The sequence below is a fragment of the Agrobacterium sp. ST15.16.024 genome, from assembly GCF_027956545.1.
In the GTDB taxonomy this organism is placed as follows: Bacteria; Pseudomonadota; Alphaproteobacteria; order Rhizobiales; family Rhizobiaceae; genus Agrobacterium; species Agrobacterium cucumeris.
Genome location: NZ_JAQKGO010000002.1, coordinates 230687 through 286564, shown reverse-complemented (window position 1 = coordinate 286564; position 55878 = coordinate 230687). Strand labels below are relative to the sequence as shown.

Below are 55878 nucleotides of genomic sequence, written 5' to 3'. Positions count from 1 at the left end.
GCCGTCCAGCAAATACTCATCCTCCTCGCGCTCACCTTGGGAGTTGCCGGGCTGGCCACGGCCGTCTGGGCGATGATGCCGTGGCAGATTGCATTAAACGTATGGCTTTTTGCCAGCGTGGGTGTGGCGGTGACATTCATGGTGGCGTGGTATCTGGCGACCCATTTGAAGTGGGCTACGGGGCTGAGCGACCCATGGTGGAAAACCATTCATCTGACAGGCTGGCGTATGAAATTCTACGACACGGTTCTCAATCCACGCGTCGAATATGCCAAACACGCCCTCTCCATAGATGAGAATAGAGCGAAGTTTGCTCGTGTGCCATGGACTGATGAATCGTCCGACTCGGCAAACAAGGAAGACGGTTGGTTTGAGCAGGTCTGGTTTGCGGGTGTGCACTCGGACATTGGTGGGAGCTATCTGGAAACGGAATCCCGTCTCTCAGACATCGCGCTGGCGTGGATGGTGAACAGAGCGACGAACGTCACACATCCGATCGTCGTCGACGACAAATGGCTGCATTTATATCCCTCCAGCGCAGGCGTTCAGCACGACGAAATCAAGTCGGGCTGGCTGCCGTGGAAATCATGCGTTCGCAAAATTCCTGTCGACGCGCCAATACATCCAAGCGTCGTTGATCGTTTCAAGTTGGCTGGTGTGGTCCATTACGATGAAACGAAGGCGTATCGGCCAGAAGGACTACGCGGCCACGATGCGGTGAAATCCTATTATGACGGGGGAGCAGCCCCTGATCCCGAGGCAGGTTCGGCTATAGCAAGGATGTAGTTGGATGCGACGGCCTGTCGACAGGCTGAAACGAAAATTTTTGTTTGCCAGCATCCGTTCTTGACGGTTACTTCGGGGATGATTGTTTCGGGCCGGCACGCCGAACAAAACCAGCAAAATCAATATGATTTTCAGGAAATGGTACCCCAAGCCGGGCCGCTGATTTCGGATAAAATCAGCGGCTTGGGCTGCATTTGGACCTCTTAGTTTCCCTCGCGATGATTACGTTTTTTCCAAAAGTGTCCAACCGCCTCTGACTTGGTGGTCGCTGTAACGGAAGCGCGTTCTGTTCGCAGTAGACTGTTTCGAAAACGAAGTGGTCACTCTCGGAGTATGGCGTATCTAGGGTTACGGCGTTGAAGCGCCAGCACGGAGCTTAGTACTGCGACAACTCCATTCTTTCAGAAGTCATGACGAGGTGCCGTGCGAAGCTTGACGGAGCGAGACGGCACCTGTTACCAGTCATCCATGTTCCGGGGACCTAAGGTTGAGCGATGCAGGAGGCGCAAACGTGCGGTATACACAATATTAAATCTGGCGCAGTACCGTTTTGCGCTGGAGCAAGGTGCCCATCCATTGCTTCGAAATATCCTTCACCGGAACCGGAATATGGCAACTAAGCTTCTTCGCTGGATTTTCTTCACAATATTCTTGTCTCTTGTCCCGATCATATCAAGCTATATCTCAGGAACAGCAAACAGTGTCGCGGGTATCACAATAAGTTCTGTGCTAAATCAAGGCGATCTATTTTTGCTTTGCTCAGGCTTCTGTGCCGCGGGTCTAGGAGAGCTTGTGGGCTTGAATCGGAACAGGCTGCAAGGGCTGAAAGTCGTTGTAGCGGGGACAGCGATCCTACATGTCGCACTTTGCATATTTCTTTATGTCGCGATTAGAAACCCGACGCCGACAACAAACATCGAGTACTTGGTTTCCTTTTCGATATTTACCTTCATTACAGGATCAATCGTCGCGACAACTTGCGTCGTTCTCTCGGAGATGCAAGATGCTTGATGAAATCCTTAACATTTCAGCGGTGGTCGCAGCGGTTGGGGCTCTAGTCAGTCTCATAGGAACTGTTTTAACCGGATACAGACTTAGAAAAAGCCGACATGGCATGCCTCGTAAAGAAGGTTATCTAAAACGCAGCGAGAATGAGGAAGAAGTAACAGACAGCAATCGAAACAAGGGTGATGAGGATCAGGATCTTGCCGATGAGTGAGAGACATTTTGTCATCGTAAACATAGATCATTCGTCAACGCTTGATCGATCAAAAATGACCGAGCTGCTCGACTCCGCGGTTGACTGGGTGGAATACGACAAAAACTCTTGGTTGGTTTGGACACGCAAAAACAGCAGCTTTTGGTACAGGAAACTCAAACCTGCTATTCCAGAAGATACAAACATATTCGTATCCGTTGTGGATGTTAGAAATCGAGCAGGCTGGATGCCTAAGGAGTTTTGGAAATTTATCCGAGACAAGCAAGAGTGACATAGACTTCGCTACGGTGGCACTGTCCGTGGCACGCATTACACTACGTCAACCCCTCTAAGTATCGTTGACCTTCTGGTTTAACGGGCAAATAATACTCCAAAGGTTTTTGGGAGGAGTTATGGACGGTCCAACCGGCGGTAGAGGCAAGTGGTCCGAGCCTGGAGTTCCTAAAAAAAGGCTGGGAGTCCGTTAACGTCGAGGATTTGGGGGGGGGCGTCCAAGATTTGCGAGATTTGCGACGCGGTTCATATTCGCTACGTCCATTACATGGCGAACCCCCACTATCATGAGACGCTTGCCTGCGGGGAAGTCTGTGCCGGGCATATGGAAGAGGACCTGCTTGGCGCACAACGCCGTGACAAAACAATGCGTAGCGCTGCGGGGAAAAGGAAGAGGTTCCCCGAATTGCAGGGATGGCGACTGAGCGCTAGCGGCAACCCTACGATTAGGCGAGGACCATTCATTGTGACAGTTTTCCGCAAAGGGAATCACTGCCGAGCCGTCGTGAACGCCAGAGGCGTCGATAAGCCGCTTTACACGAGAGACGTATTTGACAGAAAAGAAGACGCTCAGCGCGCAGCATTCGACACCCTCAGCTTCGCCGAGGAACGCGCCGAAAAACTGACGCGCAGGCAGTTCCCATCGTTGCCTTGGGTGCGGCAATTGCGAGCAAAACAGCTTTGTTTTGGCGCGCGCAAAAAGGGATTGGCCATGAGCTATGAACCGACGCCCGGCACCTACGGTTATTTGTGGGCAGTGCTGAAATCAAAAAATATACAGGTGAATGCCCTCTGGACGGCACTTTCTGCACCACTACCTTCGGAATTTGTTGATCCGGATAACACCTGTCGAAATTGATACGCTATACGAGGAAATTACCTTCCGCGCTTTAAGCCAAGACGCAAACTGCATATTGGTGTCCGTCAGTTCTATTTTTGGAATTTTTTCGGATGTCACTACGTCGCAATACGGAGACGGCAATTCCTCGAGAATGCTGCGGACTTCTTCCAGGGATAGACTTTCCTGCAATTTGTTGAACAGAGATATTTGAGGTTCACCTCTCCGAGAATTTACGACGATAGCTCGTATGAAATCAGGATGGTAAGGCTTTTGCGGAATAGGCTGTCCATTCAAGACGGGCGCTACCAATGCAGCGACCTCAGGATGACCGACTATGAAATTCGGATCCATTTCAGATATGACGAGCATTTTTTGCGCGTCTGATATGCGTTCTTGCAAAAGCTCCCCGCGCAAACTGTCGTCCATCTCGAACTCATCGCGGTCGCTCCAGTAGCTGTTGAAATTCGTTGCGATAAAGAAGGGTTTTATGCCTTCGTCCATCGCTTCGAAGTTTTCATTTGAGAACGAGATTTTGCGTGCCTTAATAAGGATTCTGAGTTTTTCAGAGCCGACGCTCGGCAAGTTAGTGAATTGGTTCGGAAGATTGCTAATGTATGAACCGTATATTTCGTCGTCAAACGCTTCGTTGTTGACCAGAAACTGTCGAAGTTTACGCCACTCCTCTCCATCTGCTACTGGAGTTTTGGAAAGCACCTCAGCCGCATTCCCGCGCTGCAAATAGGAGGTTAGCACTTCATCGTCATACATGTCGCTGTTAATGTATGTCAGGCAATTTTCCCACGTACTCTCGACTTTCTCAGTGACAAGCAGTACTTCGTAAAATCCCTCCGGAACGTCGCCTAGCGAATGAATGGGGGCGGATTGCATCTCGAGGAACTGGGCTCGACTATCGAAATCCACTTCCTCATGGTTCAGCACTTCAACGATGGTCCGTGCATCCTCAAATGTGTTATCTCTTAAGCTCAGCAACACGTCCGTGAGATAGGCACCAAAATTCGCATCAATGTGGGCACGAAATCCGCTATCGTTAGCCCTGCAAATCGCGGTATAGTTTCGCGTTTCAAGATCATTGAGGTTAGAATATCCGATGGAATACGCCATAATGTGCCGGATGTTCTCGATCGAAATTCTATAAAGCTTTTCAGCTATAATGAACTCGGAAGCGCTGCTGTAGTCAGAAATGCTTATTAGACTTGAGACAATAACATTGCATAACTTTAGGCGTTTGAATTCGAAGTCAACATTCTGGTCAAGAACTACGCTCAAATTTTCAGAAAGGAATTTAGATAGCGTAGCGCGGCCTTTGCTTTCTGAAGCGAAGAACTCCTCAGGAGCAAATGCAAGAATACGCGCCGCATGAGACACAGCTTGCGAGCCTTCTAGAGCGACCACGGGAAAGTCAGACCAATTAGCCAAAAGCATTGAGACGAGCCGATCGGTGAACTTTCCAGTCGCATAGTGACCTGTGAAAAACTCTTCACATTCACCAAAATTCTCCTTCACAAATGCGATTGCCCGATTAATACGGGCGGCATTTTCACCACAATTCTCCAGCATATAATCGAATATATTCAAATTTAGGACATATTCACGGCCGAAATCGTCTTCCCGCATCGATGCTAATACTTCCGTAATATTGTTCAATTGAAAATTTGGACGGGGGTTTTTGTAGGCGCGAATCTGAAGAAGAAACTGATGATCATGGGGGGAAAGGCGCTCGCCGTGAAATAGCGAAATGTACTGGTGGTATGAGTCGTCAAGATATCCTTCTAAGATAAGATATCTTAGAAGATCTCGATTTCCGCTTGCCTCCCCAAATGTCTCGTCGATTAAAGCGGAGCCTGTCCTTAGAACCTCGTGGAATTTCTTCATGCGCAAGAGCGGGATCTCGCGTTTCAGTTGCTCTAACTTTTCAGAAATCCTCGCTCTAGAATCGGCCGCCCGACTCTCAATGGCAGCCTTTCGTTCAGCGTATGTCATGCTGGAGGTAATTGCTTTTTCGACGCTCAATAACTGGACTGAGTTCGGGTGACCGTGTTGGGTGGTAATTGATATTGTGCTCCCTGCGAGGATTTTTTCAAAATCCGGATGGTCTGGAAGCTTTCCAATGCCGATTGGTCCAGTATCTGTGGCGATGGTGGCTGTATGTGGTGGAAGTTGTGAAATGATGCCTATAGCAAAAACTCTACGAAGGTCTCTGATGTCATCCAGTGTGTGATTTTCAACTCTATCAATCTCGCCTTGTATTTCATTAATTTGGAGTCGTATTTTTCTCTCTTCTTGAGCGATGATATCTTCGTATAGGCGCAACGCTTTAATTAATAGACCATCCTGTTTGTGGAGCGAAGCAAAGTCTTTTGGCATTACATTCTTATAAATAAGTATGGCGAGCAGCCGATTGGCATCGATTACCCCTTCATTCTGTTGCGCAGTCAGGTTGCTGTTGTATATGATGTATTCGTTGAATACGTTGGCAATTAGCCTCATATCGTCCAGGTATCGCGAGACATCACGCAAGAAACGAGGGTCAAGCTTCCCCGCAAGTCCAATTCGATTCACATGTGTCAAAACCTTATCTATTGAATTAGAATGATTGATTACAGGTATTATTGGAATAATAAATTCGAAGAACTTCGTCCGATCTGTTGTAACAAAAATTTCGTCACGTAGAGCATATATAAAGCGGATGCGGCGGTGTATGCCTGAGTTCTGGTTCACCAACGCATTAATCTCGCGTAAAGTCACAAAGATATGCGGCTCCTCGAACCGGTCCAAGTCTTCTATGACAACTAGATCGTAGTCCGTTGACTGAAAAAAATATATTATCTCGTCAAGATGTCTGTTGAGAATTGATTCTTGATCAAGTGCTTTGGGAGCGATCTGTATGTCTTTAAGCGAAACGCTTTTAAGAGAGACGTCAAAGCTTTTGACATATATTCCATAGGCAAGCCACCATATGCAGGCAATCCCGCTGACAAAAGCCACATAATTAAACCAGTTCGAAATTCTCCATGGCGTAAAGTATTTACCGTTAGTTATGATTGATACGTTGTTGAAAAGATACCAAGCACAGAATAAGCCTACACAAAGCGCCAGTGCGCTTAGAATCGATAGTCTGTGTGGCGTCTGAATCCGTTTAAAGCGTGAATGTGGTAGATTGTTTGCATTTGCTCCGTATAACAATTGCTGCAGAATACTTCGCTCTATTTCTTGTTTGCTTAACTTCGTTTTTCCTTCTGTTTCCGCCTCAGGTATGAAGGAAGCCAGTGATAAGGCTAGTGCTTTTCCTCCGTAGGACTTAAGAAACGTCTTTATCACGCTGCTTTTACCAGACCCGTAGGGCCCAGTGAGCGCGATGTTGAATACGTTCTCCCTGCCGATGGCGGCGTTGAGCGCGGACGAGTAAACGCCAGTCCGGTCAGCATCGTCGGTAGGAGCCAAATCGACAAATCGGTTATCCAACTTGACTCTAGGTTTGGCCTTGAAGAATTCCCGCCATAGGTTTTTGAAAGCGTTCAAAGGATCACCTGCTTGATTAACGACGTTACCACCAATTGAACTGGCGGGTTATTGAACACCTCAAGAAATACACGCTGATTCACCGGAAGCCACAACCCTACGTTCGTCTTATGAGCGAAAAGATTCGCTAACTGAGGCCAAGTCAATTTACAGAGGCCGTCGTCAACAGTTTGACCGGTGAGGAAGCTACCAAGATAGGCAAGCGAGGAAGGGAACTGCGAGATAGATGTTCGCCTCTTTTTTTGGAGACAACGGCACCAAAATGCCGTCCGGATTTAACCGAACGGCATGCGTCAAGCAGCCCGCTTGTGGCTGATCCATTTCTGCAAGAGAACCTCGGTGCCACGGGGCCCGAGGTAGGCCAAGACTGCAATCAGGCCCGTTGACGCTGGCTGAGGAACCCCGAAATACGAGGCGACACCCTCACCTATAAATGCCATGCCGAAGGCCACCGGGATTTCCCAGATCAGCTCCGGGCCGAAGAACCTGCGCCGACCCTTGCGCGCTTCGTTGCCGTGCCACATGGCACGGCCGAGGAAGGCGACGAACAGCGTGGCGAATGCCCCGCCGAACCATGTGCTTAAAACCTCATAGAGAGAGGTGTATTTTTCCGGCATGTCACTTTCCGTTCCCGTGTCTTGCGCATTCCGCGCGTGTCCAGATGCCGTCAACGGCGCAGATGCCGACCACGGTTAAATCGATCTTCCTTTGGTCTTGAGGTGTTGCCCCGCGCGCGCCGATAAGGTCAGTGCCGACCGCCCGGCGGAGGCCGGACACACTTGCGGGTGCCGTAGTGCCACACGCCGCCCCCATCGAGACAATCGCTAAAGTTGCCGCGGTCGCGATCCGATACATCACCCGACGCATTGTTTTGCCTTTCGATACTGGCCCGCACGCGATCCACGGCGTTACGCTCCACGATTAAGATAAAGGCGGCGATGAAAACCACCACCGCCGCGACAAGAGCGAGATAAGGGCGGAACCGTGCAATCATGTCGTCTTGCTCCGGTTAATCGTGATGCGGCCAGAGCCGATCAGCCAGGATAGCACGCCGGCCGCCACGAGGATGAAAACCAGACTGCCGAACGACCACGGATTTGAGATCGCACCGAAGAGGGTTGCGCCGCTAGCAATCGCCCTACGCCGAAGACTGAGGAAAAGAATAGCGTCGGACAGAGCGCCGCTGATAAGGTCAATCTCATCCGGCAACGCGTCCTCGTAAATCGTGCACAGTATCACCCGGTCACCAGTCGAACGGGTGGCAACTACATGCCTTTGCTTGCCGTCAGCATCAATTTCCCAACGGTCGCCGTTGCACCTGTCGGCGATCATCGCAATACGGGTGAGACGGGCCTTTTCCCGGTCGCGGTCGGCCTGCGCTGGCGTCATCATGCCGCCTCGCTTTCCGCCGTCGCGGCGGCTTCCTGCGGCTGAAAATCCTTCCAGTCCACCCGGCGAACAACCGTGGCGCTGCCGTAATTTCCGGCCTCGTCACGTTCCCAAACGAACCACGCCGTGTTCATGCGACTGCTGGCCTTATTTCCGTCCCATCCGTCGCGGTGCATCATTGGAAGGCGGCGCTTGAAGACATAAACGCGCGCGGGCGGGCAATCGTCCATGACGAAATTGCGGTCATCGTCCGCGAACCCGCACAGGAAATTCAGGTTGAGCAAAAGCGCCATTTTGCGCGGCTGGTAGACCCGCAGGGCATACGCCACGAAGGCATTCAGCAAGTCGCCGTAAGGTGGATTGGTGACGATATCGTATGAGCCGGCTTCCGGCGGTTGGGATGTCAAGAAGTCCTGCACCGCCTGCAATTCGCCGTTGCTGTCCGCCGTGCCGTAATCGTTGATATCGGCCAGCACAACGCCGTAGTGAAACGCTTCCAGCATGCGTGAAATCGCACCGCGCCCGCAGGCAGGCTCGAAGACGGTCGCGGTGAATTCTTCCAGCGCCAGCAGCGTAAACATCGCTTCCGGCGGGGTCTCGTAAAGGTTTGCGCCGCGCTCTTCCTTCGTCGCGCTGGCCGTGCCGACCGCCGCGCGAAGATTGGCCTTCGTCGGCTCCAGCCCGGCCGCAAGCCGCGCCTGAATCGCCCGCTCTACAATTCCGGGTTCACGATGTTCCGCCGCCGCCAACTTGCGGGCTTCGTGGATTTCCTTACGGGAAAGCCCCGCTTGTTCAGCAGTAAAAGCGTTCTCGTCGGGAACGCTTTTCGGACGACCCTTAAGTGTTTTCCCTTGGGCTTCCGCTTCGTCCCACTTGTCAGCAATGAGGATTTTTGCACGGGCTTCGATCAACAGAGCATCGGCCTGCATACGCCGCGCCTTCGCAACAAGCTTTTCGGTTGCGCCAATCTGTTCGGCAAATTGCGCGGCGGTCTTGGCCTGATTATAGGCGACAGACGCAACGATGCGGGCGTTGATGATGTCGCCATCATCCAGCAGCGCCCGCGCCCGTTCTACCGTGGCGACCAGCCCCGAAGCGTCTGCGACCGGGACCACGGCTGTTTCCGTTTCGCGTTCCGGGATGTCGCCCGGCTCCGCAATACCTTCGAGCATTGCCAGCATGTCGCGCGCGCGGTCGGTCGGATAGTAGGTTTTGCCATCCTTCTTATCCCGCGTCAGATAACCGTTGCTGACGGACTTGTTCGCCGCTGCGCCCTGCTGTTGCGTCTCCACGGTCACGGTTCCATCTCGGACGGCGGACGTGATGACGACAAGGGCGCTCGGGCCGGGCTTGGGGAGTTTGACTTGCTTGTAAGGGGCCATCAATGCGCCCTCATCAGACGGTCAAGATAAGCCTGCCCCAATCCGGTCAACTTGGCGGTGTCGCCATCGGCGGTAATGTGGAGATATCCGCAGCGGCGGCACTCTTCGGCGAGAATGTGGAACGCAGCGCCGAGTACGGACAAATCTACTTTGCCGCCCTCGAATTTTACATGCCGCAGAAAGCCCCTTGCACGGTCGGACAAGGGGCGCTTCATCAGATCGGTGATGGCCGGATCGGTCAGGCGCTTCATTCCGCACCCCCCACGACGCTAAGCCCGACCTTGTGACCGCCCTTAGCTTTCACGCTGGCGAGCGCCGTGCGAAATGCGGCCAGACCCGCTTCCAGTTCCGCCGCGTCACGGTCTATTTTGGTCGCTTCGGCGGGAGTCACCACCATGTCGGCAATAGCAACCGCGCCGCCGGAAATCAGGTCGCCAGCTTTGCGGACCATTTCGGAATAGGTGACGACGACGCACTGTTCGGCGGCACGCTCATTTTCCGGGTCGGCCAGCCGCCGCCCGTTAAGTTCCGCCATCGCCGAGGTGACGACCGGAACACCGCATTCGCTTTCAAGCGCGTAAACGGCATGCAGCGGCATCAATTCCGGGTCGGTCGCGTTGTTCATGCGCCCGATGTGGCTTTTCGAAATCGAGGAAATCTCCGCTGCACGCTCGATACCGCCCACGAGGCGGATAAGGTCACGTTGCGCGGCTTTGATGCGGTGAAACCATCCGTTTGAAATCATGAGACAATACCTTTCCCGCGCCGGGAAAATCCCGGCGTTTTTCCCGTGGTGGGAATTGATTGAAGATGAAAGTTTCAGGGCGTCAGGAAGTTACGGCGGCCCACATGCAAAACGAGAGTTGCCCGCGCCGGGCGAGAAGAAAGAAAGCGCACCGGCGCGGGCCGCAGCAGGCCGGGAGGACTGGTCGTGCGAAAACGAAAGCGATGCACGGCGGGGAAAACTCCTCCGCCGAGCTTGCTTGCCGTCACCCGAAATGTTCCGTTGTGTTTGCACAACACAACAATCGGAGAAGAACTGATGACGGAAGATGAAATGAGGAATGACCCCGATTACCTGCGGGGACGGATAGACTTGCTGGAGGCAATGATCGACAATCTGATCTATCTCCTGCCTCTTCCAGCCCTGAGAAGTCTGGAGACCAGTTTCAAACGGTCTTCGGAAGACATTCAGAGAAGGCGCGATGCCGATCCGGGACATATCGACTGGGATATGTGGGAACGAAGCCATCACCCCAAAGAACGTCCGCCCGCTGTGACTCTGCATGCAAAGGGATACTTGAGCTACATCGAATCGTGGAGACCGGCCTTGGAAGAACTTATCTCGGTCAGGGACGAGGAAAAATTCTCCGTTCTCGCCGCCACGCCGGAGGCCATCAAGCAGGATGCGGATTGGCAGGAATACCTGAATCTGCCTCCCGAGGATCAGTGAGGGGGCACGCCGCCGAAACTGCCGCTTGTTTCCCTCGCCGTTGTTCAAAATATTCGCGCGAACGACAGGTGGCAACGAGTAGAGAGCCAAATTCTCGCTCCTCGTCAGACGTTCTATTCCTGCCACCCAATTCCCTGAGGCGCAGTGTTTCGGCATCCATTCGCACTTTTCGTTCCCCGGAACGCATGAAGACCTACTTTCAGTTGGTGAGGTTTGGAGCGCCGTCATTCGGCGGCCTCTTGAGGGATATGGAAGAAATCATCGGCTGAAAGCTGGATGCCCTCCGATCGAGCGTGGGCTAGGAGGCGGAAGGCGTCTACTGAAGGAATAATCCCGCCAGTACCCCCGCGCTCTTTCGAATACATCCACCGGTAAACGCGAGAGATGTGCTTGCCGGTGACGACAGACACTCTTTCGACGCCAATTTTGGCGATGACAGATTTAGCTGGTTCTAGGTGGTTTTCGCTCATGTTGCGATAATTGCGATTATCGCGATTTATTGTCAATCTGTTTGTTGCGTTTTTCGCGATGGATTTTTTTGCGAATTACGCGAAAGTGAAAAAATGCAAGATAACCAGTACGACATCAAGGTTTGGCTCGCGTCCAAGCTCGCGGCATCACCGCGCGGCACAGGAACGCAACTTGCCAACGCCCTCAAGGTGACGCCGACGATGGTCACCAGAATGAAACCCGACAGCAAAGAACCGCGAAAGATAGCCCCATTCGAGTTGGAGGGTATCGCACGGTTCTTTCAAGAACTGCCGCCGGGTTACGAAGGGATGACAAGATGGCTGTCTGAAGATGAAAACGCAGCGCCGGAACCACCTGCAAAACGACCGCCCCCTAACGCGAGCTTTCCGCCACGATGGCAGGCGTTTTCCGGTGATGTATCTATCCCACTACGGGGGCAAATTTCAGCCGGCCCCAATGGTCGCTTCATAATGAATGGCCAGGACATTGCCCGCGTATTTTGCCCGCCTGGCCTTGAAGGAGTCGAGGGAGCCTATGCGGTGCAGATACAGGGAGCCTCCGGAGAGCCACGCTTTTATCACGGAGAGACGGCGTGGGCGAACCCACACGCGCGGTTTCGCAAGGGTGATGACGTTATCGTTCAAATTCTCGGCGACATCGAGGATGATGAGGTTTCAAGCTACATAAAGCGTTACGAGAACCAAAGTTCTGAAGTCCTTCGGCTCTACCAGTACAATCCAGGGCCGGGTGAGGCGCATGAGCTAGAATTTCCAATGGAGAAGGTGTTCAGCATCCATAAAGTCGTGTTTCACGCGATGCTGTGACTTACATTTTCGCACCGCCATGTGGGACGGATTGTCAGGTTTCTAAATGCTGGCAGCGTTTTTGGGCATTCACTGCACCTGATTTTTCGGCAGAGTTGCATGTAGCTAAAAACGCCTAGGTCGGACGCATTTCGCAAGCTTTCAAGTCCAAGTATCCGAGAGTGACCGCAGTCGTCACAGGCCACGTAGAGGCTTGAAAGCTCGACTATCAGCCTCATAGCTTCCGGGTGATCGATAGGCGATCTTTTCATTGTCACGTCCACATGTTCTCTTTTCGTTCCCCATAAAAATCATTTTCCCGAGAGAGAGTCGAGTCGCTTTTTTTGATTCTTGAACGACTTCTCTCGCACGAAGATCGCAACGAATTCCATCGAGATCAGCTCATAATCGCGATTATCGCGAAAAAGAAACTTGACTTAGTTTGCGACTATCGCGAAATATGCCACCATCCACATCGCGAAATCTCTCTGCGGTTCGGACAGACTGCCGGGCGGCGCACCCTCGAAATGTGAACATGCCGCCCGGCTCCCTCAACAGGATGGAGACAAGGCATGCATATCAATACCGCGAACGACACCGAACTGAAGCAGGCGATGGCGGACGCCATCCAGCGCGTGGGCGAAGGCTGCACGAACGCCGACCTGCGGGAATGGTTTACAGCTAACGAGATCCATCGCTGCGGTGAGGCAGCTATTGCGCGGTTCCACGACATGCGTGTTCAAGATGCGCGCATTGCGGCTTGAAACCTCCGCTCTGGTTTCCGCCTCACGCGAGGCGGTTTCCAGAACGGATGGAGACAGCCTTGATCCAGATTTCACCCATGATCCCGACAGACCTCCCAGAGCAGCCAACACCGCTCTACGGCCGGTTCTTTCTGGCCTGCATTTGCGCCGTCCTCATCCTCGCTATTATCGGCGGTTCGGCGCTTTGCGCCACCAGCCTCGCCGATATCAAACGCCACAGCGCCGCGGCACCCGGAAAGCAGGAGGGCGGTGCATGAAAAAGCCAACCGCCGCAGACAAGATAAACGTCCTCTCTTTTTGTTTTGTCGCGCTTACGGCATTGAGTGAAAACGCGCTGTCACCAACACAAAAACGTTGGTCGCGGCAGCGTGCGGAGAATTGCCTTTGGGCGCTCGGCATCGCCGAGTTTAAAACGGATCATGCGACGTATACCGCTCGCGCGCTCGAAGAATCCACTAGGACCCTTGAGCTAGAGGCCACAAAACTTTTCACGGAGGACATGCGATGACAGCCGCCGCCGAAGCAAGACCGGCGGGCGCTTGTCCATTGCCGCCCGTTCTTGGTTTAAACCGCGAACAAGCCGCCGCCTACATTGGCGTTTCCAAATCCCTGTTTGACGAAATGGTGGCCGATGGCAGAATGCCGAAGCCGAAGCCGAAGAAGGCGAATAGCCGCACCATTTGGGACAGGCGGTCGCTCGAAAGAGCATTCAATCGCTTGCCCGGAGGGGAGGGCGATGAAACAGAGGAATGGGATTTCGCGTAAATGCCCAAGAAATTCGCAAAAAAATATGTAGTCGAAGATCGAACCGGGGGCAGTCTCCGGTTTTATTTTCGGCGCAAAGGCCAGCCGAAAGTTCGGCTACCGGGCTTACCCGGCACCGATGAATTCAATGCGGCTTATTACGCCGCGTTGGAGGGCGTAAAGAAAGAGGAATCCGCCGGCCCGAAGATGGCAGGGAAGGGTACATTCCGCTGGCTGTGCCAACTCTATTTCCAGAGCGCGGAATACAAGCAACTGGACAGCAAGACGCGCTATCGCCGCAAGCTCATAGTTGAGGCGATGTGGAAAGAGCCGATCAAGAAGGGAGACAACAAGATATTCGAAGACGTGCCGGTATCTGCATTCACTGCAAAAGCCGTTCGCGTTCTGCGGGACCGCAAGGCGGAGACGCCGGATGCGGCAAATAGCTGGCTTAAGGCGCTACGTGCAATATTTGGGTGGGCGACGATGCCCGCCGTGGAATTGTGCACGACTAATCCGGCCCGAGACATACCCTATTTCAAAACCGGATCGGAGGGCTATCACTCTTGGACAGAGGAAGAAGTTGACCAGTTCATCGCCAAGCATCCTGTCGGAACAAAGGCGTATCTAGCCTTGATGCTGATCCTTTACACAAGCCAGCGCCGTAGCGATATCGTGCTGTTTGGAAAGCAGCATATGACAAAGGGATGGCTGCGCTTCGTCCAGGAGAAGGACAAGAAGCGAAAACCCCGCCGGTTGGAAATGCCGCTGCATCCTAATCTTGTGAAGGCAATCGAAGCCGGACCATGCGGCGATCTGACGTTACTTGTCACCGAGTTTAATAAGCCCTTCACGTCGAACGGCTTTGGCAACTGGTTTCGGAAAAGATGCAATGAAGCCGAGCTTACGCATTGCAGCGCCCACGGGCTGAGAAAAGCTGCTGCCGCCCGGCTCGCAGATCGCGGCGCGACGGAACACCAGATCATGGCAATCACCGGCCACACAACATCAAAAGAGGTGATCCGCTACACTAAGGCGGCTCGCCAAAAAGTGCTCGCAAAGAGCGCCGTAAAGCTCATGGATCAGGCTGTAGACGATAGCGACGACTGACCAAAAGAAGAACAAAAGTGTCCAACTTTTCTAGGTGGTGTGAACTACTTGGACGCTTCGGAACAGAAAACCTAAACAAATCAATGTGATTTGCAGGCAATGGTACCCCAAGCCGGGATCGAACCAGCACTCCTTGCGGAACCGCATTTTGAGTGCGGCGCGTCTACCAATTCCGCCATTGGGGCAACGGTGGTAATGCCACGGCGTCTATCACGGGCAAGGCCATGCGTGCAACCCCAAAGCTGATTTATCCTTTTTATTTGCGCGTGTTTGTGGCGGCTATTGCCTGTCTGTTCTGGCCCGGTAATGAAGGGAAGGGAAGGTTCGTGGGTCCCGTATCGATACACTTGCGGTTGCAGCATTAACGTAATATTAGATACCTCTAATAAATTAGAATATACGCAATTACTAATTGAATTATGATGCCAGCGTGGAGTTTCCACGCGGGGCGGGAATAGCCAGAACTCATAGGGAGGAAATTATGAGGGCGCTTTCTCGCAATTTATTACTGTCTGCCTGCCTTATCTTGCCGGTCAACGCACATGCGCTGGATATCGGGATCGGCGGCGAAAACGGGGTGAATGCCAGTGTCGGTGACAATGGCAGCGGTGGGCTCGGTGTCGATGCCTCGGTTGGCGGCAGCAATGGCGTCAATGCCAGTGCCGACGTTGGCGGTAGAAGCGGCGGCGGTTTGGGCGCGGATGTCAATGCGTCTGTCGGCGGTAGCAACGGGGTCAATGCGGATGTCAACGCATCCGTCGGCGGTTCCAGCGGCGTCAGCGCCGGTGTGGACGCTTCGGTTGGCGGCTCCAACGGTATCAATGCCAATGTCGGGGCAAATGTCGGTGGATCGAGCGGTCTTGGACTTGGGGTCGGCGTCGGTATTGGCGGTTCGGGTTCCACCGGCACTCCGGGGAATCCCGGAAACCCTGGAAGCCCGGGCAACCCGTCCAATCCCGGCAACCCGGGCAAGATGTCACCCGGCGCGATGCGCAATGCCATTCAGGCCTATAACGACATGTCGCGAACCGATCAGATCAGGCTCGCCCGCCGTTGTACCGATATTCTGGGCGGCGGATATGATGCGGCGCTGACGCAATTGTGCAAGATGATCAGAACGGCGTCACGCTGAAGCAGGTTTTGCCACGACAATAGTCCGAAGGACGCCCCGGCGTCCTTCGCGATTAATTGCCCTTGCGTCCGAAGGACAGGATTTTCTGGCGCAGGCTGCGGGCGAGATTGCGGGTGTTGCGGTACATATCCACCTGCGTGGAAACCTGCCGCACATCCCGGTCGCTGTTATGCGTCAACCCGACAACCAATGTGCCCATTTCCTGCCGTTCCTGCCAGAAACGGCTCATGATCGGATGATCAGGCACCGCACAGCTGTCGCTGCGCAGAATATTGGCATCGTCCAGATGCCAGTCTGTCAGTTTCTGCACCAGCAATTTGCCGGGTGAAAACTGCGCATAATTTTCGTCGAAGGCTGTCTTCCACGTATAGGCCTCGCCGGCCGTCATGAAAACGATCATCGATGCGATCGCCGCGCCGTTGAGATCGATGGTGTGGATACGCACGGCATCGGCTTCGGCCAGGTTGGTGATCGCTTCGCGGGCGAAGGCGGCGCGGTAACGGTCATTCACCAGCGCGGTGCGTTTGCGGCCTTTCCAGCCGCTTGCCTCCAGCGCCAGGAATTCCTCCATCCGATAACGTATGTCCTTCGGCTGGCGGGTCACGGTGTAGGAGATGGCCCCAAGTTTTTCGAGCTGACGCCATTGCCGGCGCATTTCCCGCAGATGATGCGGCGCAAGCGAACTGCGCAGATAGGCCTCGCCATCCAGAAGGCTTTCCAGCATCGGCCGCTGGTAATTGCCCGTCGTTGTCACCGGCAGGTTGCGGCTGAGCGCGATTGCCCTGAACATGCGGGCGAATGGGCCTTCAAGCCGCACATCCGGCAGCACGAGCACATTCGGCAGCCGCATTTCCCGGTCGGAAAGCGCGTCGAAAAGATTGTCGAGCGTTTCCGCAGCCCCCTCGGTATCGACCAGCGGCGTGCCGAGCGGACCGAACGGATTGGCCCAGACGCGCAGAATGGAAGGTCCGATGGAAAAGCCCGGCTTTTCAACGGTAAAGGGCATCAGAAAGCGCATACGGCTTCGGGCGCCGTTCTCGTCGCGAATAAGGGCGAAGCGCACGGACTTGTCTTCGATACGCGGCATGGCCGGTGCCAGAAGGCGGCCGGTGAAGAAGACATTCGCCTCCATGACCCGGTTGGACAGGAAGTCGAGTTCTTCCTGCATGTCATAACCGAGCTGGCCCGGATAGATGCAGAATTCACGGCCGTCGCGTCCCACGCGCCGGCTGCTGTCTGCCGCGGGACGGTCACGCTCCGCCGACGCCATCAGCGCCGCGATGCGCGGATCCTGAAAATCCGGATTTTTTGGATCGCTGGACATGCTTATCGTTACACCGCCTTCCCAGTGTCTTGACCCGCCCGGGGATCGTTGAAGGCAAAAAGGACGATCCCAAGTGTGCGGCGAATGGCAATATGCAATAGCACAGCTTCTATACACATGGCTATTGCGACCGCTGCCGCAGCCCCTGCCAGACCATAGACCGGAATGAGCGCCATGTTGAGTGCAATGTTGCAACCAAAGATAATAATATAAAGAGCAACGCACAATTTTTGTTTGCCGGCCATATTCAGCAGGGTCTCGCCCGGGCCGATCAGCGCTTTTGCGAGGAAGCCCGCAAAAAGGAAGAACATCAGCTGATAACCCTGGACGAATCCGGGGCCGAACAATGACAGCAGGAATGGGCCGGCCAGAAGCACGACGCTGCCGACGGCAAGCGACGGCCAGAAGGCCCAGCGTGCCGCCTGGCTGGCGAAACCTGCAAGCGCCTGCCGGTCATTGGCGGAAATCAGGGCGGCCAGACGCGGGGCTGCCGCCGCCTGCACCGAGAAAAACACGAATTGCATCAACACGATGGTTTTCGCCGCCGCGAAATAAATGCCGACCTGATCCGGCGGCAGATAGAGACCGACGATTACCACGTCGGAATTGGTCATCAGGAAGCCGATGCCGTCGATCAGGAACACGGGAAAGGCAAACCGCATCCAGTGGCTGAAATGGATCCGGCGGGCGACGCTGCGGAAATTCCGGTTGAGCCGTCGGTTGAGGAAAGCGAAATGGAACAGCGTGGTGACATAGGTGGCGAGAAGCGCGGTGATCATCGCCGTTGTCGCGGTTTTTTCCGCGCCAAGCCCGATCGCCACCAGCATGAACAGCAATATCAGCACCGGGCGAACGATATAGGTGGGGCTGAGGGCTGATATTGCCCAGCCATTGGCGCGCGCAGTGCCGTTCAGCACATCACCAAGCGCCACCATCGGCAGGGTGAAAAGTGCCAGTGCAACGGGGATGAGATAATAGGCGGCGATACGCTCACCGAAGAAATACAGGAAAACAAAGCCGCAAAGCGCCAGCGTGCTGGCCGACAGCATAGCGAAAATGCGTGCTGTAGAGGTCAACCCCATGATCTTGTCATGGGCGTCCTCAAGACGGTAGCCGGGTAGAAAGCGGATGACGGTGGTGTGGAACCCGAGACAGGACAGGTTGCCGAACAGGATCACCAGAACCCAGACGAAGGCGAAGAGGCCATATTCGAACTCGCCCATCAGGCGGGCGAGGATGATCTGGGAAATGAAGGCGATGCCGGCGCTGACGATGCGCACCGCAAAGGCGACCAGCGCCATGCGCTGGGCGCGCGAGACATCATCCCTTGCGGAAACGAGGACGGCGATTTTTGCTCCCAGCGGCGAGAGCTTCGCGCGCAGGCCTGCGGGTAAGGCTTTTTCCGCCGTGTTGAGGATAGCCATGATCCACACGCCATCATTTCCAGTTAAATAGGCAGCCGGATTGTAACCGCCTTATCCTTAACGAAGGGTTTGGGAGGCTGGGGCGCCTGTCCCAATGTCGTTTGGTGCCCGTGGTTTGCGGGTGCCGTTGAGAAGAAAAAGCGCCAGCGGACTGCGGCGTATCGCCTGGTGCAGCAGATAGGCCGTAAAGGTCGTCGCCGCGACGATGATGGTAAATTCGAGGATGGGCGGTAGCGAGATCAGGATGAAAAGCGTGCCGAAAGCGTAAATCAGCGGGTGGTGAAACAGGTAGATGGTGAAAGAGGCATCCGTCATCCGTCCGGCAATCCGGCTTGGCCTGTCGAAATAACGGCAGGCGAGGTCGATCAGCAGACGGCTTGCCGCCACCGCCGCAATCGTCGAAACCAGCACGAGCATGGCCGAACTGGAAAAGGGATTTTGCAGCCGCAGCGTCACCGCCGTTGCGATGGTGACGAAGGCGATGATACCGGTGAGGGGTCCCGTCTGGCGGAAGCGGTGAAAGAGAACTCGGTCTCGGTTCAACAGCGCCCCGATGAGAAAAAACGGCAGATAACGCGCATAGGGATCGGAGGCCCGTTCATAGAGGATAAACAGGCCATTTCCGGTTTTCCCCGCAAGCAGGCCGGAAACGTAAACCGCCAGCTCCCACAAAACGGGAAAGGCGCAAAGCGCTAAAAAAAACAGCGCCGGATAACGTGTTCGCGCCCTGGCGAACCGGTCTCCGGCATATGCCAGTGGCGGGCGTTCCGCGAGGAACAACAGGCCGGCAAGCAGGACGGAATAGGCAATGAGGGCAGGCAGGAACCACAGATGCATGATCCATTGTTCGCTCGGGCGCAGCAGACCCGGCAGGCTCTGCATCAGCTGGTCGGCGGAGATAGTACCCTTGGCGATGCCAGCCAGTTGCAGCAGGAAAAGTTGCAGCGGCCCCAGTATCAGCACGGCCACGATGAAGGGCAGCCCAAGGCGCAGGAAACGCTGCCTGAGCCACGGCGCTTTGCCCTTCTTGCCGATGACCATGGCGGAAAAATAACCGGCCACCAGAAAAAACGCCGGCATGCGGAAGGTGACGAGCGCCGCGCCAAGTGCCGTCAGCACCGGGCTGGTTTCAAAATCCTTGATATCCCAGGGCAGGGCGTGGCTGTAGAGCAGGGAGGCGTGATAGGGAATGCCGAGCAGCATGAGGAGAGCCCGCAAGGGATCCCAATAATGCTCATAATCTGACTTGCCCGGTTGCATTTTCCCCTCGCGTCGCAAACGCGATCACGCGTGATCAGCGGTAGCCACCACGACTATTAGTGGAAAACGCTAATAAACCCTTCATGCGCCGGATGGCGTGGGCGGCGCTTTTTTCTTGGGCAAAAGGTCAAGCACGAGCGCGCAGCCCAAAATGATGATGCCCGCGCCCAAAAGCTGGGGAAGTGACAGGGGTTCGTCCAGCACCAGAGCGCCGATAAGAACCGCCACGACGGTTACGGCAAATTCAACGCTGATGGTCTTCGTCGCGCCGATGGTGGAGACCAGCCGGAAATAGGTGATGTAGGTAAGGCCGCTCATGACCACCGCCTGTATCAGAAGATAGACGTAGTCGATGAGAGCCGGCGTTCCAGGCAATGGCACGGCCAGCAGAAGCGGCAGGGTCATCAGGCCGCCCGCCAGAAAGGAGCCGATGGTGATTTCCCAGGAGCCGACGCCTTTCAGATAGCGGCTGGCATAATTGCTGCCATAGGCGGCGCAGATGCAGGCCGCGACAGCGGCGGCGCAGCCGATGATGAAACCGGTTGTGACGGGAACGGCGGGAAAACCAACGAGCAGGATGATGCCGGCAAAGCCGATGACAAGGCCGGCAATACCCTGTCGCGTCAGCCGCTCAAGCCCCCATATCTGTGAGATGAGCATGGAAAAGAGCGGAATTGTCGCCACCAGAATGGCGGCCATGGCGGTGCCGACCAGCGGTGTCGCATAAGAAAGGCCGATCAACTGCCCGGCAACCGTTGTCGCGCCAACCACGGTGAAGGCACGCCAGCTGGCCGAAAATGCGAGCCTGCGGCGCGCGGCCCGCGCGATGAGAAAGAGGGTGACGGCAGTGACAAGCGAGCGAAGCGTGACGGCACCGATCCAGCCGAACGCCGCAACGACATGCAGAAGCAGCAGGAAAGACATTCCCCATGCGAGCGCGAGAAAAATATAGGCGGCGAGATCGCGAGGGGCCATGGAGCATTTCCGTCAAAAGTGCTTAGCGGTTGTACGTCCGGAAAATGCGCAAAAACAAAGATCGTGAGCCCGTCCGACGCTTCCATCTGGGCCAGATGCGCTCATGAAAGCGTTTTCTGGAAGATGGTCAGGCTCCCATATTGGAAATCGCTGATATCCGTCAACAGCAATGAACGGGCGCAAAGAAAATCGCCCGTAACACGGGGTTACGGGCGATAATCATCGTAAGCGGGCCTGAATTACGCCTGTTCGTAGACGCCGTGGCAATGCTTGAATTTTTTGCCCGAGCCGCAGGGGCACATTTCATTGCGCCCGATGCGGCCCCAGGTGGCGGGATTGTTCGGATCGCGCTCCTCGGCCGGCACGAAAGCGACGGGTGCGCCATGCGCCATCTCGTCTTCGCCGGTGACGGGGTCGAGATGATGTGCGGTCATCTCAGGCAGTTCCGGCTGCTGCGGTTCCTGCTGCACCAGTTCCACGCGCATCAGCTGGGCGGTGACGCCTTCGCGCAGATTGGCAAGCAGTGCCTGGAACAGCTCGAAGGCTTCCGCCTTGTATTCCTGCAACGGATCACGCTGGGCGTAACCGCGGAAACCGACGACGGAGCGCAGATGGTCGAGGTTGACGATATGTTCGCGCCACAGATGGTCGATCGTCTGGAGAATGACCGACCGTTCCACATAGGTCATGATTTCAGGGCCGAAACGTTCCGCACGCTCGGCGGCGTATTTGTCGGCCGCCTCGGTAACGCGCTGAAGAATGTCGTCCTCGGCGATGCCTTCTTCCTTGGCCCATTCCTCCACCGGCAGGTCGAGGTTCAGGAACTGGGCGATACCAGCCTTCAGACCGGCAATATCCCACTGTTCGGCATAGGCATTTTCCGGAACATGCTTGGTGACGAGCGTTTCGATGACTTCGTTGCGCATGTCGGCTGCGGTTTCGCCGATATTGTCGGCTTCCATCAGCTCGAGGCGCTGCTCGAAGATAACCTTGCGCTGGTCGTTCAGCACGTCGTCATATTTCAGAAGGTTCTTGCGGGTCTCGAAGTTGCGGGCTTCGACCTTCTTCTGGGCGCGTTCCAGCGCCTTGTTGATCCACGGATGGACGATTGCCTCGCCTTCCTTCAGGCCGAGCTTCTGCAGCATCGAGTCCATGCGCTCGGAGCCGAAGATGCGCATCAGGTCATCCTGCAGCGACAGATAGAACTTCGAGCGACCCGGGTCGCCCTGACGGCCGGAACGACCGCGCAGCTGATTGTCGATACGGCGGCTTTCGTGGCGCTCGGTGGCGATGACGTAAAGACCGCCGGCGGCCAGCGCCTTTTCCTTCAGCACCTTGATTTCGGCGCGGATAGCCTCTTCCTTCGCGTCACGCTCAGGGCCCGGCTCCATGCCTTCCAGCTCGCGCTCAAGGCGCATGTCGACGTTGCCGCCGAGCTGGATGTCGGTACCGCGGCCGGCCATGTTGGTGGCGATGGTGACGGCGCCGGGAACGCCGGCCTGCGAAACGATATAGGCTTCCTGCTCGTGGTAACGGGCGTTCAGAACCTGGAAATCGGTAAAGCCGGACTGACGCAGCATATGGGCCAGAAGCTCTGATTTCTCGATCGACGTCGTGCCCACCAGAACCGGCTGGCCGCGCTCATGCGCCGCCTTGATCTCGGTGATGATCGCGAGGAATTTCTCCTCGCCGGTGCGGTAAACCTCGTCGTCCTCGTCGATACGCTGGATCGGCAGGTTGGTCGGCACTTCGATGACATCGAGACCGTAGATATTGCCGAATTCTTCCGCTTCCGTCGAAGCCGTACCGGTCATGCCGGCGAGCTTTGCATACATGCGGAAATAATTCTGGAAGGTGACGGAGGAAAGCGTCTGGTTTTCCGGCTGGATCTGCACTTTTTCCTTGGCTTCCAGAGCCTGGTGCTGACCTTCGGAATAACGGCGGCCCGGCATCATGCGGCCGGTGAATTCGTCGATGATGACGATTTCATCGTTACGGACGATGTAGTCCTTGTCGCGGGTGAAGAGCTTGTGGGCCTTCAGCGCATTGTTGATGTGGTGAACGATGGCGACGTTCTCGACGTCATAAAGCGATTCGCCCTTCAGCAGGCCCGCCTGCCGCAGCAGGTTTTCGAGCTTCTCGGTGCCGTCTTCGGAGAAGTTGGCCGAACGCTGCTTCTCGTCGATTTCGTAATCTTCAGGCGTCAGCAGCGGAATGAAGGCGTCGATGGTGTTGTAGAGATCGGAGCGGTCGTCCAGCGGGCCGGAGATGATGAGCGGTGTGCGCGCTTCATCGACGAGGATCGAGTCGACTTCGTCGACGATCGCGTAATTATGGCTGCGCTGCACCATCTGGGCGCGGTCGTATTTCATGTTATCGCGCAGATAATCGAAGCCGAGCTCGTTATTCGTCGCGTAGGTGATGTCGCAGGCATAGGCCTCGCGGCGCTGGTCGTCGTCCAGACCGTGCACGATGACGCCGGTCGTCAGCCCGAGGAAGCCGTAGAGCCTGCTCATCGTGGCGGCGTCGCGCTTTGCGAGATAGTCGTTGACGGTAACGACATGCACGCCCTTGCCGGCGAGCGCGTTGAGGTAGACCGCAAGGGTCGCCACCAGCGTCTTGCCTTCACCGGTCTTCATTTCGGCGATGGCGCCGCCATGAAGAATCATGCCGCCGGTCAGCTGCACGTCGAAGGGGCGCATGTGCAGGACGCGGCGCGACGCCTCACGGGCGACGGCGAAAGCCGGGATCAGCAGGTCATCCAGCGTCTTGCCATCGGCAAGCTGCTGGCGGAATTCCGCCGTCTTTGCCGCCAGCGCTTCGTCGGACAAGGCCTTGGTGGCCTCTTCCAGCGCATTGATGGCTGCGATCTTGCTTTTATAGGAGCGGACGCGGCGTTCATTTGCCGAACCGAACAACTTGCGGGCTATTCCGCCGAGACTGACCATCTTACTGGCCCTTTCTGAAATTCCGTTTTCGCGGGCGCTTTTCTCCGTCACGCTGATTTCAGCAACAAATGACGGACTTCGCCCTTCAACGTATCTGGACGCGAGGTTGCGTGACAGATAAGAGGGGGGGCAAATGATGTCAACGGTTCTGCCCGTTACAGAATGGCCACAATCCGGTGTTTGGAAGTTTTTTCAGAGCCGGAAACCATGTCTGGAGCCGGCATTGTCCCCGAAAGGTTCAAAATGTTGCGCTATAATAAAATTGCGGCTGCGGTGATTGTGGCCACGCTCGGCCTCCAGCTTCCGGCTTTTGCACAGGAAGACAAGGTTGTCGCCAAGGTCGGCGATCTGGAAATCCACCAGTCCGAACTCGACCTCGCCATGGGCAATCTCGATCCGCAGCTCGCGCAGCTTCCCGACGAGCAGAAGAAGGTTGCAGCCCTTTCCGGCGCGATCGACGTCAAGCTTCTCGTGAAGAACGCCAGCGCAGAAGGTCTCGAAAAGACCGAGGATTTCAAGAAGCGCATGGAATTCATCCAGGACCGTGAGCTGCACAATGCTTATTTCCGCAAGCATGTGGTTGATGCTGTTACCGCTGACGAGGTGAAGGCACGCTACGACAAGGAAGTGGCAGCTCTGCCGCAGGAAGAAGAAATCAAGGCTGCCCACATCCTGGTCGCCAGCGAAGATGAAGCCAAGGACATCATCAAGCAGCTTGATTCGGGCAAGGATTTCGCAGTTCTCGCCAAGGAGAAGTCGACCGATTCCAACAAGGATGACGGTGGCGATCTCGGCTGGTTCGGCAAGGGTCGCATGGTACCTGAATTTGAAGAAGCCGCTTTCGGCCTCGAAAAGGGCGCTTACACCAAGACGCCTGTCAAGACGCAGTTCGGCTTCCATGTCATCAAGCTTGAAGACAAGCGCATCGCCCCGCCGCCGGCTTTCGATCAGGTCGAGCCGCAGGTTCGTCAGCTTGTCATGCGTGACAAGTACGTTGCCCTCATCGAGAAGGCAAAGGCTGACCAGAAGATCGAAATCATGGATGAGACGCTGAAGAAGGGCTACGACGAAGCCACGAAGGAACAGCAGGCTCAGCAGCCGCAGCAGTAATAAAGACCCATGTTACGGGGCGGCTTTGAGGCCGCCCCGTTTCATCTCCGGCACTTCCATACCTCCCCATTTCCAGAATTTCAGGCGCTTCCCATGTCCGTTGCCGTTTCCCCGCTCGCTCCGAAATCCTATCCCGACATGCCTGCGCTGCGCGGTGTTCGCATGGCGACGGCCGCCGCCGGCATCAAGTACAAGAACCGCACCGACGTTCTCCTGATGGTGTTCGACAAGCCGGCAAGCGTGGCGGGCGTCTTCACCAAATCGAAATGCCCCTCGGCTCCGGTTGATTTCTGCCGCGCCAATCTCGGCGGCGGCGCAGCGCGTGCCGTGGTGGTCAATTCCGGCAATGCCAATGCCTTTACCGGCGTCAAGGGCAAGGCCGCGACCGAGCTGACGGCGAAATCCGCCGCTGCAGCCGTCGGCTGCTCTGAGGGTGAAGTGTTCCTGGCATCCACGGGCGTGATCGGCGAGCCGTTGGATGCCTCGAAATTTGCCGGTGTTCTCGGCGACATGAATGTCAGGGCTGAAGCCGATTTCTGGCAGGAAGCTGCCAAGGCGATCATGACGACAGACACCTACCCCAAGGTCGCGACCCGCACCGCCGAGATCGGCGGCGTGATCGTGACGATCAACGGTATTTCCAAGGGGGCGGGCATGATTGCCCCCGATATGGCGACGATGCTCTCTTTTGTGGTGACGGATGCCGATATTGAGCCTGCCGCCCTGCAATCCCTGCTTTCCGCCGGGGTCGGCCCAACCTTCAATTCCGTGACTGTTGATAGCGACACATCCACGTCAGACACGCTGATGCTGTTTGCCACGGGTGCGGCGGCCGAAGACGGCCAGGTAAAGGTAACGAGCGCCGATGACGAGCGCCTGTCCTCCTTCCGCGCCGCACTGAACGATCTCCTGAAGGATCTGGCGTTGCAGGTTGTTCGCGATGGCGAAGGCGCGCGCAAGATGGTGGAAGTCACCGTCACAGGTGCGGAAAACGATGCCGCCGCCAAGAAGATAGCCCTTTCCATCGCCAATTCGCCGCTGGTGAAGACCGCTGTTGCCGGCGAAGACGCCAATTGGGGCCGTGTCGTCATGGCTGTCGGTAAGTCCGGCGAAATGGCTGATCGCGACCGCCTCGCCATCTGGTTCGGCGGCGTGCGCGTGGCCGTGAATGGCGAACGCGACCCGGATTATTCGGAAGCGGAGACCACCGCCGTGATGCGGCTGGAAGACATTCCGGTGAAGGTGGATATCGGTCTCGGTGAGGGTACGGCCACGGTCTGGACCTGCGATCTGACCAAGGAATATGTTGCGATCAACGGCGACTACCGGAGCTGACCGTTGGAGCCGAAGAAAATGCAGGACAACAAGGCCGTCAATCTGCCGCTGGTTCGCCGTCTGGAAGCCGTCAGCTTCCGGGCATGGCCTGCCTCGTCGGTGATTTATGACGGCAGCTGGCAAATCCGCCTGACGGGTTCACATCCATCCAAGCGTATCAACTGCGTGGTGCCGCTCGATCCGTCGGATTATGGCAACAGCGCGGTGCGGCTGGAGAAGGCGCGCAAGCGTTTTGAGGATTTCGGCCGCCCGCTGGTGGTGCGCGAAACGACGCTGATGCCGCCGCAACTGAAAGACTTTCTGGTCAAGGACGGCTGGTCCGTGTTCGAGGAAGTCAAGGTGATGACGGCCGATCTTTCCGGAATGGAGCTTCCGGAGACGCTCGTTAGCCTGCCGAGCCACGATATCGGCCGTTTTGTGGAAGCCAGTCTCAAGGTCAGCGATGGCGATGCGTCCCTGCGTCCGGCGATTGCCGAGATCGTCAGTTCCATCAAGCCGACACTCGGCCTGTTCATCAACGAAGAAGTTGAGGGCAGCCCGCTTGCGACTGTTATTTGCGTTCAGGATAACGATCTTGCCGGCATCATCTCCCTCGATGTTGACAAGTCGCAACGAAAAAAAGGTCTCGGCACGCAGATTTTAGCCTCGGCGTTGCGCTGGGCGAGAATCAGCGGCGCGAAAAGCGCATGGTTGCAGGTGGTTTCCACCAATGCTGCCGCGATTGCGCTCTATGAAAAATTCGGTTTCACCGAAGCTTATCGTTACCGCTATTGGCACAAGGGTGCTGAGGACAAGGGCGCTGAAAAATGAGTGAGGCGGGCAAAAAAATCCTGCTGGTTGCTGCCTGCGCGCTTCTTGATCAGGACGGCCGCATCCTCCTGGCGCAGCGGCCGGAAGGCAAGTCTCTTGCTGGCCTGTGGGAATTTCCCGGCGGCAAGGTGGAGCATGGCGAGACGCCGGAAGAGACACTTGTCCGCGAATTGGACGAAGAGTTGGGTATCAAGACCAAGGTCGCCTGCCTCGCACCGCTGACCTTCGCCAGCCATACTTATGAGACCTTTCACCTGCTGATGCCGCTCTATGTGTGCCGTCGTTATGAAGGCATCCCACACGGACGGGAAGGGCAGTCGCTCAAATGGGTGAAGCCGCAGGCCCTGCGCGATTACCCCATGCCGCCGGCCGATGAGCCGCTGATCCCTTTCCTGCAGGATCTGCTTTAAGGCGGCGCCTGCCGCTTTGCGCCGTCACAGCTTCGTGAAAATGCCCTTGAAACCACGCTTTGCCGTGCCAAAACGGGGCTGCGTTAAGAGATCGTTCAGCACCCTCTGGCAGATTGTTAATCTAAAGAAGCGGTAAACTGCGCGAGACGAGGTTGGTCATGAACGAGGATTTCTGGAAGACGGTGGAAGGTCGTCACTCTTATTCCGATAAATCCCGTCGCACCGGCGTTCTAAATGTAGCGCTGCTTTTCGGCACGGCCGTTATCGCGCTTTCCCTGATCATCACCCCCATGCTTGCCGGAAAATCATCCACCCGCGTGGCACAGTTTCCCGACAATTATGACATGATCAGCACCGGCTCGATCAAGAAGACGGATACGGGCAAGACCTATTCCATCCGCCGCAGCATAACCCAGCCGATGCCGGAAATGCCCTGCGTCGTGACCGGTTATAATAACGATAGCGGTTGCTGATCGTTTACCATCATCGGTAACCGATTCCTCACACTGGTCGTCTTAAGATATATTCGATTTCAATAAAGCATAGTGCCGGCCGGCGGAATAAACCGGATGGCGGATGGGGAATATCCTGTGCTGCGTTCTTTTATCGATTTCTGCAAAAACGAAGACGGGGCTACCGCAGTCGAATACGGTCTGATCGTCGGGGTGATTTCCGCGGCACTCATCGCTGGCGCCGGCACCATCGGCAGCAACATCAACACGGTTTTCAAGTTTATCGCCGATACTTTCGCCAACAGTTGAAAGTGCTGGGGCAAGCGCTCAGGACAGTTTCACCTCGGTTGTCTTCAGCGCATCGGCCAGACGCACCTTGGCGGAGCCGGGCTTCAGCGGTTTCTGCTGGCTCTCATGCGGCGCCCAGCCCGAAACATAGATAATCGAAAAAGTCGCCCTTATCCGTCCGTCCGGATCGGAATAACGTTCGGCGTAAAGCTCCGCTGCCCGCAGGAAAAACGCGCGGTTGAGCGGTTTCCGGCTGCGGCTTGCCAGGGGATTGGCCATGCCCATGGCGCGCAGGTCGCGCATCAGCGGGAAAATCGAATCGTACCGCACCGTATAGGTTTCCGAGTCGGTGACCGGAAGCGCAAAGCCGGCGCGTTGCAATAGCGCCCCGACATCACGCACATCGGCGAAGGGAATGACGCGCGGGCTGGCACCACCGGTCAGTTCCGCCTCCGCCGTCAACAGCACGTCGCGCAGTTCATGCAAGGTGCCGCTGCCGGGAATGGCGCCGAGAAAAAGGCCATCCGGCTTCAATGCTCGCCGGATCTGGATCAGCGCGCCGGGCGTATCGTTGGTCAGATGCAGGGCAAGCGGTGAAACGACGAGATTGGCGGATGCTTCCTCAAGCGGCAGATGTTCCATGGAAGCGGCTTCGGGAATATTCCCATCCGTCGCAAAACAGTTCTCGGTCTCTATACGGCGGATTGCCTCCACCTTGCCCGTTTCAGCCAGGCGCTGCGCGGTGATGCCGGTTCCCCCATGCAGTTCGATCGCGGTCTCGAATTGGCGCTCGACGATGGCGAGCCTGTCTGCGAGTTCTTCAGCTGCCAGATCGAGAAGAAACAGGGCCTTGTCGTCACGCCGGTTCCATGCCCGGCGGCGGTTTTGTTCGATCAGGGCCTGGTCAAAGAGAATATCCATCGTCTTGCCTGCTCGGCCAATAGCGCCTTCGGGATCGGCGGGCCGTATCTTTGCTGTCATGCCCCCTGGGGCATCGTTTTCCGGTATCTGGCCGGACCATATCGCTCTCGCAAAGGCACCCGTTCGGCGCTAAAGTCAACCTCATGGGTGCTGGTGACGATCTGTTTTCGGGTTTACTGTCGAAGTCTGCCACCGTGCCGGCCGCTGCCCGTGGTCTGTTGCGCGCGGCCTTCCGCATGGTTTATCCGCCCACCTGCGCAGGCTGCAATCGCATGACGGGCGGCGAGGGGGCGTTGTGTCCCGATTGCTGGCGGGAGGTTGCCTTCATCGAACGGCCTTTCTGCGAGGTTTTGGGTATCCCCTTTTCGCGTGATCATGGCGAAGGCGTTGTCAGTGCGCAGGCCATTGCCGATCCGCCACCCTTTGATCGCCTGCGCGCCGTCGCCAGCCATGAAGGCACTGCCCGAAAGCTGGTGCATCGCCTGAAATATCAGGACCGCACCGACCTCGCCCGGTTGATGGCGCTGTGGATGCTGCGGGCAAGCGACGGAACGGTGGATGCCTGCGATTGTGTTGTGCCCGTGCCCTTGCATCGTCACCGTTTCCTGCGCCGTCGCTTCAATCAATCCGCCGAACTGGCGCGGCATCTGGCGAGGGTCGCCGGCAAACCTCTGCTTGCCGGCACGCTGTTGCGCGTGAAGCCGACAGAGCGCCAGGTAGGGCTCTCCGCTCTTGCCCGGCGGGATAATGTGCGCGGCGCTTTCTCGTTTGCGCCCGGTCGGGAAAACGATGTTCATGGCAAGCGCGTGGTGCTGGTGGACGACGTCTATACGACCGGAGCGACGGTGGGTGCGGCAAGCCGCGCCCTGCGCAAGGCAGGTGCCGCGGATGTGACAGTTTTGACCTTTGCAATGGCCATTTCCGGGCCTATATGAAGCCTTGATAACGTGAGGAAACCGTGCGTTTGATCGCACGTTTGCGAGGCTTTGAAAGACATGGCACCGGTAACGATCTATACGCGGGATTTTTGTGGTTATTGCGCGCGCGCCAAGGCGCTGCTTGACAGCAAGGGCGTTGATTATGCGGAATATAACGCGACCACAACACCGGAATACCGGCAGGAAATGATCGAGAAATCCGGCGGAACGACCTTTCCGCAAATCTTCATCAATGGCGAGCTTGTGGGCGGTTGCGATGATCTGCACGCCCTGGAGCGTGCCGGCAAACTGGACGCGATGCTGGCGGCCTGATCGGCCCGATCGACGGAGGATGTGATGAGTTTCAAGGCTGCCGCCATCCAGATGCGCTCGGGCGTTGATCCGGCGAAAAACGCCGCCGATATGGAACGGCTGGTGCGCGCCGCTGCGGCGGAAGGCGCTGTTTATGTGCAGACCCCGGAAATGACGGGCGCGATCCAGAAGGACAGACAGGCGCTTCGTGCCCAGCTGCGTGATGATGACGGCGACATCATAGTTGCGACCGCCTCCCGCCTTGCGCGCGAACTCGGTATTCATGTCCATGTCGGCTCGACGGCGATTGCCAGGCCGGATGGCAAGATTGCCAATCGCGGATTTTTCTTTGCGCCTGATGGTTCGCGCATCTGCAGCTATGACAAGATCCACATGTTCGATGTCGATCTCGACAATGGCGAAAGCTGGCGCGAAAGCGCTGCCTATGAGCCCGGCGAAGTGGCGCGTGTCGCCGAACTTCCGTTGGCGAAATTTGGCTTCGCCATCTGCTATGACGTCCGTTTCCCGCAGCTTTTCCGGGTGGAAGCGCTGGCTGGTGCCGAAGTTCTGACTGTGCCCGCCGCCTTCACCCGCCAGACGGGCGAAGCCCATTGGGAAATCCTGCTGCGCGCCCGCGCCATTGAAAACGGCGCTTTCGTCATCGCTGCGGCACAGGCCGGGGTGCATGAGGACGGACGTGAGACTTTCGGCCATTCCATCATCATCGACCCCTGGGGCAAGGTTCTGGCCATTGCTGGCGGCGGCGGGGAGGAGATCATCTTCGCCGAGATCGATACGGCGCTGGTGGCGGCCGCACGCGGAAAAATTCCCAATCTGCGCAATGCCCGCGAGTTCGGACTGGATACCGTTATTCCCCTGAAACCTGCCGGAGGTGAGGCGGCGTGATCCGTTATGCGCTGGCCTGTGAGAAAGGCCATGAGTTTGAAGGCTGGTTTGCCGGTAGCGACGATTTCGATAGTCAGTTGCAGCGCGGCTTGCTGACCTGTCCGGTCTGCAATTCCGTGCAGGTCTCCAAACTTCTGATGGCGCCGTCGGTCTCCACCGCCCGCAAGAAGGATGAACGCCAGACGCTCGCCATGGATACGGCGAAAAAGGAAGCGATTGCGAAAATCCGCGAGGCCGTCGCCAATATCCGTGCCAATGCGGAGGATGTCGGCGATAAATTCCCTGAAGAGGCCCGCAAAATCCATTATGGTGAGGCGGATGAGCGCGGCATCATCGGCAATGCCTCCGTGCAGGAAGCCAAGGCCCTGCTGGACGAGGGCATCGAAATCGCGCCGCTGCCGTCGTTACCTGACGACATAAACTGAGTTTTTCTATGCGGGTAGCAATCTATAATTTCGGAATACAGATTGCCGCCTATGATGATCCCGCCGTTGCCGGATTTGCCCGGCGCGAACCTTTGAATTTCATGGCCGCCGAACGCGCGGAAGGTTTCATCGGTCGGTCCGGCTACGAAGGCGAACCCGGACCCGCGAGCTGGGGCGTGCAGGTCTTCCCGCGTTTCCTGAAGGAAAACGGCGCGACAAGCGGTGTTTCGTCCTTTTCGCTCTGGCGCGATCTTGAATCGCTGATGGCCTATTCCTACTCCGGCGTGCATGCCGAGGCCCTGAAGCATGGACGCAACTGGAATACTCCGCAGAAATGGCCACCGCTTGTTCTATGGTGGATGGATGCTGCGGATAATCCCCTCTGGATTGATGCCGTCAGAAGGTTCGAACATCTGCACGACCATGGCCCGTCGCCACAGGCGTTCAATTTCAAGCGGCCTTTCGCGGCGAACGGAACTCCGATTGAAATCGACCGGGCCGAGGTCCGGAAGATCGCTGCAAGAAATGCTGCCGGGCAAAAGGAACTGCTGTCTGCGGTGCAGGCTATCCCAGTGTGAATGCCGATTTATGCCGGCCGTTTCGCCAGCATCATGTAGTTGACGTCCATATCCGGCGAGAGATTCCAGCGATCCTGCAGCACGTTGTAGAAGACGCCGGTGCGGTGGATGATATCCATGCCACTTGCAACCATCGGCCGCTCAAGCTCTTCCGGGCGAACCAGCTTCTCATATTGGTGGGTGCCGCGCGGCAGCCAGCGCAGCACGTTTTCGGCGGCGAAGATGGCGAGTGCCCGGGCCTTCAGCGTGCGGTTGATGGTGGCGGCAAACATCAGCCCGCCGGGGCGCACCATTTTGGCGCAGGTGGTGACGAAGAAATCGACATTGGCCACATGTTCCACAACCTCCATGTTGAGGATGACGTCGAAGGTTTCGCCTGCTTCCTGCAATTGTTCGGCGGTTACGGCGCGGTAATCGACGGTGACGCCGCTCTCATGCGCATGGGTGGAGGCGATGCCGATATTCTTCTCCGAGGGATCTGCGCCCACCACGGTGGCGCCCATGCGCGCTACGGGTTCGGAAAGCAGGCCGCCGCCGCAGCCGATATCCAGAACGCGCAGCCCCTCCAGCGGGCGATGCGCCTTCGGGTCGCGACCGAAATTCTCGCAGACGCGGTTGCGGATATATTCGAGCCGCACGGGATTGAACTTGTGCAGCGGGCGGAACTTGCCCGTCGGGCTCCACCATTCGGCAGCCATCGCGGAGAAACGATCCACTTCGCTCTGGTCGACGGTCGTCTGTGCGGTTTCGCTCATGGTTCTGCTCCATATTGCTTTTGCACTGAAGTCGGATGATTGCCCCGCGAAGTCAAGACCGACGGGCCATTCCGCTGGCAATTTGTCGGGGGCGCAATGCCGCAGGTGGAACTGATACGGCGCCTCATTTGTTTCATGCTGCGTTCATGGAGAGACGCGTATTTTCCGATCGTGGCAGTATGCGGAACGCATACTCGTCCATCGAAAAAGATGGATGCCGACAAGGGCAAAGCGGGCCTTTGCTTGAGGAGAAAGAAGTGAAGAGAAAACTGTTTGGCGCAATTGCGCTGGTGGCCATGCTCGCTGCGCCGGCACTTGCCGAAGCCGCGACGCGCGGCTTTGCCACAGCGAACGTGAATATGCGCTCCGGCCCGAGCACGGCTTACCCGGCCGTCGTCGTGATCCCGAACGGCGCACCGCTCACGGTACATGGCTGCCTGTCCGATACGCCCTGGTGTGATGTTTCCTTTGTGGCCGGTCGCGGCTGGGTTGCCGGGCGTTATATCCAAACTACCTACCGGCAGAACCGGGTCTATGTCGAGCCGCGCTACTACCGCGATCTCGGCGTGCCGATCATCACCTTCGAAGCCGGCCGGTACTGGGACCGCTATTATCGCGACCGCGATTTTTACCGCGAGCGTGATCGCTGGCGTCGCCCGTCCGGCGGTTACTGGAATGTCGCACCGCCGCCGCGCGCAGACTGGGATCGTCCGCGTCCGCGCGACGAGTGGCGTGATGGCCGCCGGGACGACTGGCGTGACGGTCGCCGGGATGACTGGCGCGACGGTCGCCGCGATGAATCACGTGATCCGCGCCAGGGCGGCGGACCGAATGATGGCCGCTGGGAGCGCCGTTATGGCGACTGGAACCAGGGCGATCGTAATCAGGGTGACAGAAATCAGGGCGACAGACCGCGCCGCGAGGACAATCGCCCCCGTGCCGAAGACGATAACCGGGACCGCAACCGCGACCGTCAGGCAAATCAGGATGAAGGCCAGCGCCGCCCCGAACGCCGCCAATGGGACGAGCAGCGCCGCGCGCCTGGCTCGGAAAACTTCCAGGGCGGTTGCCGGATTGGCGATCCGGGCTGCGACGCACGCTAAACAGACAAAGCCCGGCGAGATTTCGTCGGGCTTTTTCATTTGCTGCTTCAGATGACTATGTGGGAGGTCTTTATTTCGCGGCGGCGGCCTTGCGAGCGCGGGCTTTGGGTTTCGCCGGGGCTTCTGCATCCGGTGCTGCGGCATCAGCGGAGACGGCTTTGGGAGCTGCCTTCTTGCGCTGGGCCGGTTTCGTTGCTTCCGATGTCTTCAGAAGCGAAAATTCATGTTTTGCCTGTTCCCAATGCGCCGCATCGCGGCCGTGGGGGTGGCCTTCCTTTTCCCAGAGTGTATAGGCACGTTTGCTGATCCACTCGTTTTCCGAAACCTGCATGCTCGTCTCCCGTTGCTGTTTACAGCGCCTTTGAGAAGGCGACATTCCGCTTGGTCCGGCACACGCTCGACAGGAATCAATGCCGGCATTTCCAGGACCCATTACATGCCATGATCTTCCGGGCGTCAAGCAAACATGCTGCATTGCGAAAGCGGATACCAGGCATTTTACGCTTGGGAAAGCGGTTTAAGCGAAAGACGTTCCCATACGAGAAGATCAACGTTGCGTGATTGCGCCAGGGCCGCCAAGATGGGTGGATAACTGGCAGCGGAGGAGGCGAGATTGGAACTGGGAACCGAAGCGGAGGTGCAGGTCATCGTCGAGAAACGGCAAAGGGCCGGCATCATCAGCCTTAACCGTCCGAAAGCCATCAATAGCCTGACATTGCCGATGGTGCGTGCCCTGTTTCAGGCGCTTCAGCGTTTCGAGGAAGACCCCGGCATATCCTGCGTCGTGCTGAGGGGGGAGGGCGAAAAAGGGCTCTGTGCCGGCGGTGATGTCCGCATCATTCACGATCTCGGCAAGGCGGGTGACCCGCAGGTGCTTGATTTCTGGCGCGAAGAATTCCCGCTCAACTATCGGATCGCCCGCTTTGGTAAACCCTATGTGGCGTTGATGGATGGCATCGTCATGGGAGGCGGTGTCGGTATTTCCGCGCATGGCAGCCACCGCATCGTCACCGAGCGGACAAGGCTTGCCATGCCGGAAACGGGTATCGGCTATTTCCCGGATGTGGGCGGTTCCTGGCTTTTGCCGAAGGCGCCGGGCGTATGCGGCACGTGGCTCGGACTAACCGGCAATGCCGTTACCGCTGCCGACGCGATCTATGCCGGGTTTGCCGATTATTTCCTCCCTTCGGACCGTCTCGAAGCTCTGATGCAGGATCTGTCGCAAACGACGGATGTCGAAGGCGTGGAGGCGGCGATAGCGGCCTATGCCATCGAAGCGGGTGAAAGCGTGCTGGCTAAAAACCGGGAGGTCATCGATGCGACATTCCGTTTCGATACCGTCGAGGAGATTTTCGCAGCGCTTTCGATGCGCGATGATGCCTTTTCGCGAGAAACGCTTGAAGTTCTGCAAAAACGTTCTCCCACCAGCCTGAAATTGACACTGAAGCTTCTGCGCCTTGGCCGCGAAAGTGCGAGCCTGATCGAGTGCCTGGAGCGGGAGTTTGCCGCCGGCACCGAGATATTGCGCCAGCATGATTTTTACGAAGGCGTGCGTGCCGCCTTGGTCGACAAGGACCGCAATCCGCGCTGGCGACCGGCGCGGCCGGAGGAGGTGCGCGAGGAGGATATTTCACGCTACCTTGTTGATCATTCAGGCAACCTGTTTCCCGAGCACCGTCTTTAGTTCGACGCAAAAGAAATCCGCCTTGTCGCCATATATGAAATTATCACCTATCGAAATTTTGTTCTTTGGGTGAAATTTCCAGTTCGTGCTCCCGTAAAGCATGACTGTTTCTCGCCGCAGTTGCCTCCGCCCTCTATGTTGAGCACCATTCGATTTTCCGGGGGTATTCATGAAACGTCTTCTCATTATCGGCACTGCCATTGCCGCCCTTTTTGCAGGTGCGGCGCAGGCGCAGTCTCCGACCACCATTCTCAACGCATCTTACGATGTCGCTCGCGAGGTTTTTGCAGCCGAGAACGAGGCTTTCATCAAGCAGCACCCGGGCGTCACTGTCGATCAGTCGCATGCCGGCACCTCCAAGCAGGCGCGCGCCATTGTTGAGGGTCTGGAAGCTGATGTCGTCACTTTCAACCAGGTCACCGATGTCGACTTTCTGGTGAAGCAGGGTTTTGTCTCCGCCGACTGGCAGAAGGATTTCCCGAACGACGCTTCGCCGTTCTATTCCTTCCCGTCCTTCCTCGTGCGGGCCGGCAATCCCAAGGGCATCAAGGATTGGGACGACCTTGCCCGCGACGACGTGAAGGTCGTTTTCCCCAATCCGAAAACCTCGGGTAATGCCCGCTACACCTACCTTGCCGCCACGGCTTACGCCAAGGAGAAGTTCAACGGCGACGAGAAGAAGGTTCAGGAATTCGTCAAGAAAATCTTCGACAACACGCCGGTTTTCGACACCGGGGGCCGTGCTGCCACCACCACTTTCGTCGAGCGTGAAATCGGCGACGTGCTGATCACCTTCGAGGCCGAGACCCGTGGCATTGCCAAGCAATATGGCAAGGACAAGGTTGAAGGCGTCGTGCCTTCCGTCAGCCTGCTGGCCGAATTCCCGGTGGCGGTTGTGGACAAGGTGGTCGACAAGCGCGGTTCGCGTGAACTGGCCAAGAGCTACCTTGATTTCCTCTATACGGAAGAAGGCCAGCGCATTGCGGCGCAGTTCGGCCACCGCGTGCATGATGAAAAAGTCGTCGGCGAATTCAAGGGTGACTTTCCGGCCATTCGCCTCGTCAACGTCAATGACGTGTTCGGCGGCTGGGATAAAATCCAGAAAGAGCATTTTGCATCCGGCGCGACGCTTGATACGCTTTACGGCAGCCGCTAATCACAACGAAACGGAACTTGAAAACGACCCGGCGGGAAACTGCCGGGTCGCTTCATGATGAAATGGGGGCGGGGGTTTGAAGCGGAATGTTCTGCCGGGGCTGAAATTGTCCCTTGGCGTTACCCTGACTTACGTCGCGATCATCGTGCTCCTGCCGCTCTCGGCACTGGTGTTCAAGGCGGCAAGCCTTGGGCCGGCCGAATATTGGGCAATCATTTCTTCGCCGCGCGCCGTTGCCAGTTATCGCGTCACCGTGCTCTGCGCGCTGGCCGCCACGCTGTTCAATGTCATTTTCGGACTGGCGCTCGCCTGGGTGCTGACACGTTACCGCTTTCCCGGCTGGCGTTTCGTTGATGCCATCGTCGATCTACCCTTTGCGCTGCCCACCGCCGTCGCGGGCATTGCGCTGACGACGCTGTTTGCGGGCAATGGCTGGTTCGGTTCGCTGCTGGCACCGCTCGGCATCAAGGTGGCCTACACGCCTGTTGGCATCATGATGGCGATGGCCTTTACCAGCTTGCCCTTCATCGTCCGCACCGTGCAGCCGGTGCTGGAAGACCTCGATCCGGCGCTGGAAGAAGCGGCGCAGTCGCTTGGTGGTTCGGATCTCGAAATCTTCCGCAAGGTCATCCTGCCGCTTTTGACGCCCGCTCTTCTGGCCGGTCTGTCGCTTTCCTTCGCCCGCAGCCTCGGCGAATTCGGAGCGATCATCTTCATTGCCGGCAACCAGCCATTTTCGACTGAAATCACCGCTCTGCTGATCTTCATCCGGTTGGAAGAATATGATTATCAGGCCGCAGCCGCCATCGCCTCCGTACTGCTCATCACCGCTTTCATCATGCTTGCCGTGACCAATTACCTGCAGACGCGCGCATTGCGTTACACGGTAAGGAGCTAGGAGATGAGCGCCTTTTCCCAACACCGCAAGCCGCCGCGGGTCGGAGATGCAAACTGGGTTCGCCGCAGCCTGATCGCCTTCGTGCTGGTCATCGGCGCTTTGCTGGTTGTCGCCCCGCTGATCATCATCGGCGTCGAGGCTTTTTCGCAGGGCTGGAAGGTCTATTCCGCCACCATTACCCATCCCGACACCCGCCACGCCATTATGCTGACGGTGCTGACGGCGTTGATCGCCGTGCCCATCAATACGACCTTCGGCGTTGCGGCGGCCTGGGCGATCACCAAGTTCGATTTTCCCGGCCGGCGTTTCCTGCTGGTGCTGATCGAAATACCCTTCTCCATCTCGCCGATCGTCGCCGGTGTCGCCTATCTCTTTGTTTACGGGTTGCAGGGGCTGTTCGGGCCGTTCCTCGATGCGCACGACGTCAAGATACTGTTCGCGCTGCCCGGCATCGTCATCGCCTCGATGTTCGTCACGGCACCTTTCGTGGCGCGTGAACTCATTCCCTTGATGCAGGCGCAGGGCCGTGATCTGGAAGAGGCGGCAACTTCGCTTGGCGCATCCGGCTGGCGCACCTTCTTTTCGGTGACGCTGCCGAATATCAAATGGGCGCTGCTTTATGGTGTTGTTCTGTGCAACGCCCGCGTGATGGGTGAGTTTGGCGCGGTATCGGTCGTGTCAGGCAATATTCGCGGCCAGACCAACACGTTGCCGCTGCATATCGAACTGCTCTACCACGATTACCAGACGGCCGGCGCCTTTGCCTCGGCGTCGATCCTTGCTTTGCTCGCCGTCGTCACCATCATCGCCAAGGTGGCGCTGGAACGGCGCGGTGCCGGGCGTGGGCGCAAAAAGACCAACGGCGATGCCGCCATCGCCACGGAGACCTGATTCCCATGAAAATCCGCCTCGAAAATGTGGTGAAGACCTTCGATACCTTCCGCGCCGTGCGCGATGTCTCACTCGATATCGAAAGCGGCGAGCTTCTGGCGCTGCTCGGGCCGTCCGGCTCCGGCAAGACGACGATTTTGCGCATGGTTGCCGGTCTCGAATATAGCGATGGCGGCCGCATCCTGTTTGGGGACGAGGATGCCACCAATATTCCGGTGCGCGACCGCGGCGTCGGTTTCGTGTTCCAGCATTATGCGCTTTTCCCGCATATGACGCTGCATGAGAACATCGCCTTCGGCATGAAGGTATCAAAGGTCAAGCGTGACAAGGCGGCGATTGACGCCCGTGTCGCGGAACTTTTGAACCTCGTCAAACTCGACGGTCTGGGTGACCGTTTCCCGGCGCAGATATCCGGCGGGCAGCGGCAACGCGTGGCATTGGCGCGCGCCCTTTCGGTCGACCCGAAAGTTCTTCTGCTGGATGAGCCATTCGGCGCGCTCGACGCCAATGTGCGCCGCGACCTGCGTCGCTGGCTGCGCGAAATCCATGATGCACTCGGTATCACCACGATTTTCGTGACGCATGATCAGGAAGAGGCGCTCGATCTGGCTGACCGTGTCGTCATTCTCAACCAGGGAGAGATCGTGCAGCAGGGAACGCCGAAAGAAGTGTGCCGCCAGCCGAATAGTTCGTTCGTCATGCGTTTTCTCGGCGATGCCAACCGGGTTTCCGGCGTGGCGCGTGGCGGCAAGGTCTATGTCGGCGACAATGAACTGCCCTTCTCCTATGGACAGGGAGATGGCGCCGTCGATATCTATGCCCGTCCCGGCGATCTCGAATGGGAGGACCTGCATGAGGGCATTCCGGCTTCGGTGGCGCGGGTTCTCGACCGGGCGGGAGAGCGCCGGGTGATCGCCAGCACCGATGGCGGTGATCTCCTGGAATTCGACGTGCCGCCGGAAAATGATGTCGCCGCCGGTGATCGTGGCTCCATCATCATCCGCCGGGCAAAGATTTTCCCGGCGGCGTGAGTGACCCTCGGCAGCCTTAGAGCAGAAGCTCGAAAGAGGCCTCGGCTGCCAGCCTGCCATTGATCATGAGATCGACCTTGTGGACACCGGCATAGTGCTTGCGGGTGGTAAAGTCGCGCATGGCGCGGCTGATTGACAGCGCGCATGTCTCGCCCGGCTGAAGTTCGATCTCCTTCCACTTAAAGACCTTCGCCGAGGCGTCGCCGCTCTTCTTGACGTAATGCACGGCGTAATCGATCACCAGTTTCTGCGGGCTCTTTGCCGTGGAGGTGAAGGAGGCCGAAATCCGCACGGGATTGCCGAGGACGATCTTTTCCGGTGAGACCTGAAACGCTGCAAGCGCGATCTGCGCTTCCTCATGCGCGCCGAGATGGGAGAGTGCGGCGGCATCGCCCTTCTTGATCAGCGTACGCAAGGCTTGCCGGGTGATCCAGCGCGTATGCGGATTGTCTTTCGGCCATGTATCGATCAACGCCAGCACGAAGGCGGGATTGTCCTTGGTGATGTCGTTCAGGTGATTGGCAACGGATTTGCGTACGTAAAGCGCTTCATCGGCTTTCATGGTATCGAGGATTGCGGTTACCGGCGACGGGTCGTCGATCAGCGGCTTGAGCTGGAACGACCAGGGCAGGCGCGGCCTGCAGCCTTCGCTTGCCAGACGCCGCACATGCTCGTTCTCGTGCCGCGACCATGTTTCCATCACGGCAAGGGTGCGGGCGATATCCTTTTGCAAAAAATGACGGATGGCGAATTCCGAGGAGCCGAAGCGGGTGAAATATTGCAGCGCCTGCATGGAAAGATCGAAATCGTCGAGACCATAAAGCGCCACATATTCCGGCAGCGAAATGGATGCAAAGCCATTGCCGATGCCGGGGGCAGCAGCGGTCAGGATTTCGATGTTGCGGGCATAGTCGCCCGGCAGCGCGGCATGCAGGCTGGTCGCTACCTGCCGCATGCGCTGCATGATGCCGAGCGCGTCGAGATTTGTCGTTGCGAGTGCCATGAAGGCGGAAACATCAAACGGCGGATGCACGGCCTTGGTCTGATCGGCAATATGCCGCAATTTTTCGCGGTTGAAGATTTCCTTCAACGCCGGTGCCGCCGTGTCGCTCATATCGCCCTCAAAGTTCACTTTTTGTTCTTTTAGGGCACGATGAGGCTGGAGGCAAGCTATGGCAACTCTCGGAGGTGAGAATCTATCGAGCGACCGCGACTTTCGCCTTCTCCCCGAGGGGGAGAAGGTCGCGGCAGCGGGATGAGGGGGCAACGGCAAAGATATGCGGAGAGCTGGCCCCCTCATCTGACCCTTCAGGCTATCTTCTCCCCGGCGGGGAGAAGAGATTTTTGCGCAAATCAGCTCATCTGGCTGATGAAGCGGGTCTCCAGATAGGCCTGAACGGCTTCCGAGCCGCCTTCGGTACCGTAACCGGAATCCTTGATGCCGCCGAAGGGGACTTCGGGAAGCGCCAAGCCATTATGGTTGATGGTCAGCATGCCGGCTTCAACCTGGTGACCTAGCGCATGTGCGGTCTTGACCGAACCGGTGAAGGCGTAAGATGCAAGACCAAAGGGCAGGCGGTTGGCTTCGGCAACCGCATCGTCGAAGCTCGAGAAGCGGTTGATGATTGCGACCGGGCCGAAGGGCTCGTCATTCATGATCTTGGCGCTGGTCGGCACGTTGGCGAGAACCGTCGGTTCGAAGAAATTGCCCTTGTTACCGATGCGGCGGCCGCCGGTCTTCAATTCGCCGCCATGGGAAACCGCGTCGCTGATGAGGCCTTCCAGCGCCGGAATACGCCGCTCATTGGCGAGCGGACCCATGATGACGCCGTCTTCCAGACCATTGCCGACCTTGACCGCCTTGGCGGCTTCCACGAAACCTTCAAGGAAACGGTCCGCAACGCCGTCCTGCACGAGGAAGCGGGTGGGGGCCACGCAGACCTGTCCGGCATTGCGGAACTTCGAAAGCGAAGTCACCTCAATCGCTTTTTCGATATCGGCGTCGTTGAAAATCATCACGGGCGCATGGCCGCCGAGTTCCATCGTGGCGCGCTTCATGTGCTTGCCGGCCAGTGCCGCGAGGTGCTTGCCGATCGGAGTGGAGCCGGTGAAGGAAATCTTGCGGATGATCGGATGCGGGATCAGATATTCCGAAATCTCTGATGGGACGCCGTAAACGAGACCGATAACGCCCGCCGGTACGCCGGCATCCACGAAAGCGCGGATGAGTTCCGCCGGCGATGCCGGGGTTTCCTCCGGCGCCTTGACGATGATGGAGCAGCCGGTGGCGAGCGCTGCGGAAAGCTTGCGGACGATCTGGTTGATCGGGAAGTTCCACGGCGTAAACGCTGCAACGGGACCGACCGGCAGCTTGATGGCAAGCTGCGAAACGCCGGCCGCACGCGCGGGAATGACCTGGCCATAGGTGCGGCGGGCTTCTTCGGCGAACCAGTCGATGGTATCGGCGGCGCCCATGATTTCGGTACCGGATTGCGCCAGCGGCTTGCCCTGCTCGCGCGTCATCATATAGGCGATCTTGTCCTTGCGCTCGCGCAGGATGTCCGCGGCCTTGCGCATGATCTTCGAACGCTCGAAGGGCGAGGTGTCGCGCCACACCTTGAAACCGCGGTCAGCGGCGGCAAGTGCCAGATCGAGGTCTTCCTTCTCTGCATGGGCGATCGCGCCGATGATCTCGTCGGTTGCCGGATCGGACACGGCGATCGTCTTGCCGGAAACGGCGTCTCGCCATTCGCCATCAATGAGAAGTTTGATGTCGGGATAGGTGTGCATAGGGGCTACCTTCATGATGCGGCCAATACGGCAGATGCCGTCCGGCCCGGAGACGTGAACAGAATTTTCCTGGCCGGACGATATCCGGCATCGCGGCTTTCGCTGCGCGGAACGTGTGTCTGGACATTTCCGGCGGGGATTCTGGAGTTGCCGGAAACGGAAACGACAGCCTTTATATTAAGTTCCGCGCGGTATGTTTCAACCGTCGGCTCTGGCAAAGACGATGATTTTTCTGTGACGTGGAACTTGTCTTTTGTCATTTATGTTTAGCATGCAAGTCGATGCCGGGTTTTCGGTCGCAACCTCCGGTTTGCGCGAATCACATGTTTCCGTATGTGGCCAGGAAAGCCCCCGTTACGATTTGGCCTTCGTTCCGCCGGAGGAATTTGGTGTGGCGGCATGAGCGGGCTTTGCCTGCGTCATAACAGTGCGCGAAACGTAAAAAAGTACAAATAAGACGGAAAAATTATCCAAAGGGTTTACTCAAAACCTAGAGAAAATACGGATAAAATCTCAGTGAGGATATAACATACTTTCCTGATATATATTGCGGACGTCGGTTCCCTTGACCATCAGCGGTTGGCGAAAACCTTCGACCTGAACGTTATCGATGGAGAAAAAGTATGAGTTTCGCCCGGGTACTTCTCAGCGCGTTCTTGTCGCTCGTGTGGCTTTCCTGTGCCCAAGCGGGGACAATTGCCAAACCGCAAGGAAAGCCGATATTAACCATATCCGGCAAGATCACCAATACGAATGCCGATGGTGCTGCGCAGTTCGATCGCGACATGCTGGAGGCGCTTGGCATGGTGACGGTGGAGACGACGACGCCATGGCACGATGGTCGCGTCCGTTTCGATGGTGTTTCGCTGGAAAAATTGATGGAGGTCGTCGGTGCGACGGGCACCAGCATCACGGCGGTAGCTCTTAATGATTATGTCAGCACGATACCGGTTGAGGATTTTAAGAAATTTAACGTTATTCTGGCGATCAAACTGGATGGCAACTACATGACAGTTCGAGAAAAGGGTCCGTTGTTCGTCATCTACCCCTATGACAGCGACCCGGAATTACAGAAGCAGACCTATTATTCGCGGTCCGCGTGGCAAGTCGCCAAATTGATAGTGGAATAAAGGTGCCGTTTGCGAAAACTTGTGGCGGTGATCATCTGTTGCTTCGTCCTGGCAACGGGCTATATCGCTTTCGTCATTGCCGAGCGGCAAACCGCTTTGCAGAAGTTCGCCCGCTATAATGATTCGTGGGCCGTCAGCCAGACCGTGGCGGAATATCTTCGCCTTCAGAACAAGCTTGCCGTATTCGCGCTAAGCCCCGGCAAGCTTGACCGGGACGAATTGCAGCTGCGTCTGGACATCATGCTCAGCCGCCTGGAGCTTTTGAAACAGGGCAATCTGGGGGCTTTCATCCATGAAAAGCAGCAGTGGCGAGATCTGGTAACCCAGCTTGATGCCGTTCTGGCGCGACTGGAACAGCAGATTAACAGTCTGGAACCGGCGGATGTTCCGGATCTGCTTTCGGCCATGAGCGCGCTTGATGCGCCGATGACGACACTGGCCTCGTCATCAGTGGCCTATGACGTTAATCTCATCGATACGGCCCATGAGGATGTGCGCAAGCTGCACATCGTCTATACCGCGTTGGCGGGTGGCCTCATCCTCTGCGGTATCGCGCTCGTCATATTGCTGCTTCGTCAGAACGACCTTCTGAATCGTGCACAGAAAAGCATGCGCGGCCTGACGGACGATCTGCGCGCCGCAACGCTGGAGCTGCAGGCGAAAAACGTGCGGCTGGAGCATGACGCCTATCACGACGCGCTGACCGGACTGCCCAACCGGTCCCTGTTCCGCCAGGAATTGATCGAGAGATTGCGCCGATCCTTCGGCGGTACCGGAACGACGGCGATCCTTCTGCTTGATCTCGACGGGTTCAAGGACGTCAACGATACGCTTGGCCACGATGCCGGTGATGCGCTGCTTCAGGCCGTGGCGCAGCGGCTTTCGGCCATCAGCGGCGACTACGACATGGTATGCCGGCTGGGCGGCGACGAATTTGCCGTGGTTTCCGATGATCTTAACGAGGACACGGCCCGCCGCCTTGCCTCCAAGCTCATCGACCAGATCAGCCGCACCTACCAGCTTGGCGTGCAGGAGGTCAAAATCGGCACCTGCATCGGCATCGCCATATCGCATGGCACAGTCGATGCGGATGAATTGTTCAAGCGCGCCGATCTGGCGCTTTATGAGGCGAAAGCCATCGGTCCGGGCCGGGCGAGTGTTTTCAAGGTCCGTATGCAGAAGCAGCTGACCGAAAAGAAATCCTTCGAGGCCGATCTGCAGACGGCGCTGCAGAACGATGAAATGGAAGTCTATTACCAGCCGCAGGTGGCAACGCAGACACGCAAGCTCTGCGGCTTCGAGGCACTTCTGCGCTGGAAGCATCCCGTGCGGGGGGATGTACCACCCAGCGTGTTCATTCCCGTTGCGGAACGAACCGGCCTTATCCATTCGCTCGGAAAATGGGTGATGGAGACCGCCTGCCGCGAGGCGATGGGCTGGGACGAGGACATGAAAGTGGCGGTAAACCTGTCACCGGTTCAGTTTCACAGCACCAACCTCATCCAGAACGTCATGGGTGCTCTTGAAAAAAGCGGGCTGGAGCCGAGCCGGCTTGAGCTTGAGATCACCGAATCGATCCTGCTGAACAAGAGCGACCAGACGATCAATACGCTGACCCGGCTGAAGGATGTCGGCATCAAGATCGCCATGGATGATTTTGGCACAGGCTATTCCTCGCTTGCGAATTTGCGTGGCGTTCCCTTCGACAAGATCAAGATCGACCGGTCCTTCCTGCGCGATATCACCAGCGACCGTGATGCGCTGGCGATCGTCGAATTTGTGGTCGGGGTGGGCCGTAGTCTGCGGATGACCACGATTGCCGAAGGCATCGAGACGGAAGAGCAATATGAGTGCGTCCGACGTCTGGGTTGCGATCAGGTACAGGGTTATCTGATCAGCAGGCCGCTGCCAGCCAAGGAACTGGTGTTCTGGAGTTCCGTCTGAAATCCCCTTTTCGCATCACCGCAAGCGTATCGAAATTTTAACCGGATGCATCGGTTCCTGCTAAAACCGATACCGGTTGCTGCACCGATGCTGTAGAGCATTCCGGTCGATACGGGATCGTTCTGGTGAAACGACCGGGTTTTGCGAAAAGGCTTGAGACATGGAAATACTGGACGTGCATGGAGTTGCCCTGCCTCTTTCTTCCGATGAGGTATCGCCCGTCATCTGGCAGGCGCTGACCGACGGCAGCTATGAGGCGAAAGAGGCCCGCAGCGTCCTGAAAGCCATCAAGCCCGGCGACCGCGTGCTGGAACTGGGGTCCGGCATCGGCATCATCACCTCCATCATTGCCGGCATTGACGATGTTTCGGTGTGGGCTTTCGAGGCAAATCCTTCGACGGCGGCGCTGGCAGAGCGGGTGCTCAAGGCCAATTGCCGCGGCAATGTCGTGTTTTCGCAGGGGCTTCTCACCGCCGATGCGCCGAGCACCTATCCTTTCTACGTCCGCAAGGATCTCTGGATGTCCTCCATGGACGAAAATCAGGGGCCTTATGAACAGCGCATCGAAATCTCTTCCGAAAATATCGATGAATTTATTGCCGGCCACGGCATTACTGCCCTCGTGATGGATATTGAAGGCGCCGAACGTGACCTGCTTGGCAGGGCCGATCTTGCCGGCGTCGAGCGGATATTCGTCGAGCTGCATGACCATCTTTATGGCCTTGCCGGGGTTCGCGATATCATGCAGGCGCTGACGGCCAAGGGCTATGCCTATGATCCGCGCGGTTCCCGCGGACCTTGTGTGTTGTTTTCCAAGGATGACAGCCCGAGGGAATACGATCCCGAGGTGGATTGAAGACGAGGGTCGCCCCAGTAGGTGATTGAATTCACGGAACCGTCTGCCTATCCTCTCGTTCTCACTGCAGAGTGAGGGCGCGGAGCGGTTCGATGCGTGTGCAGCCAGGCGGATCGAAAAGATAATTTCATAAACAGCAATTCATTACCAATTATTGTTGCAATTGTCGCAACCGTTGTCCTGCGTCATCATCCCTCCATCAAACCGGCGCACAACTGACACCGCACCGGAAGATGCCAACGCAACCGAAGGAGAATGATCATGGGCTTTGTAAAGACGACAGACGGAACCGAAATCTTCTACAAGGACTGGGGCCCGAAGGATGCCCAGCCCATCATGTTTCACCACGGCTGGCCGCTCTCTTCCGATGATTGGGATGCGCAGATGCTGTTCTTCCTTTCCAAGGGTTTTCGCGTCGTCGCCCATGACCGCCGAGGCCATGGCCGGTCTGCCCAGGTTGCCGAAGGTCACGACATGGATCATTACGCCGCCGACGCCTTTGCCGTCGCCGAGGCGCTCGACCTGAAGAATGCCGTCCATATCGGCCACTCCACCGGCGGCGGCGAAGTTGCCCGTTATGTTGCCAAACATGGCGAACCCGCCGGCCGCGTTGCCAAGGCCGTGCTCGTTTCCGCCGTGCCACCGCTGATGCTCAAGACCGCGGAAAACCCCGAAGGCCTGCCGATGGAGGTTTTTGACGGCTTCCGCTCGGCGCTTGCCGCAAATCGCGCGCAGTTCTTCCGCGATGTGCCGTCCGGCCCGTTCTACGGTTTCAACCGTGATGGTGCGACCGCTCAGGAAGGTGTGATCCAGAACTGGTGGCGGCAGGGCATGATGGGTGGCGCAAAGGCCCACTACGATGGCATCAAGGCCTTCTCCGAAACCGACCAGACGGAAGACCTGAAGGCGATCAGCGTGCCGACACTGGTGCTGCACGGCGAAGACGACCAGATCGTGCCGATTGCCGACTCCGCGCTGAAATCGGTAAAGCTCTTGAAAAACGGCACGCTGAAGACCTATCCCGGTTTCTCGCACGGCATGCTGACCATCAACGCCGATGTGCTCAACGCCGATCTTCTGGCCTTCATCAAGGGCTGATCTTAAGACGAAACGAAATGCGGCTTCATTCGAGGCCGCATTTCGTATTTTGCGTCAACCCAGACGCGCGAGCCAGTCGCTACGATATGGACCAAGCCCGGCAATGCTATCAGGAGCGAAATGACGCTCCCGGCCGGCAAGCGGCCTTATGCCGGTGAGGAGTGCGGCGCCCGCGCTGGTGCCCGTGGAGCCGCCGACGGCGATCACCTCCGTATCTGCAAAACCCGCCAGCGCCTTGAGATAAAGCGCATTGCTGGCAAATGGGCCTTCAACCAGCACCGGGCCTTTTCGCCCGATCAGCGAAAGACTGAACTCCGTCATAAGCGCGAGATAAAGGGATGCTGCCGCGTGCCGTTCCGCGACCGTGGCGTTTTCGTCATTGATCCAGCGCGCCGTTTTGCCGGGGAAGGGGCCGGAACCGCCGACGACGCTGGGTAACAGCATCATGCCCCTAGCCAGCACACTACCAAGTGTGGCCTCGATCTCGCCGTCCGGCGCAGGCCCGAATTGCTGCCTCAGCATTTCATATTCCCTGCCGCCCATAAAACGGGAGGAAGGAACGGGGCGTCCGAGAGCATCGACATTCAACAGCGTGTCACGGGCGGGGTCCAGCGCGTCCACTATGCCGCCGATGGCGAAATTCACCACCCATGTGCCGGTCGAGACGACCGAAAAATCGCCCTGCCGGCGCAACAGATGCGGCAGAAGCGATGCGTTGGAATCGTGGATACCGCAATAGACCGGAATATCCGGCGAAAGGCCCGTTTCCTGCGCCAGTGACCTGCGAACCGGCCCGAGCACATCGAAAGCGGAACGCACCGGCGCCATCAATTGCCCGATGCCGAGACGATGGACCAGCGAGGAGAAGGTTTTCCGCCGAGGGTTCCAGAGGTCAGTGTGGCAACCGAGGGACGTCGTTTCGGTCGCGTGAACGCCGGTCAGCCGCCCCGCCCAATATTGCGCATAAGTGACGATGCTGCGTACCCTGGCGAAGTCATCTGGAAAGGCCGCTTTCTGGAAATGGATTTGCGCGCCAAGGTTCAGGCCGACGGGAAGCGAAGGCGAACCGGTTTCGGCAAAATCGGGCCGGATGCCGAGATAGGCCTCCTGAATAGCAAGTGGGTAGCTGTGCTCATAGTCGAGCACCGGCATGGCAAGATCGCCGTTCTCATCGAGAAGGGCAGCCGCTGCGCCATGGGTGGTGATGGAAATCGCGTCGAAGCCCGGTTCCTCGCCAAACCGCTGCAGAGAGGCGAGAATGAAGCTCCAGAGCATCTCCACATCGTAATGTGGATAAATTCCGTCACGGAGGACGGGGTTTGTCCGCCTGTCGCTAGCAATCTCTTCTCCACTGCCGGTGTCGATGACGACGACCTTGGCATTGGTTTTGCCGATATCGATGACTGCGATGCGGCCGGGCTTGATGCTGTCGCTCATGGCAGATGGAACACCGGCACGAGGTCTTTCGCCACAGGTGAATTGTCGGCGTTACTTTCCATGATATCTGCCATATGCGCCCACCATTTCTTCATCACGGCATGCTCGGGCAATGCCGCCATGCCGTGGTTTTTGGGACGCGTGAGAACGCCGAACAGGATGTTCGTTTCCGGGTCGAGATGGATGGAGTAATCGCTCACGCCGGCTTCATGCAGCAGCGTCACCAGTTCCGGCCATATTTCGTCATGGCGTTTTTTGTATTCGGCCTGCTTGCCAGCATGGAGCTTCATCTTGAAGGCGTGTTTTTCGAATTCCGGCATGGCTCAGCCTCTCATGGCTCTAAGGCGACGAACGACGATGGGGATGGCGATGGTGACGATCAGCAACAGGCCGACGAAGATCGACATGACGATACCAGGCACATTCAGCAGGCCAAGACCAAAGGTGACAAGGCCCATGACGAAGGCGGCGATGACGACGCCGGCAATGGTGCCCGAGCCGCCGAGAATGGAAACGCCGCCCAGCACCACCATGGTCACCACTTCAAGCTCCCAGCCCTGAGCGATCGACGGGCGGGTGGAGCCGAGACGGGAGGTGAGGCAGACGGCGGCGATGCCGCTCATCAGGCCGGTGAGCAGGAAGAGGATGAACTTCACCCGCTCGACGGGAATGCCGGAGAAGCGGGCGGCGAAGGGATTGGTGCCGATGACATAGACCTGCCGGCCGAAATTGGTGGCGTGCAGCAGAATGGCGAAGAGGACGGCCATGACGAGGAACAGCACGAATTCGAAGGATATGACGGAGATCACGTAACCCTGGCCGAAATAGGCGAAGTCGGCCGGATATTTGCCATAGGCCTGATCGCCCAGCACCATATAGGAGATGCCGCGAAACAGGCTCATCGTGCCGATGGTGACGACGATGGACGGAAGTTTCAGCCCGGCGACCAGAAAGCCGTTGAAAGCCCCGCACAAAAGCCCGGTGCCGATGCCGATGGCGACGAGGCCGGGCGTGCCGACGCCCATCTGCACCGCCGCACCCATGGCGGTGGAGGCAAGCGCGATGATGGCGGCGACGGACAGATCGATTTCACCGGCAATGATCAGCAGCGCCATGGCAAAGGCGATGATCGCCTTTTCGGTGAAGTTGAAGGTTGCGTCGGAGAGGTTCCAGGCATTGAGGAAATAGGGCGAAGCGAGCGAATTGGCGATGAAGATCAGGATCGCAACGCCAAGCAGCAGCACTTCCCAGCTGGCCATGACACGGCGCAGCGGCGTACCGAGCTTGTCCGGGATGATGCGGGGTGTCTGTGTCGGTTGCGAGGTCATGCTGCGGCCTCCTTGGCCTGATCGCTTGCCGCCCGGTCACGCAGGATGATGCGGCCTTTTCGCGCTTCGGCACGGGCGTTGAAGACGACGGCAAGCACGATCACCACGCCTGATATCGCCATCTGCGCGAAGGGCGAGATGCCGATGACGGGCAGCGCGTTCTTGATGACACCGAGGAACAGTGCGCCAAGCACGGCGCCGGCCACTGAGCCGATGCCACCGGCAATCGAGATGCCGCCGATCACATTGGCCGCCACACTGTCCAGTTCGAAACCGGCGGCGATATCGACATAGGCAACGGCATAACGCGAGACCCAGAGATAGCTGGCGAGACCGGCCAGAGCGCCTGACAGCACGAAGGCGAAGAAGCGCGTGCGGCCGACATCGATGCCCGCATAAACGGCTGCACTCGGATTACCGCCCGATGCATAGGCCGAGCGACCGAAGGAGGTGCGGCTGAGCACCAGCCAGGCACCGGCGATGATGAGGATCGCCACCCATGAAAGAACCGGCATGCCGAGGATTACAGTGCGCGGTACATTGAGGAAGGTCGGCGAAAGCTGGTGCGCATTCACCCAGCCGCCGCCCGACAGCACGAAGGCCATGCCGCGATAGATGGTGAGCGTGCCGAGCGTGACAACGATGGGCGGAATGCCGAGCCACCAGACCAGTACGCCGTTGAGCGAGCCGAGAAACGCACCGATGCCGACCGCCATGGCGATGAGAAGCGGCAGGGGAATACCCGGAAAGGCGGCATTGGTCATCGCCACCGCCATGCCGGTAAAGGCGAGATTGGCGGCGACGGAGAGATCAATGGATTTGGTGAGAATGACCGCCATCTGGCCAAGCGCCAGAATGATGAGGATGGACGTGTCGTTGAAGATATTGACGAGATTGCCGGGCCGGCTGAAACCGGGCGCGCGCAGCGCAAAACCGGCGATCATGACGATGATGATGCCCGCCAGCAGCCATTCGCGATTTTTGAGTAGACGTTGCATGTGGTTGCCCCTCTCAGGCATTGCCGGTGGCGGCGCGCACCAGCTTTTCCGGAGAAAAATCGGCGCGTTCGAACTGGCCCGCCATCAGGCCTTCGCGCATGACGATGGCACGGTCGGACATGCCGAGGATTTCGGGAAGTTCGGATGAAATCATGATGATGGAAAGCCCTTCCGCCGCAAGCTCGCTGATGAAGCCATGCACGGCGGCCTTGGAGCCGATATCGATGCCCTTGGTCGGCTCGTCGAGAATGATGACCTTGGGCTGGGTGGCGAGCCACTTGCCGATCACCACCTTCTGCTGGTTGCCACCCGAAAGCGTGCCAACAGGCACGGAGAGTGCGGCCGCGCGAAGGTCCAGCCGCGAGGCATATTTGCGCGCCAGCGCGAATTCATTGGCGGCGGCGAGAAACCCCTTGCGCGAGGTGCGCGTGAGAGAGGGCAGCGACATGTTCTGATAGATCGGCATGTCCAGCGCGAGCCCATGGCGGCCACGCTCTTCCGGCACATAAACGATGCCGGCGCGGATCGCGTCTTCCGGCGAACGAATGGTGAGCGGCTGGCCGTTCAGTGTCACCTCACCAGAGGCCGGCCGGGTGATGCCGAACAGCGACTGGCAAAGTTCGGAACGACCGGCGCCGATCAGCCCGTAAAGGCCGAGAATCTCGCCCTTGCGCAGATCGAATGAAATATCGCGGAATTCCGTCTGGTGCGAGTAATCGCGAACCGACAACACCGTTGGCCCCAGCGTGACGGCCTGCTTGGGGAAGGCGTTCGTCACGTCGCGACCGACCATCAGACGCACGATCTCATCCTGTGGCGTGGTGGCGAGTGTGCCGGCTCCGACCATTTTCCCGTCGCGGAACACGGCGTAATTCTCGGCGATTTCATAGACTTCATCGAACTTGTGGCTGATGAAGAGGATCGCCTTGCCCTGCCGTTTGAGGTTCTCGACGATGCGGAAGAGATCATCGATCTCCTTGCGGGAAAGCGCAGCCGTCGGTTCGTCCATGATCACGATGCGCGCCTCGACTGACAACGCACGGGCGATGGCCACCAGATGGCGCTGGGCGATCGAAAGATCTTTCAACCGGATGGTAGGGTCGATGGTGCTTTCGAGCTGTTCCAGCAGAATTCTGGCTCGCTCATTGATGGTCTTCCAGTCGATGAGGCCGAAACGGCCTTTTGGCGCATGGCCGAGGAAGATGTTTTCGCCGACCGAGAGCTCGTCGAACAGCACGGTTTCCTGATGAATGGCGGTGACGCCGGCATCGATGGCATCTTGCGCACCGTGAAAGGTCACAGCCTTGCCATCCAGCAGGATTTCGCCTTCGTTCGGGCGGTAGATGCCGGTGAGGATTTTGACGAGCGTGGATTTGCCCGCGCCGTTCTCACCGATCAGTGCGGTGACCTTGCCGGGATAAAGCGCGATATCGACGCCATCCAGCGCTTTTACGCCGGGGAATATCTGGCTGATGCCGCGCATTTCCAGAATGGGCGTGGCGCTCGAAGCCTCTGTCATGTTGATGGTTTGGGTTTCAGCACGCATTATCAGGTCTTACCGGTCGGTTTTGAGTGAAGTGATCGGGGCCACCCCCCTCTGCCCTGCCGGGCATCTCCCCCACAAGGAGGGAGATCGGCCAGAAGAAAACGCTCGCTCACTCGCAACGTTGGAGATGGCCGAGAGGCCGCCGCATATCGATCTCCCCCCTTGTGGGGGAGATGCCCGGCAGGGCAGAGGGGGGTGCCCTCCACGCCCTGCCGTCACTTCTCAGATCAGAAAATCTTCGAGAACTGATCGATATTCTTCGCGTCATAAATGAACGGATCAGCCATCGCCGCTTCGCTGTTTTCGCCAACCTTGATCTTGCCCATGCGGCCGGCTTCGATTTCCGAGCCCGGCTTGCCATCGGCTTCGCCCTTCACAAGGCGATAGGCGATCTGGGTGGCGGAGTAACCGAGGTCGATCGGGTTCCAGATGGCGAATTCTTTGGTGGCGCCTGATTTGATGGCGCCGGCCATTTCTGACGGCAGGCCAAGGCCGGTCACGAAGACCTGACCGATCTTGCCGGCATCCTTCACGGCCTGAGAGGCGGCGAGAACGCCAACTGTCGTCGGTGCTACGATGACCTTCACATTCGGCTGCGAGGAGAGCAGACCCTGCGCTTCGCGGTAGCTCTTGTCGGCAAGGTCGTCACCGTAAACGGTCGTGACGAGGTTGAGGCCGGGGAAATCCTTCAGCTGTTTCTTCATCTCATCGATCCAGATATTCTGGTTCGTGGAGGTGGTGGTGGCCGAAAGAATGGCGAAGTCGCCCTTGCCGCCTTCCAGATGCGATGCGGCGAGTTGCAGGCACATCTTGCCGATCAGCGCGTTGGAAGAGGGATTAAGCTGGAGAATGCGGCCCTCGGGCGCCACGCCGGAATCCCAGGAAATGACCTTGATGCCGCGCTGTGCCGCCTTTTTCAGCGCCGGAACAACGGCGTCGGGGTCGTTGGCGGAAATGGCGATGGCATCGACGCCCTGCGCGATCAGCGAATTGATGACTTCGATCTGGCCTTCCGCCGTGGTGCTGGTCGGACCGGTATAGATGATCTCGACGCCGCCGAGATCCTTTGCCGCTTCCTGCGCGCCCTTGTTGGCGGCTTCGAAAAAGCCGTTGCCGAGTGACTTGACCACCAGCGCGATCTTGACGTCTGCCGCTTGGGCAACGCTGCCAAGCCCCGCGACGGAGAGCGCCGCGCTGAGTGCCAGAACGCTGGTCAATGTTCTGCGTGTAAGTTTCATGTCCCTTTTCCTCCCGTTTTAAACCTTGTTTTTCCCTCCAGCGCTCCTCAAGCGACTGAAGAAGAATTCTCCTCATCCGGCGGACCGGCGGTTTTTCCCGCTGCCACCGCGCCGGCGATCAGCAATTCGACGCCGGCATCTTCCACCATCCTTGCCGCTTCGTCCGAAATCCCGTCATCGGTGATGATGGTCGTGACATTTTCGAGCGGGCATAAAATCAGGCTGGATCGTTTTCTGAATTTCGAGGAATCGACCATTACGATCAGTTCTTCCGCCTGCCGCATCAGCTTCTGTTCGCTCTGGATGACCAGCGCGTCGGACTCCATGATGCCAAGCGCGCCCACGCCCTGCGCGCCGAGAAAAATCCGTCGCGCATAAAAATTGCGGATCGCGTCGTTCTCGAAAGGCGACAGGATAAGGCTCTGGTCGCGATAGATCGCGCCGCCCGGCACGCTGACACTGCATTTGGAATGCTTGACCAGATGCTCGGCAATCGCGAAGGAATTGGTCATCACCTGCAGGCGGCGTGCCGCCATGTAATGCACCATCTGGAATGTCGTCGTGCCGCCATTCAGGATGATCGCGTCGCCATCATTGCAGAGATCGACCGCCTTGCGCGCAATTGCGCGTTTCTTGTCGATATTGACCGATTCGGACACGCGGAAGGGACGTGCGGCGAGATTGCCGAGCTGCGGCGGATGCACCGCTTCCGCTCCGCCGCGCACGCGCCGCAACTTGCCCTGAACGTGCAAAGACGCGATATCCCGGCGGATCGTCGCTTCCGACGCATCCGTGAGTTCAGCAATATCCTGCACCGTCACGACAGCTTTTTCCTGCGTGGCGCTCAAGATGATGCGATGGCGTTCGCGTTCGTGCATGGGGTCCTCCTGACCGTGATTATTCGCAATCTCTTTACGTTGTCAATCAAGAACGATCAAATTAATCAATATCGCGCTGCAACATGAAAATTTATGATCGTTTTTGATTGACATTGTGCTTTTGGATGCGCGATACCTGCCATCAAAGGAGGCGGGCCGATATCGGCTCCGCGAATGCAGACAGATATTGGGAGGAAGACATGACGGGAACATCCCGCCTTCTCGAAAGCCGTTGGGACGACGCTTACGCCAGGACGCTCGATGAGCCCGGCAAGCTGCTTTATCGCTCCAATCTGCTGGGTGCGGACAAGCGCATCACCAATTACGGCGGCGGCAACACCTCCGCGAAGGTGCTGGAAACCGATCCGCTGACCGGTGAAAAGGTCCGCGTCATGTGGGTCAAAGGTTCCGGCGGTGATGTCGGCACCATCAAGCTCGATGGTTTTTCGACGCTTTATCTCGATAAGCTGGAAGCGCTGAAGGGCATTTATAAGGGCGTCGAAGACGAGGACCGCATGGTCGGATTCCTGCCGCATTGCACCTTCAATCTCAACCCGCGCGCCGCCTCCATCGACACGCCGCTGCATGGTTTCGTGCCTTACGATCATGTCGATCACATGCATCCGGATGCGATCATCGCGATTGCCGCTTCGAAGAATTCAAAAGAACTGACGCAGCAGATCTTTGGCGATGACATCGGCTGGCTGCCCTGGCGTCGTCCGGGTTTCCAGCTCGGTCTTGATCTCGAAGCCTTCGTCAAGGCCAATCCCAAGGCCAAGGGCGTGGTGCTGGAAAGCCACGGCCTGTTCACCTGG

At 57.5% G+C, this 55878-nt stretch carries 60 protein-coding genes and 1 tRNA gene (2 of these 61 only partly in view); 34 read left to right on the top strand and 27 right to left on the bottom strand.

From position 1 onward, the window contains the following. From PL640_RS09825 to PL640_RS09810, 4 genes are all read left to right on the top strand, one after another. Positions 1 to 786, top strand: the 3' portion of a protein-coding gene (locus PL640_RS09825) for a DUF2235 domain-containing protein (RefSeq protein WP_271361705.1). The gene continues 639 nt to the left of window position 1, outside the view; only the last 786 of its 1425 coding nucleotides appear in the window; its start codon lies beyond the left edge, outside the window; it ends in the stop codon at positions 784 to 786. Positions 787 to 1789: 1003 nt separating this feature from the next. Beyond that, positions 1790 to 2005, top strand: a complete 216-nt coding sequence (locus tag PL640_RS09820; protein ID WP_271361704.1) for a hypothetical protein — start codon at positions 1790 to 1792, stop codon at positions 2003 to 2005. Next, positions 1998 to 2276 (top strand): hypothetical protein, encoded by a 279-nt coding sequence (locus PL640_RS09815; protein WP_271361702.1) that lies wholly within the window; start codon positions 1998 to 2000, stop codon positions 2274 to 2276. Before PL640_RS09820 ends, PL640_RS09815 begins: the two co-directional genes overlap by 8 nt. A 468-nt stretch (positions 2277 to 2744) precedes the next feature. Beyond that, positions 2745 to 3137, top strand: a complete 393-nt coding sequence (locus tag PL640_RS09810) for a hypothetical protein (protein ID WP_271361701.1) — start codon at positions 2745 to 2747, stop codon at positions 3135 to 3137. Here the strand turns inward: PL640_RS09810 and PL640_RS09805 are convergent. The 8 genes from PL640_RS09805 to PL640_RS09770 all read right to left on the bottom strand — a co-directional run bounded on the left by PL640_RS09805 (position 3093) and on the right by PL640_RS09770 (position 10175). Then, positions 3093 to 6659 (bottom strand): YobI family P-loop NTPase, encoded by a 3567-nt coding sequence (locus PL640_RS09805; protein WP_271361700.1) that lies wholly within the window; start codon positions 6657 to 6659, stop codon positions 3093 to 3095. The genes PL640_RS09810 and PL640_RS09805 overlap by 45 nt on opposite strands. Positions 6660 to 6952: 293 nt before the next feature. Next, positions 6953 to 7276: a phage holin family protein gene (locus tag PL640_RS09800; protein ID WP_271361699.1), complete on the bottom strand. Its 324-nt coding sequence runs from the start codon at positions 7274 to 7276 to the stop codon at positions 6953 to 6955. 1 nt (position 7277) lies between these two features. Then, the gene (locus tag PL640_RS09795; RefSeq protein ID WP_271362088.1) at positions 7278 to 7514 is read right to left on the bottom strand and encodes a hypothetical protein; all 237 of its coding nucleotides are present in this window, start codon (positions 7512 to 7514) and stop codon (positions 7278 to 7280) included. After that, positions 7405 to 7653: a hypothetical protein gene (locus PL640_RS09790; protein ID WP_271362104.1), complete on the bottom strand. Its 249-nt coding sequence runs from the start codon at positions 7651 to 7653 to the stop codon at positions 7405 to 7407. Before PL640_RS09790 ends, PL640_RS09795 begins: the two co-directional genes overlap by 110 nt. Then, entirely contained in the window at positions 7650 to 8051 is a 402-nt protein-coding gene (locus tag PL640_RS09785; RefSeq protein WP_271361698.1) for a hypothetical protein, read from the bottom strand. Before PL640_RS09785 ends, PL640_RS09790 begins: the two co-directional genes overlap by 4 nt. After that, positions 8048 to 9430, bottom strand: a complete 1383-nt coding sequence (locus PL640_RS09780; protein ID WP_271361696.1) for an SAM-dependent methyltransferase — start codon at positions 9428 to 9430, stop codon at positions 8048 to 8050. Before PL640_RS09780 ends, PL640_RS09785 begins: the two co-directional genes overlap by 4 nt. After that, on the bottom strand, positions 9430 to 9681 hold the full coding sequence (locus tag PL640_RS09775) for a hypothetical protein (protein ID WP_271361694.1): 252 nt from the start codon (positions 9679 to 9681) through the stop codon (positions 9430 to 9432). Before PL640_RS09775 ends, PL640_RS09780 begins: the two co-directional genes overlap by 1 nt. Beyond that, positions 9678 to 10175 (bottom strand): hypothetical protein, encoded by a 498-nt coding sequence (locus PL640_RS09770; RefSeq protein WP_271361693.1) that lies wholly within the window; start codon positions 10173 to 10175, stop codon positions 9678 to 9680. The genes PL640_RS09775 and PL640_RS09770 overlap by 4 nt, the downstream gene beginning before the upstream one ends. A 297-nt stretch (positions 10176 to 10472) precedes the next feature. On the opposite strand from PL640_RS09770, the gene PL640_RS09765 reads away from it, so the two are divergent. Next, the gene (locus PL640_RS09765) at positions 10473 to 10883 is read left to right on the top strand and encodes a hypothetical protein (protein WP_271361691.1); all 411 of its coding nucleotides are present in this window, start codon (positions 10473 to 10475) and stop codon (positions 10881 to 10883) included. A 224-nt stretch (positions 10884 to 11107) separates the two neighbouring features. On the opposite strand, the gene PL640_RS09760 is transcribed toward PL640_RS09765, so the two are convergent. Then, positions 11108 to 11353, bottom strand: a complete 246-nt coding sequence (locus PL640_RS09760; protein ID WP_271361690.1) for a hypothetical protein — start codon at positions 11351 to 11353, stop codon at positions 11108 to 11110. A gap of 93 nt (positions 11354 to 11446) precedes the next feature. On the opposite strand from PL640_RS09760, the gene PL640_RS09755 reads away from it, so the two are divergent. The 6 genes from PL640_RS09755 (at position 11447) to PL640_RS09730 (ending at position 14775) form a co-directional block, all read left to right on the top strand. Then, positions 11447 to 12178: a S24 family peptidase gene (locus tag PL640_RS09755; protein WP_271361689.1), complete on the top strand. Its 732-nt coding sequence runs from the start codon at positions 11447 to 11449 to the stop codon at positions 12176 to 12178. A gap of 551 nt (positions 12179 to 12729) precedes the next feature. Next, positions 12730 to 12921 (top strand): hypothetical protein, encoded by a 192-nt coding sequence (locus tag PL640_RS09750; RefSeq protein WP_271361688.1) that lies wholly within the window; start codon positions 12730 to 12732, stop codon positions 12919 to 12921. 59 nt (positions 12922 to 12980) lie between these two features. Beyond that, the gene (locus PL640_RS09745; RefSeq protein ID WP_271361686.1) at positions 12981 to 13178 is read left to right on the top strand and encodes a hypothetical protein; all 198 of its coding nucleotides are present in this window, start codon (positions 12981 to 12983) and stop codon (positions 13176 to 13178) included. Next, positions 13175 to 13429, top strand: coding sequence for a hypothetical protein (locus PL640_RS09740; RefSeq protein WP_271361685.1), 255 nt, complete (start codon positions 13175 to 13177; stop codon positions 13427 to 13429). Before PL640_RS09745 ends, PL640_RS09740 begins: the two co-directional genes overlap by 4 nt. After that, positions 13426 to 13686, top strand: coding sequence for a helix-turn-helix transcriptional regulator (locus PL640_RS09735; protein WP_271361684.1), 261 nt, complete (start codon positions 13426 to 13428; stop codon positions 13684 to 13686). The genes PL640_RS09740 and PL640_RS09735 overlap by 4 nt, the downstream gene beginning before the upstream one ends. Next, a complete protein-coding gene (locus PL640_RS09730) occupies positions 13687 to 14775 on the top strand; it encodes a site-specific integrase (RefSeq protein ID WP_271361682.1) in 1089 nt (362 codons plus the stop codon). A gap of 100 nt (positions 14776 to 14875) precedes the next feature. Here the strand turns inward: PL640_RS09730 and PL640_RS09725 are convergent. Then, positions 14876 to 14960: transfer RNA gene (locus PL640_RS09725), tRNA-Leu, on the bottom strand. Positions 14961 to 15256: 296 nt separating this feature from the next. Here PL640_RS09725 and uppQ point away from each other — a divergent pair. After that, complete coding sequence (gene uppQ / locus PL640_RS09720; protein ID WP_271361681.1) at positions 15257 to 15907, top strand: polysaccharide biosynthesis GNAT family N-acetyltransferase UppQ; 651 nt, start codon at positions 15257 to 15259, stop codon at positions 15905 to 15907. Between the two features lie 52 nt (positions 15908 to 15959). Here uppQ and PL640_RS09715 read toward each other — a convergent pair whose 3' ends face one another. The 5 genes from PL640_RS09715 to secA all read right to left on the bottom strand — a co-directional run bounded on the left by PL640_RS09715 (position 15960) and on the right by secA (position 23838). Next, the gene (locus tag PL640_RS09715) at positions 15960 to 17231 is read right to left on the bottom strand and encodes a GNAT family N-acetyltransferase (RefSeq protein ID WP_271361680.1); all 1272 of its coding nucleotides are present in this window, start codon (positions 17229 to 17231) and stop codon (positions 15960 to 15962) included. An 8-nt stretch (positions 17232 to 17239) separates the two neighbouring features. Further along, a complete protein-coding gene (uppV, locus tag PL640_RS09710) occupies positions 17240 to 18655 on the bottom strand; it encodes a Wzx-type polysaccharide biosynthesis protein UppV (protein WP_142841432.1) in 1416 nt (471 codons plus the stop codon). Positions 18656 to 18712: 57 nt separating this feature from the next. Further along, positions 18713 to 19915, bottom strand: coding sequence for an acyltransferase family protein (locus PL640_RS09705; protein ID WP_271361679.1), 1203 nt, complete (start codon positions 19913 to 19915; stop codon positions 18713 to 18715). 81 nt (positions 19916 to 19996) lie between these two features. After that, positions 19997 to 20890, bottom strand: coding sequence for a DMT family transporter (locus tag PL640_RS09700; RefSeq protein ID WP_269699137.1), 894 nt, complete (start codon positions 20888 to 20890; stop codon positions 19997 to 19999). Positions 20891 to 21129: 239 nt separating this feature from the next. Continuing rightward, positions 21130 to 23838, bottom strand: coding sequence for a preprotein translocase subunit SecA (gene secA, locus PL640_RS09695; protein ID WP_142841429.1), 2709 nt, complete (start codon positions 23836 to 23838; stop codon positions 21130 to 21132). Positions 23839 to 24081: 243 nt separating this feature from the next. On the opposite strand from secA, the gene PL640_RS09690 reads away from it, so the two are divergent. From PL640_RS09690 to PL640_RS09665, 6 genes are all read left to right on the top strand, one after another. Beyond that, positions 24082 to 24948, top strand: a complete 867-nt coding sequence (locus PL640_RS09690) for a peptidylprolyl isomerase (RefSeq protein ID WP_142841428.1) — start codon at positions 24082 to 24084, stop codon at positions 24946 to 24948. A gap of 93 nt (positions 24949 to 25041) precedes the next feature. Continuing rightward, positions 25042 to 26283 carry a bifunctional glutamate N-acetyltransferase/amino-acid acetyltransferase ArgJ gene (gene argJ / locus PL640_RS09685; protein ID WP_142841427.1) on the top strand — a complete coding sequence of 414 codons (1242 nt, stop codon included), beginning with the start codon at positions 25042 to 25044 and terminating at the stop codon, positions 26281 to 26283. Between the two features lie 18 nt (positions 26284 to 26301). Continuing rightward, entirely contained in the window at positions 26302 to 27093 is a 792-nt protein-coding gene (locus PL640_RS09680) for a GNAT family N-acetyltransferase (protein WP_271361678.1), read from the top strand. Then, positions 27090 to 27503, top strand: coding sequence for an 8-oxo-dGTP diphosphatase MutT (mutT, locus tag PL640_RS09675; RefSeq protein WP_271361677.1), 414 nt, complete (start codon positions 27090 to 27092; stop codon positions 27501 to 27503). The genes PL640_RS09680 and mutT overlap by 4 nt, the downstream gene beginning before the upstream one ends. Before the next feature lie 158 nt (positions 27504 to 27661). Beyond that, on the top strand, positions 27662 to 27976 hold the full coding sequence (locus PL640_RS09670) for a hypothetical protein (RefSeq protein WP_142841425.1): 315 nt from the start codon (positions 27662 to 27664) through the stop codon (positions 27974 to 27976). A 96-nt stretch (positions 27977 to 28072) separates the two neighbouring features. Next, positions 28073 to 28264, top strand: a complete 192-nt coding sequence (locus PL640_RS09665) for a Flp family type IVb pilin (RefSeq protein ID WP_271361676.1) — start codon at positions 28073 to 28075, stop codon at positions 28262 to 28264. Between the two features lie 18 nt (positions 28265 to 28282). On the opposite strand, the gene PL640_RS09660 is transcribed toward PL640_RS09665, so the two are convergent. Next, positions 28283 to 29164 carry a methyltransferase domain-containing protein gene (locus tag PL640_RS09660; protein ID WP_271362087.1) on the bottom strand — a complete coding sequence of 294 codons (882 nt, stop codon included), beginning with the start codon at positions 29162 to 29164 and terminating at the stop codon, positions 28283 to 28285. Positions 29165 to 29307: 143 nt separating this feature from the next. On the opposite strand from PL640_RS09660, the gene PL640_RS09655 reads away from it, so the two are divergent. From PL640_RS09655 to PL640_RS09635, 5 genes are read left to right on the top strand one after another with little or no spacing between them, the layout of a single operon-like run. Further along, the gene (locus tag PL640_RS09655; protein ID WP_271361675.1) at positions 29308 to 30099 is read left to right on the top strand and encodes a ComF family protein; all 792 of its coding nucleotides are present in this window, start codon (positions 29308 to 29310) and stop codon (positions 30097 to 30099) included. A gap of 60 nt (positions 30100 to 30159) precedes the next feature. After that, a complete protein-coding gene (gene grxC, locus PL640_RS09650; protein ID WP_046801873.1) occupies positions 30160 to 30414 on the top strand; it encodes a glutaredoxin 3 in 255 nt (84 codons plus the stop codon). Positions 30415 to 30438: 24 nt separating this feature from the next. Continuing rightward, positions 30439 to 31299: a carbon-nitrogen hydrolase family protein gene (locus tag PL640_RS09645; protein WP_271361674.1), complete on the top strand. Its 861-nt coding sequence runs from the start codon at positions 30439 to 30441 to the stop codon at positions 31297 to 31299. Continuing rightward, positions 31296 to 31724 carry a DUF1178 family protein gene (locus PL640_RS09640; protein ID WP_271361673.1) on the top strand — a complete coding sequence of 143 codons (429 nt, stop codon included), beginning with the start codon at positions 31296 to 31298 and terminating at the stop codon, positions 31722 to 31724. Before PL640_RS09645 ends, PL640_RS09640 begins: the two co-directional genes overlap by 4 nt. An 8-nt stretch (positions 31725 to 31732) precedes the next feature. Further along, positions 31733 to 32302: a DUF3291 domain-containing protein gene (locus tag PL640_RS09635; RefSeq protein ID WP_271361672.1), complete on the top strand. Its 570-nt coding sequence runs from the start codon at positions 31733 to 31735 to the stop codon at positions 32300 to 32302. An 8-nt stretch (positions 32303 to 32310) separates the two neighbouring features. Here the strand turns inward: PL640_RS09635 and ubiG are convergent, their stop codons facing one another. Continuing rightward, the gene (gene ubiG / locus PL640_RS09630; RefSeq protein WP_271361671.1) at positions 32311 to 33057 is read right to left on the bottom strand and encodes a bifunctional 2-polyprenyl-6-hydroxyphenol methylase/3-demethylubiquinol 3-O-methyltransferase UbiG; all 747 of its coding nucleotides are present in this window, start codon (positions 33055 to 33057) and stop codon (positions 32311 to 32313) included. Positions 33058 to 33314: 257 nt separating this feature from the next. Here ubiG and PL640_RS09625 point away from each other — a divergent pair, with 257 nt between their 5' ends. Next, entirely contained in the window at positions 33315 to 34160 is an 846-nt protein-coding gene (locus PL640_RS09625) for an SH3 domain-containing protein (RefSeq protein ID WP_271361670.1), read from the top strand. Between the two features lie 70 nt (positions 34161 to 34230). On the opposite strand, the gene PL640_RS09620 is transcribed toward PL640_RS09625, so the two are convergent. Next, on the bottom strand, positions 34231 to 34491 hold the full coding sequence (locus PL640_RS09620) for a DUF2934 domain-containing protein (protein ID WP_153514546.1): 261 nt from the start codon (positions 34489 to 34491) through the stop codon (positions 34231 to 34233). Between the two features lie 282 nt (positions 34492 to 34773). Between PL640_RS09620 and PL640_RS09615 the strand changes: the two genes are divergently transcribed. From PL640_RS09615 to PL640_RS09595, 5 genes are all read left to right on the top strand, one after another. Continuing rightward, the gene (locus PL640_RS09615) at positions 34774 to 35844 is read left to right on the top strand and encodes an enoyl-CoA hydratase/isomerase family protein (protein WP_271361669.1); all 1071 of its coding nucleotides are present in this window, start codon (positions 34774 to 34776) and stop codon (positions 35842 to 35844) included. A 169-nt stretch (positions 35845 to 36013) separates the two neighbouring features. Further along, complete coding sequence (cysP, locus tag PL640_RS09610; RefSeq protein ID WP_142841416.1) at positions 36014 to 37000, top strand: thiosulfate ABC transporter substrate-binding protein CysP; 987 nt, start codon at positions 36014 to 36016, stop codon at positions 36998 to 37000. Between the two features lie 76 nt (positions 37001 to 37076). Next, entirely contained in the window at positions 37077 to 37898 is an 822-nt protein-coding gene (gene cysT, locus PL640_RS09605; protein WP_271361668.1) for a sulfate ABC transporter permease subunit CysT, read from the top strand. 3 nt (positions 37899 to 37901) lie between these two features. Further along, positions 37902 to 38789 carry a sulfate ABC transporter permease subunit CysW gene (gene cysW, locus PL640_RS09600; RefSeq protein ID WP_271361667.1) on the top strand — a complete coding sequence of 296 codons (888 nt, stop codon included), beginning with the start codon at positions 37902 to 37904 and terminating at the stop codon, positions 38787 to 38789. 5 nt (positions 38790 to 38794) lie between these two features. Beyond that, positions 38795 to 39820, top strand: a complete 1026-nt coding sequence (locus PL640_RS09595; RefSeq protein WP_271361666.1) for a sulfate/molybdate ABC transporter ATP-binding protein — start codon at positions 38795 to 38797, stop codon at positions 39818 to 39820. A gap of 16 nt (positions 39821 to 39836) precedes the next feature. On the opposite strand, the gene PL640_RS09590 is transcribed toward PL640_RS09595, so the two are convergent. Together PL640_RS09590 and PL640_RS09585 are read right to left on the bottom strand one after the other, a co-directional pair. Next, entirely contained in the window at positions 39837 to 40934 is a 1098-nt protein-coding gene (locus tag PL640_RS09590; protein WP_271361665.1) for a DNA alkylation repair protein, read from the bottom strand. Between the two features lie 239 nt (positions 40935 to 41173). Further along, positions 41174 to 42610 (bottom strand): NAD-dependent succinate-semialdehyde dehydrogenase, encoded by a 1437-nt coding sequence (locus PL640_RS09585; protein WP_269699152.1) that lies wholly within the window; start codon positions 42608 to 42610, stop codon positions 41174 to 41176. Positions 42611 to 43233: 623 nt separating this feature from the next. Between PL640_RS09585 and PL640_RS09580 the strand changes: the two genes are divergently transcribed. The 4 genes from PL640_RS09580 (at position 43234) to PL640_RS09565 (ending at position 47638) form a co-directional block, all read left to right on the top strand. Beyond that, entirely contained in the window at positions 43234 to 43740 is a 507-nt protein-coding gene (locus PL640_RS09580) for an oxidoreductase (protein ID WP_142841410.1), read from the top strand. Positions 43741 to 43749: 9 nt separating this feature from the next. Continuing rightward, on the top strand, positions 43750 to 45684 hold the full coding sequence (locus PL640_RS09575) for a putative bifunctional diguanylate cyclase/phosphodiesterase (RefSeq protein WP_269699153.1): 1935 nt from the start codon (positions 43750 to 43752) through the stop codon (positions 45682 to 45684). 160 nt (positions 45685 to 45844) lie between these two features. Beyond that, positions 45845 to 46540, top strand: coding sequence for an FkbM family methyltransferase (locus tag PL640_RS09570; protein WP_142841408.1), 696 nt, complete (start codon positions 45845 to 45847; stop codon positions 46538 to 46540). Positions 46541 to 46801: 261 nt separating this feature from the next. Beyond that, positions 46802 to 47638, top strand: a complete 837-nt coding sequence (locus PL640_RS09565; RefSeq protein WP_271361663.1) for an alpha/beta fold hydrolase — start codon at positions 46802 to 46804, stop codon at positions 47636 to 47638. A gap of 54 nt (positions 47639 to 47692) precedes the next feature. Here the strand turns inward: PL640_RS09565 and PL640_RS09560 are convergent, their stop codons facing one another. The 7 genes from PL640_RS09560 to PL640_RS09530 all read right to left on the bottom strand — a co-directional run bounded on the left by PL640_RS09560 (position 47693) and on the right by PL640_RS09530 (position 55063). Further along, positions 47693 to 49075 (bottom strand): FGGY-family carbohydrate kinase, encoded by a 1383-nt coding sequence (locus PL640_RS09560; RefSeq protein ID WP_271361662.1) that lies wholly within the window; start codon positions 49073 to 49075, stop codon positions 47693 to 47695. Beyond that, positions 49072 to 49395 (bottom strand): L-rhamnose mutarotase, encoded by a 324-nt coding sequence (gene rhaM / locus PL640_RS09555; RefSeq protein WP_269699156.1) that lies wholly within the window; start codon positions 49393 to 49395, stop codon positions 49072 to 49074. The genes PL640_RS09560 and rhaM overlap by 4 nt, the downstream gene beginning before the upstream one ends. A 3-nt stretch (positions 49396 to 49398) precedes the next feature. Further along, positions 49399 to 50403, bottom strand: coding sequence for an ABC transporter permease (locus tag PL640_RS09550; RefSeq protein ID WP_271361661.1), 1005 nt, complete (start codon positions 50401 to 50403; stop codon positions 49399 to 49401). Next, on the bottom strand, positions 50400 to 51401 hold the full coding sequence (locus PL640_RS09545) for an ABC transporter permease (RefSeq protein ID WP_271361660.1): 1002 nt from the start codon (positions 51399 to 51401) through the stop codon (positions 50400 to 50402). The genes PL640_RS09550 and PL640_RS09545 overlap by 4 nt, the downstream gene beginning before the upstream one ends. Positions 51402 to 51414: 13 nt before the next feature. Beyond that, entirely contained in the window at positions 51415 to 52947 is a 1533-nt protein-coding gene (locus PL640_RS09540; RefSeq protein WP_271361659.1) for a sugar ABC transporter ATP-binding protein, read from the bottom strand. A 227-nt stretch (positions 52948 to 53174) separates the two neighbouring features. Then, positions 53175 to 54185 (bottom strand): rhamnose ABC transporter substrate-binding protein, encoded by a 1011-nt coding sequence (gene rhaS / locus PL640_RS09535; protein ID WP_065118075.1) that lies wholly within the window; start codon positions 54183 to 54185, stop codon positions 53175 to 53177. A 47-nt stretch (positions 54186 to 54232) separates the two neighbouring features. After that, positions 54233 to 55063: a DeoR/GlpR family DNA-binding transcription regulator gene (locus PL640_RS09530; RefSeq protein WP_065118076.1), complete on the bottom strand. Its 831-nt coding sequence runs from the start codon at positions 55061 to 55063 to the stop codon at positions 54233 to 54235. A 200-nt stretch (positions 55064 to 55263) separates the two neighbouring features. On the opposite strand from PL640_RS09530, the gene PL640_RS09525 reads away from it, so the two are divergent. Then, positions 55264 to 55878: the beginning of a bifunctional rhamnulose-1-phosphate aldolase/short-chain dehydrogenase gene (locus tag PL640_RS09525; protein WP_271361657.1), read on the top strand. 1482 nt of this gene lie beyond the right edge of the window; only the first 615 of its 2097 coding nucleotides appear in the window; it begins with the start codon at positions 55264 to 55266; the stop codon falls past the right edge of the window.

Coding starts and splice junctions, on each gene's coding strand:
- PL640_RS09800 (WP_271361699.1), bottom strand. CDS start 7,276: ATGCCGGAAAAATACACCTCTCTCTATGAGGTTTTAAGCACATGGTTC.
- PL640_RS09665 (WP_271361676.1), top strand. CDS start 28,073: ATGGCGGATGGGGAATATCCTGTGCTGCGTTCTTTTATCGATTTCTGC.
- grxC (WP_046801873.1), top strand. CDS start 30,160: ATGGCACCGGTAACGATCTATACGCGGGATTTTTGTGGTTATTGCGCG.
- PL640_RS09715 (WP_271361680.1), bottom strand. CDS start 17,231: ATGTCCAGCGATCCAAAAAATCCGGATTTTCAGGATCCGCGCATCGCG.
- PL640_RS09755 (WP_271361689.1), top strand. CDS start 11,447: ATGCAAGATAACCAGTACGACATCAAGGTTTGGCTCGCGTCCAAGCTC.
- PL640_RS09785 (WP_271361698.1), bottom strand. CDS start 8,051: ATGATGACGCCAGCGCAGGCCGACCGCGACCGGGAAAAGGCCCGTCTC.
- PL640_RS09795 (WP_271362088.1), bottom strand. CDS start 7,514: ATGTATCGGATCGCGACCGCGGCAACTTTAGCGATTGTCTCGATGGGG.
- PL640_RS09570 (WP_142841408.1), top strand. CDS start 45,845: ATGGAAATACTGGACGTGCATGGAGTTGCCCTGCCTCTTTCTTCCGAT.
- PL640_RS09580 (WP_142841410.1), top strand. CDS start 43,234: ATGAGTTTCGCCCGGGTACTTCTCAGCGCGTTCTTGTCGCTCGTGTGG.
- PL640_RS09560 (WP_271361662.1), bottom strand. CDS start 49,075: ATGAGCGACAGCATCAAGCCCGGCCGCATCGCAGTCATCGATATCGGC.
- PL640_RS09705 (WP_271361679.1), bottom strand. CDS start 19,915: ATGCAACCGGGCAAGTCAGATTATGAGCATTATTGGGATCCCTTGCGG.
- ubiG (WP_271361671.1), bottom strand. CDS start 33,057: ATGAGCGAAACCGCACAGACGACCGTCGACCAGAGCGAAGTGGATCGT.
- PL640_RS09740 (WP_271361685.1), top strand. CDS start 13,175: ATGAAAAAGCCAACCGCCGCAGACAAGATAAACGTCCTCTCTTTTTGT.
- PL640_RS09660 (WP_271362087.1), bottom strand. CDS start 29,164: ATGGATATTCTCTTTGACCAGGCCCTGATCGAACAAAACCGCCGCCGG.
- cysW (WP_271361667.1), top strand. CDS start 37,902: ATGAGCGCCTTTTCCCAACACCGCAAGCCGCCGCGGGTCGGAGATGCA.
- PL640_RS09635 (WP_271361672.1), top strand. CDS start 31,733: ATGCGGGTAGCAATCTATAATTTCGGAATACAGATTGCCGCCTATGAT.
- PL640_RS09820 (WP_271361704.1), top strand. CDS start 1,790: ATGCTTGATGAAATCCTTAACATTTCAGCGGTGGTCGCAGCGGTTGGG.
- PL640_RS09585 (WP_269699152.1), bottom strand. CDS start 42,610: ATGCACACCTATCCCGACATCAAACTTCTCATTGATGGCGAATGGCGA.
- argJ (WP_142841427.1), top strand. CDS start 25,042: ATGTCCGTTGCCGTTTCCCCGCTCGCTCCGAAATCCTATCCCGACATG.
- rhaM (WP_269699156.1), bottom strand. CDS start 49,395: ATGCCGGAATTCGAAAAACACGCCTTCAAGATGAAGCTCCATGCTGGC.
- PL640_RS09735 (WP_271361684.1), top strand. CDS start 13,426: ATGACAGCCGCCGCCGAAGCAAGACCGGCGGGCGCTTGTCCATTGCCG.
- rhaS (WP_065118075.1), bottom strand. CDS start 54,185: ATGAAACTTACACGCAGAACATTGACCAGCGTTCTGGCACTCAGCGCG.
- PL640_RS09540 (WP_271361659.1), bottom strand. CDS start 52,947: ATGCGTGCTGAAACCCAAACCATCAACATGACAGAGGCTTCGAGCGCC.
- PL640_RS09595 (WP_271361666.1), top strand. CDS start 38,795: ATGAAAATCCGCCTCGAAAATGTGGTGAAGACCTTCGATACCTTCCGC.
- PL640_RS09790 (WP_271362104.1), bottom strand. CDS start 7,653: ATGATTGCACGGTTCCGCCCTTATCTCGCTCTTGTCGCGGCGGTGGTG.
- mutT (WP_271361677.1), top strand. CDS start 27,090: ATGAGTGAGGCGGGCAAAAAAATCCTGCTGGTTGCTGCCTGCGCGCTT.
- uppQ (WP_271361681.1), top strand. CDS start 15,257: ATGAGGGCGCTTTCTCGCAATTTATTACTGTCTGCCTGCCTTATCTTG.
- PL640_RS09590 (WP_271361665.1), bottom strand. CDS start 40,934: ATGAGCGACACGGCGGCACCGGCGTTGAAGGAAATCTTCAACCGCGAA.
- secA (WP_142841429.1), bottom strand. CDS start 23,838: ATGGTCAGTCTCGGCGGAATAGCCCGCAAGTTGTTCGGTTCGGCAAAT.
- PL640_RS09690 (WP_142841428.1), top strand. CDS start 24,082: ATGTTGCGCTATAATAAAATTGCGGCTGCGGTGATTGTGGCCACGCTC.
- PL640_RS09780 (WP_271361696.1), bottom strand. CDS start 9,430: ATGGCCCCTTACAAGCAAGTCAAACTCCCCAAGCCCGGCCCGAGCGCC.
- PL640_RS09620 (WP_153514546.1), bottom strand. CDS start 34,491: ATGCAGGTTTCGGAAAACGAGTGGATCAGCAAACGTGCCTATACACTC.
- PL640_RS09730 (WP_271361682.1), top strand. CDS start 13,687: ATGCCCAAGAAATTCGCAAAAAAATATGTAGTCGAAGATCGAACCGGG.
- cysP (WP_142841416.1), top strand. CDS start 36,014: ATGAAACGTCTTCTCATTATCGGCACTGCCATTGCCGCCCTTTTTGCA.
- PL640_RS09545 (WP_271361660.1), bottom strand. CDS start 51,401: ATGCAACGTCTACTCAAAAATCGCGAATGGCTGCTGGCGGGCATCATC.
- PL640_RS09680 (WP_271361678.1), top strand. CDS start 26,302: ATGCAGGACAACAAGGCCGTCAATCTGCCGCTGGTTCGCCGTCTGGAA.
- PL640_RS09770 (WP_271361693.1), bottom strand. CDS start 10,175: ATGATTTCAAACGGATGGTTTCACCGCATCAAAGCCGCGCAACGTGAC.
- PL640_RS09760 (WP_271361690.1), bottom strand. CDS start 11,353: ATGAGCGAAAACCACCTAGAACCAGCTAAATCTGTCATCGCCAAAATT.
- PL640_RS09775 (WP_271361694.1), bottom strand. CDS start 9,681: ATGAAGCGCCTGACCGATCCGGCCATCACCGATCTGATGAAGCGCCCC.
- PL640_RS09765 (WP_271361691.1), top strand. CDS start 10,473: ATGACGGAAGATGAAATGAGGAATGACCCCGATTACCTGCGGGGACGG.
- PL640_RS09700 (WP_269699137.1), bottom strand. CDS start 20,890: ATGGCCCCTCGCGATCTCGCCGCCTATATTTTTCTCGCGCTCGCATGG.
- PL640_RS09655 (WP_271361675.1), top strand. CDS start 29,308: ATGGGTGCTGGTGACGATCTGTTTTCGGGTTTACTGTCGAAGTCTGCC.
- PL640_RS09815 (WP_271361702.1), top strand. CDS start 1,998: ATGAGTGAGAGACATTTTGTCATCGTAAACATAGATCATTCGTCAACG.
- PL640_RS09645 (WP_271361674.1), top strand. CDS start 30,439: ATGAGTTTCAAGGCTGCCGCCATCCAGATGCGCTCGGGCGTTGATCCG.
- PL640_RS09670 (WP_142841425.1), top strand. CDS start 27,662: ATGAACGAGGATTTCTGGAAGACGGTGGAAGGTCGTCACTCTTATTCC.
- PL640_RS09550 (WP_271361661.1), bottom strand. CDS start 50,403: ATGACCTCGCAACCGACACAGACACCCCGCATCATCCCGGACAAGCTC.
- PL640_RS09750 (WP_271361688.1), top strand. CDS start 12,730: ATGCATATCAATACCGCGAACGACACCGAACTGAAGCAGGCGATGGCG.
- PL640_RS09530 (WP_065118076.1), bottom strand. CDS start 55,063: ATGCACGAACGCGAACGCCATCGCATCATCTTGAGCGCCACGCAGGAA.
- PL640_RS09565 (WP_271361663.1), top strand. CDS start 46,802: ATGGGCTTTGTAAAGACGACAGACGGAACCGAAATCTTCTACAAGGAC.
- uppV (WP_142841432.1), bottom strand. CDS start 18,655: ATGGCTATCCTCAACACGGCGGAAAAAGCCTTACCCGCAGGCCTGCGC.